Genomic DNA, 56,527 nt, shown 5'->3' with positions numbered 1-56,527 from the left:
CAGCTTGCGGATGTGCGTGCACCCGGTCTTCTGCAACTCCACGAAAACGATCCTGTCGGAAACAAACATATCGGCTCCATCGGTGGCTGTGCCCGCAGGCGGTGGCATCCGTGCATGCGGTCGGTGCGCGGCACCCGTGGGCGCCACGAAACGCCGGGACGTTGCCATCGCGTTTGTCGTAGGCGGGTGAATCGGCGGCTGCCGCGCGGCACAAGCGAGGTCAGCAGTTCACCCCTCTACGACAGTCCGGATGGCAACGTTCCCATCTACGGTGATCGCCCCTACGGACGCGACACGCTGTCGGCCCCGATGCCTGCCCGCGCCACGGCGCGGGCGCGCGTGCGTCGACGGGCGTGGCGCGTCGGACCAAGCAACCTGGAGCCCCTATGTTCGTTTCCGACAGGATCGTCTTCCTCGAACTGCAGAAGACCGGGTGCACGCACATCCGCAACCTGCTCAAGGAGATCGTCGGCGGCCGCCTGGTCATGCGGCACAACCAGGCGCCTGCGGACCTGTTCGCCGGCGACCGGTTCTTCCTCGGTTCGGTGCGCGACCCCTGGGATTGGCACGTCTCGCTCTGGGCCTATTGCTGCGACGGGCGGGGCGACCTTTACAGCAACCTGAGCACGCCCGGCATCCGCTGGCGCGACCATGGCTGGAAGCGCGACTTTTTCTCGACGCTGCGGCTTGTCATGGGCATGCGACCGAACTGGCATGCGAAGGAGTGGAAGCACACCTTCCGCGACGTGAACGATCCGGCGGCCTTCCGCGAGTGGGTGCACATGCTCCACGACCCGGGTTATTGGCGCGACATCGGCGAGGGCTACTGGAGCTGCCCGCTGAACCGCTTCGCGGGCTTGCTCACCTACCGCTACATGCGGCTGTTCACCTGCCGCAAGAACCAGTTCGGCACGCTCAGGACCGTCACCACGCCGAAGCAGTTGATCGAGCACGAGCGGCAACACTGCTTCGTCGATCGCTTCATCAGGAACGAGCATCTGGAGACCGACCTGCTGGAGGCGCTGCGGGCCGCGAACGTCGAGGTACCCAAGCAGAAGGCGGCCGAACTGATGGAACGGCCCAAGACCAATACCTCGTCCAAGAAGCGCGGCCCGGCCTACTACTACGACGCGGAGACGGAAAAGCTCGTCGGCGACCGCGACCGGTTCATCGTGGAGAAGTTCGGGTACCTCGCACCGAGCGCCCGGGCTGCCTGCGACCAGGCGCAACGGGCGCGACAGGCAATCTGAATCTTGCGGCCGGTCACGCCGCCCGGCTTCCCCCCACAAAGCGGTAGGTTTCCCATGCGCCCACGTGCAGGCGATGCCCCTACCAGAACGCAACGCGTCGTCGCCTTGGACGCACTCACCGGCAGGCGTGCGCCGTGATGACGATCCCAGGGCCTTGAAGTAGAGTCGCCCCACCGCCTTCGGGCAGTGGTGGTAGCCCGACCAGGCGCGTCGTCGGATTGCACGAAACCAGCCTTGCGTACCGTCCATGGACGTGTTGCCGGAAGGACAGGAAGAGAGAGCGTCATGAAGATCCTCGCGCCCAAGAAGGCCATCAAGCGCCTGTTCAATTCGCTCCCCGACGCTGGGTTCTACCAGTACAAGTCGCTGCAGGTGCACGGCCGGTTCTGCAACTTCCGCAACCCCAAGCGCTTCTCCGAAAAGATCTTCTACCGGATGCGCTATCCGGAGCCGGTATTCACCACACTGGCGGACAAGGTCGCGGCCAGGGACTACGTGGCCAGGACGATCGGCTCTGACTATGTGGTGCCGGCCTATCTTTCCTGCGACGTGGTCACGCCCGAAACCTTCGACGCCCTGCCCCGGGCGTTCGTGATGAAGACGAGCAACGGCTTCGGGCAGGTGAAGATCATCCGCGACAAGCACCAGGAAGACCTGGTGCAGCTGTCCGCCCTGGCCAATGGCTGGCTCGCCGCGGGCGCGGCCTCGCGCAGCCGGGAAAAGCACTACCTGTCGATCCCGCCGAAGATCCTTTTCGAAAAGGCGCTGCTGGACGGCGGCGACGCGCCGGACGACTACAAGTTCAACGTGTTCAATGCGTCGGGGCAGGAACCGTTCGTTTTCATCCAGCACATGCACGGCCGCTTCCGCGACCTCGAGCAGCAGCTGTACCTGGAGGACTGGTCGCCGGCGCCCTTCCAGATGGATCTGCCGCTGCTGCGGCCGAGCACCGGTACGACCGAGAAACCCCAGGCGCTGCCCGAGATGCTGGCGCTGGCGAAAAAGCTCGCGCAACCGTTCGGTTACCTGCGCGTGGACTTCTACGTGCACCAGGGCAAGGTCTACGTCGGCGAGTTGACGGTCACGCCCGGCGCCGGTACCTACGTATTCACCCCCAGGGACTGGGACCGGTCGCTCGGCGAGCGGTTCGGCTGGCCGGAACACCTGGCGCAGGCCTGACGCCGGGGCGCGAACGGCGACAACGCGCGGGATGACCTGACCCGCATAAGAAAAAACGCCCCGAACGGGGCGTTTTTTTTGTCCGCGCATCAACCCGGATCGAGCCGCCCTCCCACCCGTCGCCGCGGCCAGGCCGCGCGACGGATGCGGGCATCAGGCCAGGTGCACGCCCATGTGTGCGAGCTGCGCCTTGCCTTTTTTCAGGAGCTTCGCGACCAGCGCGCGATCGCCGGCCTTGTTGGCGTGCGGGAACGCGATGGCGGGCATGGGCTTGCCCAGGAACGGGGCCAGCTTTTCCCAGCCGTCACCCTTGGCCAGTTCCATGACCAGCAGGTCGTCCGGACGGTCGCGGAAGTATTCCAGCACTTCGCGGTTGTGCATCTCGTAGCGGCGGACGTAGACCTCCTCGTTGCCCTGCGGGCAGCCGTGGGCGTCGCCGTAGATCCACTTGCGCATCGCCGTCTCGCGTTCGCCGAAATGCTTGAGCTGGCTGCGCATCCATGATTCGGTGCTGCGCACGGTCAGCACGAACTTGCTGCCCGGGTAGCGCGCGTCCAGCTCCTTGTAGAGGATCGGCCAGGGGTTGTCCTGGAACGCGTCGTACTTCTCGACCAGTTCCCAGGCCATCGGGCGCACCCGGTTGGCGATGTCCGGATCCCTCACCCCGTTCGGCCCGGTCACCCGGTAGCCAAGCACTTGCAGCGCCTCGGCGAGACTGGTGGTTCCGGTCTTGTGGAAACCGATGCAGAAAACTTTGGCCGTCACCTTGGGATCCTCCTTGTGTGCGGTACCGGGTACGCGCGGTTGTGGTGTGCGACGGCTAGGCGTCATGCACGTCGTTGCGGGTGTTCGGGCGTTGCCGGCGCCCCTTCGCAACGGAAGCGAGGATGCCGGCACCCCCATGGGTTGCCGTTGCCTGGCCTTCGGCCGCAACGCTGCAGACGTTGCCATCCGTGCCGTCGCAACCGGGTGAATGGTCGGGCTCCCTGGCCCTGCCCGGATGCCCGCCGGATGCCTGTTCGGCTTCCGTCAGGCGTAGCCGAACTTCGCCATGTGCTCGCCGCAGGTGCGCTCGATGATCGACAGGTTGCGCTTGCCGAAGAATGTCTCGGTGGAAAGGGAGCGGTAGCCGTGATGGACCGGTCGCCGGGCGAGCCTTTCGTTGACGTCGGTCCTGAGCTCGAGGCCGAGCAGGTCGGCCAGGTCCGCGATGAACGCTGCCCGGTCCTCCAGGAAATCCTCGTAGCGCACCAGGTGCACCGGCGTACCCGCGGCGAAGTACGCGTCGACCCCGCGCGCCCAGCGCTGCGCCAGCCGGCCGATGTAGTTCGCGCGCCCGTCCAGTCCCAGCCCACGGCCGTCCAGGATCGCGCGCCAGCCGCCCTCGCGGGCGAGCGTGCGGTTCTCGGCCGGGCCCAGGCGCTCGAGGTCGCCGCGCATGTGCAGCCGGTCGAGGATGCTGCGGATGTTCTCGCGCGGATCGCGCACGATGAACACCTGCGGCGACTCCGGGAACACCTGCTGCAGTTCGCGGTAAAGGAAGGCGAAGTCGGGGTCCTTGACGATCTGCGCGGAGAAGTAGGCCGGGTACTTGCGCACGAATGCGTCCAGCCGCAGGTTTCCCTCCAGCACGTCCGGCAGCAGGAAGCCGTCGCCGTCGCTGCGAAGCACGCGCCAGAACGGATCGTTGCTGAGCGAAAGGCCGGTCGCCTCCGCCAGCAGCGCCGCGATGGCCGTGGTGCCCGACTTGGGGCTGCCGCCGAAGATGACGGGACTGGGGAAAACCGCCGCGGTGCGGTGGCGGCAGTAGCGGACCAGGCCCGCCCCTGCCTCACGCAGCGGTCGCGACACGCGAAGCCATGTTCCCTGCATGGTGCCCTCCTTGCCCTTGGGTCCGGGGAATCGCGGCGCGCCGCGAAACGCCCTCAACGCTTGCGCGAGCGCAACTCCTCCAGCACCGACATCAGATCCCGCACGTGCGCCCGCCCGGACGCATCGGCGAACCACGCGCCGAGGTACAGCCCGCCATAGATCAGCGCGTCGAGGAACACCCACGGCGCCGGCCATTCGCCCGTCACCTGGTGGAGGCCCCACAGCACGAAGGCGGCACCGATGGAGGTGGCGGCCGGCCGCGCCAGCGTCTTGCCCGTGGTCCACAGGTCGACCGGCGTACCGCGGTAGGCGTTGTGCAGCGAGGGGACCACCAGCAGCACGCGGGTGGCGCTGAACGAGACGGCGATGCCGAACGCGCCCCAGGGCAGGCCGATGAAGAAGGCCGCCAGTGTCACCGGTGTGGCGATGGCCTGCCAGAACAAGCGGCGATCGGTACGCCCCAGCGAGGTATAGACCCAGTTGCCGGCAATGTTGAAGGTACCGATGAAGGCGGCGACGCCGAGCGCCTGGAACAGCGGCACGGTCGGCAGCCACTTCGGCCCCAGCGCCAGCTCGATGACCGAGCGCGCATCCACCCACAGGAAGCATACGATCGGCATGCCGACGAAGACGATCGCCCCCAGCGCCCGGTAGTAGAACCGGCAGAACCGCTTGGGCTGGTGCTGCAGGCGGCTCAGCGCGGGCAGCATGACCGAGGAGAGCGGCGCGTTGATCTGCTGGATCGGCAGCAGCAGCAGGCGATAGGCCAGCGTGTAGAAACCCAGCGCCGCATCGGAGATGTAGCGGCCGATAAGCACGTTGTCCACGTTGCGGTTGGCGAAGTTGAGGATGCTCGACGCGCTCTGGTTGGCGCCGAGCTTCACCATCGGCCGCACGCCGCTGCGCCGGCGCGGCAACCCCGGCACCCAGCGGCAGAAGCCGTAGAGCATCGCCAGCGTGACCAGCGCCATGGTGTATTGCTGCACGACGAACGCCCAGTAGCCGGCGCCCAGCCAGGCGGCGAGGACGGCGGCGGCGAAGCCCGCCACCAGCGCCACCAGGTCGCCGCTCACCTTCTGCGTGAAGCGCATCTGTCGCTGCAGCAGCGCGCGGTGTTGCACGCCCAGACTGCTGATCAGCACCACGCCGGCCATGGCCAGGCCGAGGGCCAGCACGCGCGGGTCCTTGTAGAACCACGCCATTGCGGGACTGAGTCCGGCAACGAGCGCGGCGGCGGTGAGGCCCAGCAAAGCATTGAGCCAGAACAGCGTGCTGACCTGGCCATGGTTGATCTCGGCCTGCTGCACGGTCGCCAGCGACAGGCCACCGGTCTGGATGGTCGTGATGAAGCCGGTGAGCGCGATGGTCTTGCCGTAGACGCCGAAATCCGCCGGCAGCAGCAAACGCGCGAGCACCGCCATGCCGCCGACCTGCAGCAACAGACGGGCCGCCTGGCTGGAAACGGTCACCGCCGCACCCCGCACGCTGCGCTTGCGCAGGTCCTGGTGCAGGTGTTCCGTTTCGAACAGGGCGTGGTGGGCGGCGCTTACGTGCGTGTCTGTCATGGGAGGTGAATCAGAGGCGGGCTCGACCGTAGGCCGGGGTCGCGAACGTTGGAGGGAACGGCGTGAATCGGCCGTATAGCGACGGTACCGGGACGACTGGTCGCCGTTGCGCCGCATCGAAAGTCCTATCGTTGCGCGATGCGTCGATATACCGAACTGGTGCCGGCCTTGATGCGCGAGGAAATCCGGATGCCAAGGAACGAGGCCAGCAGCGCGCTGCGGGCGTTGTAGCCGCGGTTGTGGAAGCCGAACTCGCGCGCCTTGGCGCTCCACTTCGCCCCCGACGCGCTGTCGCCGTAGGCGTAGGCCACCCAGGCGGTCTTGCAGCAGAACCGGCCGAGGGCGAACTGCTCGTCCTGCCCGTTGCCGCCGGAGAGCCGCGACCGCACCCAGCCTTCGATCTGCTCGAACACCACGTCGGCCGCGTACATCACGTCCTTGATCTGCGCCTTGGTGACGCGGTGGGGTGAGTCATGCTGCCAGTAGACACCGTTGCCCTGGTCGGAGATCGCCACTTTCAAACCGCGGATGAGCGCGCGGATCATCAGCTCGCCGTCCTGGTCCTTGCGCAGCCGCTCGTCCCAGCCACCGATCGAGCGGATCGCGTCGGTGCGCCAGGCGATGCAGCAGGGCGGGAAGAACGCGTGCATGACCCAGTGGAAGATCCGCTCGCCGTTGTCCAGCGCCGGTGGCTGGCGCAGCATCCCGCGCTCGCGCCCTTCGCCGTCATACACCCACGGGCCGATGCCCACGTCCGCGCGCTCGCGCTCCATCGCGTCGACCAGGCCGGCCAGCAGACCGTTCTCCACGTAGTCGTCAGCGTCAAGGAACATCACATAATCGGTGTCCACCTGGGCCAGGCCGAGGTTGCGCGCATGCGGCGCGCCGCCGTTCTGCTGCAGCGAGAACAACCGCGCCCCGGTGGCCTGGACCACCTTGCCCGTGCCGTCGAGCACGCCGTCCTCGACCACGATGACGTTGCGCTCGGCAACACCCTCGGCGATCGCCGAACGGATCGTCCGACCGACCCAGCGTTCGGAACGGTAAGCGGGCACCACCACGCTGAGGTTCATGCGCGCCTCTTGCCGGTTGCCGTGTTTGCGGTCGATCGGATCCATCAAGCCAAACCCTTCAAGTCGTACGGATTGCAGGCCGGCCGCGCTTTCGCAAGCGGCAGGCGGCGCCCGCGGGCTGCCCTGCGCAAGGGCGCCCGCGCGACCCGTCTTGCCTGCCGGATGATTGGGGTTTTGCCGTGAAATCGCCGTTCAAGAACCGCAAGTGCGCGGATTCCCGGCGCACCTTGATCGAGCCGTCGCCCCCCAAGGAGAGGGAGCCTGAGGGGCGCGGCGATCTCAGTAGTGATAGCCCAGCAACCGCAATTCGTCGCCGAAGGTCTGGTCCACCCAGCTGCGCTCCTCTTCGCCCAGCACTTCGCGGTAGCCACGATTGTCGCTGCGGTGCTTGGCCTTGGCGTGCGGCAATTGCAGCGGCTCGGGCAGGCCGATGATCCGGCGGACCTCTTCAAGCTCGTCGGCGATCGACTCGAAGCGGCAGATGCGATCGACCGCCACCTTGCCGCCGAGCGTGTACACGTCGAAGCCGCGGTGCTTGAGCATCATCGCCCGCGGAGTGCGGATGAAGCTGGACATCGGCGGACGCGGCTCGGAGCGGTTGCACCAATAGTAGTGCGAGATGAGCCGGTCGTAGGGATTGCGCTCGAAGCAGAACTTGAAATAGCCGTTCCAGGCATCCCGGCCGATGTACTCGCGCACTTCGCGCCCGGTCATGTGGTTGTAGAAGCGCAGCTTGCGCTTGCCCTTGAACGCCAGCTTCGCGACATCGCGCAGGCCGTATTCGTACCAGGGCGCCAGGTAGTTCTGGGCACCGCGGTAGCCCAGCGAGCGCCGGGTTTCCTCATCGACCGGCGAGATCGGCGTGATGATGTCGTCCGGACCGCAGAACTTCGACAACGCGATCTCGATCGACGTGCCGGCCGTCTTGTTGGTCTTGAGGAAGATGAACTTGTGCTTGTGGGAAACGATCATGGCAGTCTTCCTAACTTGCCCGCAGGAACAGGATGGCCGCGCGGCGGCGCAGGCGCACGGCGATGCCCGGACATTCTTTCGACAGGAACGTGGACGAAGTGTCTGCGTGGCGCCCGCGGGGCGGCGTGAACCTGGCTCGCCCGACGCCGCTCCCCGCCCCCGGAGGCTCCGGCACGAAGCGCGCTCAGGCGGGGGCGTGGGTCCGGCCGCGCAGGGTGCGCGCCACGGTGCGGCGCATCTTGTTGACCAGGCCGACGGTGCTGGCGAAGACATACTCATGCCTGCTGAGCAGGCCTTGGCGCACCAGCTTGCGGCGCAGGTCGCGCCGGCCGCGGTGGATCGCGTCGAAGTCGTCGCTCAAGCCCACCTCGCCGTCCTCGCGCCGGTTCCAGATGGCCAGCACCTGGTCGATCTTGGCGCAGCGGTAGCCGGACAGCACGATCTGCGACCACAGCAGGTAGTCCTCCGATCGGCGGAATTCCTCGTCGAAGCGGAACGGGAGGTCCCGCCGCAGGACGACCGAGGCCGTCGGGAAGGGATTGCGCACCAGCAGGGTTCCGCGTCCCACGATGTCCACGCCCACCGGCGACTGTGGCGCCGGCAGCACCGTCCCGCGCGGTCGCACCAGCATCTGGTGCGCGATGAGCGCGATCTCGGGATCGGCTTCCAGCGCGGCCATCTGCAACTCCAGCTTGCGCGGCCCCCAGGTGTCGTCGGCGTCGAGAAAGGCGATGTAGGGTTGCTGGGCCTGTTGCCAGCCGGTGTTGCGCGCGTGCGAGGGCCCGCGGTTGGCGGGAAGCGCGATCACCTTGATCCAGTCGGTGCCATAGACGGACGCGACGCGGTGCAAGGCCTCGATCGTGTCGTCGCCGCTGGCGTCCTCCACCAGCAGTACCTCGGCGGGACGCAGCGTCTGGGCGGCGATCGACGCGACCGCGTCGTCGATGGTCGCCGTGCAACGGAAGCAGGGTACCACCACGCTCACCGGCGCCAGCGCCCTCGAAGGCGTGACCCGGCCCCGTGCGCCCCCTTCCAGGACGGCTTGAGCTTCATGCCCGCTGTTCATGACCGACCTCGACCGTTCGGAAATTTAACGACCTAGCATTGACCGGACCGGATCAATGCATCGTCAATGCCCGGCGGCCGGTCGACCGGCGCAAAAAAAAGGGGCAGCCATGAGGCTGCCCCGGGGAGTACCCAGCCGGTGATGCTTAGCGGGTGTAGGTGTTGTACTTGGAGTTCGAGTACAGGTTGTCGTGCACCGTGATGTTGTACGAGCCCTTGCTGAACTGGATGTCGCGGCTCAGCGAACCGCCTTCCTTGGTCGCGGACATGTAGCGGGTGCTGTTGTACTTGAGCGTGTTGCCGGTGATCAGCCAGTCATGCGACTTGCCGCTCGGGCGTACGCCCGCCAGGCCGTTCTCGGTCATGAAGTTGCCGGTGACGGTGACGTACGGGGCGCCGATGCCCATCACGCCGAAGCCGTAGTTGCCCTTCATCGTGTTGCCGACGATGGCGATGTCGGCGATGTTGGCGTGCAGCTCGATGCCGTTGCCGTGGTTGTTGGCGAAGGTGTTGTTTTCCAGGCGGATCGCGTTGGTCTCACCCTCGGTCATCGGCTCGATGTCGATGCCGGCTTCCGGCAGCGTGCCGTTGGTGCCCTGGAACGTGCTGTTGACGATGTAGACGTGCTGCGACGGACCGATCGACAGGCCCTGGCGGCGGTTGTTGCTCGACACGATGCCGTCGACGGTCACGTAGTCCGAACGCACGTGCACCTTGTTGACGTCCTTGGCGCCGATCCACACGCCGTCGCCCCAGAAGTTGGAGAGATTGACGTTCTTCAGCACGACGTTGGTCGAGGCGGTGACGTTGATGCCGTAGCCCCACTCACCGGTGTCGCCCAGGTGCTTGGTGCGGTCGCCGATCAGGTTGCCGCCGACCACGCGCACGTCGGTCGCGTTGTAGACCTGGATCACCATGTAGCGGCTGGCGCTGGTCGGGATCACTTCCAGGGTGGCGGCCGGATCCATCTTCAGCCGGGTGTGCGAGCGCAGCTTGATCGGCTTGGTGGCGTTGACCATGTAGTGGCCGGCCGGCACGAATACCGTGCCGCCGCTGGTCGGCAGCGAGTCGACGGCAGCCTGGATGGCGGCGGTGTCGTCATGCACGCCGTCGCCCAGGGCGCCCTTGGTGCGCACGTCGACGGTCATGGTCTTGCCGATGACCGGCTTGGGCATGGCGGTCCACCAGTCGGCGGCGAACGAAGGCGCGGCGACGGCGGAAAGGGCCAGCGCGGCGAACGCCAGCATCAACGGCTTCTTCACGAGGTTCTTCGCGGTGACGGAGGCGCGGCCGGCGACGGCAAGCTGCTGATTCTTAACGGAAGTGTTCATGTTCAACGGGATCTCGGGTCTTTTGTCGGGTAGCACTTCGTCACGCGAAGCTCACGCAAAAAATGCGCGATCGTCACGTACCTAAGCAAGCTCGACAGAGGACCCCAAGTGAACAAAACATGATCACGTTGGCAAAACGTACCCGGGCGGCCCCGAAGCCTGTCGTGACAGGCGAGAACCGCATCACACAAGGGCTGCAGGGCACACAGACAGGCGCCTGTCAGCTTTCACGGGATGACTCCGGTCACCCGTTGCACGCCACCGGAAACCTCTTGGCGCGGAGGCATGCGCCCCACACGGAAAAAGGGCGCCGTATCGCTACGGCGCCCTTGGCAGGCCGGCACGGGCCGGCCGATGCGTCACGTCCGATGGCTAGTTATCGGCTTCCACCCGCAACGACTTGAGGTGGATCGTGTCGCCCTTGGCCGGATGGGCACGGCCGTTCGCCCGCACGAAGGAGATGCTGAGCTTGTCCAGGTCCGCGGGCCAGATGCCGCGCAGCGCCTTGCTAAGCGGGAACACGAAGCGCACTTCCGGCTTGCCTGCCCCGTGCATGTCCTGCATGCCTTGCATTCCCTTGCCCTGCATGGCCGCCTGCATCTGCGCCACGCCGATCTCGAAGGAGCCCAGCATGCCGAGCAGATACTTGCGCTCGGGCTGGTTCACTCCCGCCTGTTCGGGCAGGTTGACGAACACACTGTAGAAATACCCGCCCTTGGCGCCCAGCCCGGTGAGCTGCACGCCATCGAGCACCAGGCGCAGCGGATCGGCCTTCGCCGTGGCCTGCGCACCGGTCGGGCGCAGCAGCAGCGAACGCACCTGGCTGGCGTCCTGGGTGGTGAGCGCAACGTCCACGGTAATCGAGTGTTCGTCCAGCACCAGCGGCTCCGATGCGCCCAGCGCGGTGGTCCGCACGCTCGCCGGCCGCAGCGGCGCCGTACGCGGAGCCGAGAACGACGACAGCGAGGTGGCGCGTACCGCCGACGTGGAGGTGGGCGGCGGCGGCTCGGTGGGCGGGAGCGCGGCGGGCATGGTCTGGTTTTCGTACTGGTAGAACATGTACCGGGAAGGGTTCCTGGCCCACACGCGCGGCACCTCGTCCACCGCATCGCCGTACTGGAAGGAGCCCTGCCAGTAGTTCTGGTAGGCCCGCGGCATCTGGCGCCCGTCGCCGGCCTCGAACCAGGCCAGCCACAACCGGTCGATGTTGGCGTGATGCACCCAGAACAGCGGATCCCGGGGTGAAATGATGATGTCGCCCATCGCCCCGCCGATGAGGTTGTGCACCGGGTTGTGCGGCGCGTTCTCGAGTTTGGTCTCGAACGCGTTGCCGCTGCCGCGCTGGAAATTGATCACGTCGTCGGCGAACGGATCGAGGCTCAGCGCCTCGGTGACATCGTCGCCCGTGCGCTCCTTGCGCCACAGCGGCGAGGTGGTGTCCAGGAACTCCGGCGGGACTTTCGGATGGGTGTAGTAGTCCCAGTACGGAAGCACCATGTCGGGGATGCCCGAAACAGTGCGCAGGTTTTCCTCGAAGCGATACAGCAATCCGCGGTGCCAGGCGAGGAAGTACGGGCTGCGGTGGGGACAGAAATTGACGTGGACGTCCACCCAGTAACCCCAGTTCGCGGGCGTGGTGGTGCCTCGGTTGTTCCGCATGGCGCCGATCGCGGCGACGAAAGGCTCGTACAGGGGGCCGGTGCAGAACGTGTCCCAACTGGGCCGGGTGCGCACGATCGTATCGGCGGACCTGACCACGCCCGGCAGGAGCGGCAACAGGGCAAGGGAAGCGGACGACTGAAGAAAGCGCCTTCTTGAAATCATGGTTGGTCCTCCATGGGGCTAGCGGGTCTCGAGGGATCAACGCGCCCGGATTGCCCGGCACGGAAGTGGGGACGAGACCTCAAGCGGGATTGCAGACTTTCGGCGCGGCGGGGCTGTTCCGGCGGCCGCTTTTGAAGGTGCCGTCCTAGGCACCTATTCAGTGAATAGCGAGGCACGTCAACCGGAGGTATAGGAAGCGCCGCTTTCCTGCATACGCTCGCGCGCAGGCACCCGCCTGCCTGCCATTGCCTCGACGCTGCCCCCCCCCGCGGGCCCGTCATCGCGGTCTTTTCCGATCCGATTGCACGGGCGCGCCGATCCGCTCGTATCGCCTGCCAGGCCGCGTGCGCCAACGATCCGGCGCGCACCGGTCCGCCCGATTTCCATGAACCGAACCCAATGGTCGAGCTTGTTAGTCCCGTGAAGGACTTGCATCTTCCGCGTCGCTTCCATGTGACGAGAGAGTCAACCTCCTGATGATGAATCAACACGACACCCAGTCCTCGGCCAAGCCGGGCACCACCAAGCGGAATTTCTCCATGAAAAAGCACTTGATGATCGCTATCGCTTCGCTGACGCTGTCTGCCGTGGCACTCCCCGCTGCCGCTTCCAACTGGTGGGACGCGACGCCGAACATTTCGATCGGCTCGGCGTCCGTCAACGTCAAGAACAAGGGCGCGCTGGGCAACGGTTCGCATGACGACACCGCCGCCATCCAGTCCGCCATCAACTCGCTTCCGAGCAGCGGCGGCACGGTCGTCGTCCCGGCCGGCCGCTACATGATCAACGCGCTCAAGCCGCTCACCCTGCATTCGCACACGCGCCTGCAGCTGGACCCCGACGCCGAGCTCAAGGTGATCCCCAACAGCGCCAGCCGCTACTGGGTGGTCAAGGCCTTCAAGGTCAACAACGTCGAGATCGTCGGCGGCAAGATGACCGGCGACCGTGCCAACCACAAGGGCAACACCGGCGAGTGGGGCTATGGCATCAACATCTCCGGCTCTTCCAACGTGCTCGTGCGCAACGTGGTGCTTTCGGAGTTCTGGGGCGACGGCATGTGGATCGGCGCCGTCAAGGCGAACGGCAACCTGACCCGCTCCAACTACGTGACGGTCAACAACGTCACCTCCTCGCACAATCGCCGCCAGGGCCTGTCGATCGGGCCGTCCCAGCACGTCTACATCGTCAACAGCACCTTCAAGAACACCCAGGGCACGCTGCCCGAGGCCGGCCTGGACATCGAACCGCAGGACCAGGGCCCGGCGGACACCATCCGCCTGGAGAACAACACCTTCTCCGGCAACGCCGGCAACGGCATCGAGCTGCACTACAACGTCTCGAACGTGACCATCACCGGCAACACGCTCAGCGGCAACGACGGCTTCGGCTCGCTGGCCATCGGCCCGGGACAGCTGCACGTCAGCAACAACTACGCGACCCGCAACGGCCTGGCCGGCGTGGGCATGAGCGGCAAGACGCACAACTCGTCCGTGAGCAACAACAAGCTGCAGTACAACAGCACGCACTACATGTCGCCGAGCAGCTCCGGCGGCGCGGACAGCCGCGATATCCAGATCGGCAAGAAGACGTCCTCGATCTCGGTCTCCGGCAACCAGCTCACGCCCAACGGTTAAGGGCTGGCCAGGCCAGGACGGCCTTTGCACACAACAGCGCCGGGCAGCGATGCCCGGCGCTTTTTTTTGAGGGGGCGCTGTTCGAACCGCATGCGCCGCGGCTCTCGCTGTGCCTCTTGCAAAGCGTGGAGGCGCGGACGCACAAGGGGCCGGAACAGCGTCAAGAACGCGTGCATAACCCTCGACGAGCGCTAGTTTCCGACTCCCGTGGGCATGTCCGTGCCGTCTGTCGGTCACGCCTGGAGGATCGGGGACCCGGGCGCCTTTCCACCCGCTTCTTAACGCCTTGATCGCGAACGTAAAACGAAACGGTTACGAGCGTGTCACGGAACTGCCCCGAGCCCGTCGGAGGGCCGTGCAATTTTCATGAACGGCACCCAATGGTCGAGCTTGTTAGGGTCCGTGAAGGTCATGCATGGTTCGCGTCACTTTCACGTGACGAGAGGGTCAACTCCTGATGATGAATTTGCACGACACCCAGTCCTCCGCGAAGAAGACCGCCAAGCGCTCGCTGTTTGCCAAGCCCCTGGTGATCGCCGCTTCGCTGGCACTGTCTGCCGTGGCACTTCCTGCTGCTGCTGCTTCCTGGTGGGACGCCACCCCCAATATCTCGATCGGTTCGCGCACCGTCAACGTCAAGAACTTCGGCGCCCGCGGCAACGGTACCCACAACGACACGGCCGCCATCCAGAAGGCGATCGATTCGCTGCCCAGCAGCGGCGGCACCGTCTTCGTTCCGGCCGGCCGCTACATGATCGACGCCACCAAGGCGCTCAAGCTGCATTCACATACGCGGCTGAAGCTCGACCCGAGCGCAGAACTTCGCGTGATCCCCAACGGCGCCAGCCGCTACTGGGTGGTCAAGGTGCACAACGCCAACAACGTCGAGATCGTCGGCGGCAAGATGACCGGCGACCGCGCCCGCCACAAGGGCACGCGCGGCGAGTGGGGCTACGGCATCAACATCTCCGGCTCCGATCATGTGCTCGTGCGCAACGTGCACCTGTCCGAGTTCTGGGGCGACGGCATGTGGATCGGTGCCCTGGGCCGCAACGGCAGCCTGGACCGCTCCAACTACGTGACGCTCAACAACGTGACGTCCTCGCACAACCGCCGCCAGGGCCTGTCGATCGGTCCGGCGCAGCACGTCTACATCGTCAACAGCACCTTCAAGGACACCAAGGGCACGCTGCCGGAGGCCGGCATCGACTTCGAGCCGCAGGAACAGGGCCCGGCCGACACCATCCGCCTCGAGAACAACCTGATCTCGGGCAACAACGGCAACGGCATCGAGATGCATGCCCACGTTTCCCAGGTGACGTTCGCAGGCAACACGTTCAGCGGCAACCGCGGCTTCGGCCTGATGTCGATCAACGCGCACCACATGCAGCTCAATGGCAACCACGCCACGAAGAACGGCCTGGCGGGCCTGCGCATGAGCGCGAAGACCCACAACGTGACGATCAGCAACAACAAGCTGCAGTACAACAGCACCCGCTACATGTCGGCGACGAGCGCCGGCGGCGGCACCAGCCGCGACATCCAGATCGGCAAGAAGACTTACTCGATCAGCCAGTCCAACAACACGCTTTCGCCCAAGCGGAAGTAAACCGCGCCACGGGCAGCCGCCAGGCTGTCGCGCAAGCGCACGACCTCGCGCCGGGGCAGCCACGCTGCCCCGGCGTTTTCTTTTTCTGCTGTTCGCAGGGGGCGAAGCTGCGCGCGGATGCCCGATTTCTTTTGCGTGGAGGGCTACGAGGCCGAGCCGGCCAGCGAACCACCGGGCATGTCCGTGCCCAGCAGGCGCTCGTAGACGTCCAGCGTGCGCTGGATCACCGCGCGCTCGTCGAACTCGCCGATCGCCTTCTCGCGCGCCTTCGCACCCAGGCGCGCCAGCAGTTCGCGGTCGTCGTCCAGCCGCGCGACGAGCGCGGCCAGCGCCGTGGCGTTGCGCGGCGGCACCACCAGACCGTCCATGCCGTGCCGCGTGACCACCTCGCGGCAACCGGGCTGGTCGGTGGTGATCAACGCCAGTCCCGCCGCGGCGCCTTCGATCAGGCTCTTGGGCACGCCTTCGCGGTAATAGCTGGGCAGCGCCATCACGTCGATGGTGGAAAGCAGCGCGGGCATGTCCTCGACGTGGCCAAGCCACGTGATCACGCCTTCCGCGGCCCAGCGTCCCACCTGCTCGTCGCTCACCGAGCGCGGGTTGCCCGGGTCGGGCGCGCCGGCCAGCACGAACTCGATGTCGCGGCCCTGCGCCTTGAGCTGACGGGCGGCCTCGACGTACTCGCCGATGCCCTTCTCCCACAGCAGGCGCGCGGCCAGCAGCACGCGCAGGCGTCCATCGCGGCCGGACATCGAACTGGGACGGAAGCGCGAGGTGTCCACGCCGGAGCTGCGGATCACGTGGATGCGATCGCGCGCCACCAGCCGCGAGCGGCGGAAGATCTCCGCGTCGTCCGGGTTCTGCAGGATCAGCAGCGAGCGGCGATGGTCGAGCGTACCGCGCATCAAGGCCTGCACCATCGGCCGCAGGCAGCGTGCCTTCAGATCGTTGCTGGTGAACACGTAGCCCATGCCGGCTACCGCGTTGACGGTGGCCGGCACGCCGGCCATGCGCGCCGCGGCGCCGCCATAAACGGCGCACTTGACCGTGAAGTTGTGCAGGAGGTCCGGCTTCTCGCGGCGCAGGATGCGCACCAGGTGGCGCAGCGTCACTGCTTCGCGCAGCGGGTTGAGACTCGCGCGGTCCATCGGCAGCGTGATCCAGCGGAAGCCGCGCGCGGCAAAGCGCCCGCCGAACGGGCCGGGCGGGGAGAGCATCACCACGTCGTGGCCATCGGCCTGCAGCCGTTGCGCGGTCGACAGGCGGAAGTTGTACAGATACCAGTCGGTGTTGGCGTAGAAGACGAATTTCATCGCTCGGATCCTTTGCTGTTGCGCTCCTGGGCGCGTGCCGCGCTAGAACTTGTTGCCCGACACTTGCACGTTGGAAGTCTTGTCGCCGATGTGCAGCTGCGCGGGATGGTCGCCACCGCCACCGGAGGTCATCGCCTTGAGCGCGCGGCGCAGCGAATGCGTGCTGTTGTCCGACAGCGTGTTGTCGGTGACCTTCACGTCGCTGGTGTGGCCGGCGAGCTTGACCCCGCTCATGCCATTGGCGGTGATGACGTTGTCGTCCACCCACAGGTCGTTCATCTGCGCGGCCAGCACGCCGAAGCCGCCGTTGTCGCGGATCGTGCAGCGGCGGATCACCACGCCGGACACGCTGTGGTGGATCTCGACGCCACAGCCCTTGTTGCCGGTCAGCGTGCAACCCTGGATCAGCACGTCCTTCACCTCGCCCTGCCCCATCGGCTCCAGGTCGATGCCGGACTGCGGCTTGGTGCCGTTGGTGTCGCTGAAGGTGCTGTCCAGGATGCGCACGCGCTGGCACGGACCCAGCGACAGTCCCTGGCGGCGGTTGTTGGTGCACACCACGTTCTGCACGGTGACGTCGGTGGAGATGTCGGCCTTGGCGCCGCGGCCGAACGCGCCGATCCACATGCCGTCGCCCCAGCAATCGGAAATGCGGGTGCCCTGGACCAGCACGTTGTGCGAGGCCTGGATGTTGATGCCGTAGCCCCACTCGCCCTTGTCGCCACGGTGCTGGTCGCGCTCGCCGACCACGCGGCCGCCCACGATCTGCACGTTGTCCACCCGCCAGACGCGGATGACGTGGTAGCGCTTGAGCGTGTTGGGCAGCGCGGTCAACTGCGCGTCCGGCGCCATTTCCAGGCGGATGTTCGAGCGCAGGCTGATCGCGCGCGCAGCATCGATCATGTAGTTGCCCGCCGGCACGTGCACCGTGCCGCCGGTGGCGGCGATGGCGTCGATGGCGGCCTGGATCGCGGTGGTGTCGTCGGTCTTGCCGTCGCCGCGCGCGCCCTTGGCGCGCACGTCGATCTGGTTGGCGGCCGCGGTGGCGATGCGGGGCAACGCCGGCAACAGCGCGGCCCCCGCGAGCGCCAGGGCGCGTTGCAGGAACAGGCGGCGCGCGTTGGCGTCGGGCCCGTTCATGCGTCGGGCCTCTGCGCCGGCGCGTCGGCGCGGCTGAGCAGCCACGGCAGCACCACGGCCAGCAGGTAGAACTTGGAGGCGAAGAACTTGTTGCCCATGCGCCCGCGGTAATCCTCCAGCCAGCGTGCGGCGCCCGGCACCAGGTCGCGCGCTTCCACGGCGAAGGCGTGCACCTGCTCGAAGCGTTCCGCGGCGAGCCCGCACAGGTCGAAGCGGAAGCAGCCCTTGGCACGCACGTACGGCAGCTCGCCGAAGCGACGCGCGATGTGCTTGCGCACCAGCGGCTTGTTGTGGCCGTCGCGGTCGATCAGCTGCGCGTCGGGCACCTCGCGATAGACCCATTCGGCCAGCTGCGGGTCGCAGAACGGATAGGCCTGGCGCAGGCCGAGCGCGCTGGTGGTGTACTGGCCCTTGGGAAAGCCCGCGCCGGCCTCGACGATCGCCAGCGTGACACGCTTGCGCGCCTCGATGGTGCGGGCGTTGGCAAGTTCCTCCTGGAACACGCGCAGGCGTTGGCGCGACTGCGACGCCACCGGGCGGCCCAGCAGGCGGTCGACTTCCGCGTCGCTGAAGCGCGAGCCGGGGAAGTAGCGCTCGAACGGGTCCATGCCCAGCGTCGCCAGCACGAAGCAGGCGACGAAGCTGCGGCTGACCGGGCCGGCCTCGAACAGCTTTGCCGGCACCGGCAGATCCCTGGCCATGCGGAACAGCGCGCTCTTGCGCGCATCCACCGGCGTGCCGAAATAGATGTCCGAACCCAGCCCGTCGATGACGCCATCACCGCCGGCGCCGGCGATTTCGGTGGTGAGATCGGCATAGGACAGCATGGCGAAGTCGGCCGACAGCAGCGGCAGGCGCGGTACCATCGCCAGGTAACGGTCGTAGGCGCGCGCCGGCTGGCACACCAGCGCTTCGTGGCGCAGGCCGAGCTGCCGCGCGACCGCGCGGGCGGACTCGACCTCGTCCTCCTCGCGCCCGCCCAGGTAGGTCAGGCACGTGGTGTCCGGCCGGGCCTCGGCGACTGCGATCGCCAGCGAGCTGGAATCCTTGCCGCCGCTCTGCAGCATCCAGGGCGTATGCATGCCAGCGGTCGAGCGCGTGACCGCCTCGCACAGCAGCCGGTGGTAGGTTTCGAGCAGCGAGTCCTCGTCCGCGACCTGTTCGGTCGGCCGCTTCGGCGCGGGCGAGGAGCGGAACGGAAAGCGGTATTCGGGCGCCGCATGCAGGTCGAGCTCCGGGTCGAAGCCGATCACCGCCACCCGGACATCCCGATAGATCGTATGCGGCGGATACACGAACGCATTGCGCAGCACGTCGGCGACGGAAACCGGGTCGATCGGCCTGCCGCCAGCCTGCCCCGACAGCGGCGCGAAATCCGCGTCGTAACGGTACGGCGAAGCCTGGAGCTTGATGCGGGGATCGGCATCCTGCACGGCGGTGGCGGTGGACATGGTGGCTTCCTTTGCAGACGCCCTGGGCTGGCGTGGAATGACTGGGGCGGACATCGGGACGCGCCTTATGGCCGCGGGCCGCAATGCGCGCGCGCGTTTACAGATAGCAATCGCGATGCAGGCGACGGGTGAAGCGCCGCGGTCGCGGCCGCCGGAGGGACGGCACACGCGCGCTTCGGGAGCGGCGGCAGGCGGTTCACAGCACCACGCCGTGGGTGACGTAGTAGCAGAACACGCCGCCCGCAGCGACCAGCCCCATCCGCAGCACGACCGGATTGCGCAGGGGCGAAAACCGGCTGTCGCAACAGATCGCGGCCAGGATCAGCGATACCGACAACCACGCCGGCAACAGGTAGCGGTTGGAGAAGTTGCCCCAGCCCACCGCGAAGAACGGCAGCATCAGTACCAGGTAGATCGCGGTGCTCTGGTTGATGCGCTCGCGCACCGGCTCGCGCACGAACGGCGCGACCACCCACGGCAACACGTACCAGAACAGCGAGAACACCGCGAAATCCAGGCGCACGCCGGCCTTGTAGGAAGAACCGGCGTCATAGGCCATCACCATGGTGTAGACGGCTGGCACTAGCGCCCGCACCAGCACCATGGTCACGCCGCTGCAGTAGGCCAGGAACGCCAGGATGCCGGCCACGCGCAGCAGCTTGGTATTGAGCAGCAGTACCGGCGCGAAGAACAGGTACAGCAACGCCGAGTAGTGGAACCCGGTGGCCAGCAGGCCCCACAGGATGAACGCACGCCACTGGCGCTGGTAGAACGCCAGCAGCGCGGTGAACACCAGCAGCGAGGAGAGGCCCTGGCGCATCACGTTGATCGTCGCGTTGGACATCACCGGCGAGATGAACAGGAACAGCAGCGAGGCGGCCAGGAAGGTCGTGTAGCCGGTCTCGCTCTCCAGGAACGTGTGGTAGCGGCGGGTGGCCACCAGCGCGGTGCCCATCATCACCAGGAACATCACGCCCTCGTAGCCCGTGAAGCTCATGCCGGTGGCGGCCAGGATCACGCTCAGGTAGTAGAAGACCGGCTCGAAGCGGCTGTCCGTTTCGCCATGGTGCTGGAGGCTTTCGAAGAAGCTGGCGTAGACCGAAGTGTCGGTGCCGATGTTGCCGCGGGTAGCCACGGCAAAGGTGACCACGACGATCACCGCCGCCACCAGCATCAGCCCGAGCAGCACTCGGGCATTGGTGTTGGTCGGACTGTCGGAGTACGCGAGGGGCTGGTCCATGGTGCTGGTGGTGTTCATCGTCAGCTCGCCTGGTCGGCATGGGTGGCACGCGTGCCGGTGGAGCGCGTGCCCGCGGAGAACCGGCGCGCGTAGGTGATGGCGCGCCGGCGCGCGTAGCGGGCCACGCCCAGCACGGCGGCCACGCGCATGCGCGCGCCGCCGATCAGGCCTTGTTCGTGGAGCGTGCGGCGCACGTCGATCGCCGCGGCGTACATCGCTTCCATGTCGCCGCTCAGGCCGCCGGCGCCGAACGGCGGCTTGTGCCAGGACGCCAGCACGGGTTCGATCCGCGCGCAGCGGTAGCCGGAGAGCAGGATCTGCGCCCAGAGCATGAAGTCCTCCGCGCGTCGGCGGCGTTCGTCGAAGCGGAACGGCAGGTCGCGCCGAAGCAGCATCGAGGCGGTGGGAAACGGGCTGCCCATCAGCGGCAAGCGGTTGGGCAGGACGCGTACCGCGATCGGACGGCGCACCTCCGGCGGCGGGTCGGTGCGCGCCTGTACGTTCATGGCGTGTGCCAGCAGGGCAATGCCCGGATCGCCCGCAAGCACGTGCATCTGGATCGCGAGCTTTTCAGGATGCCAGGTGTCGTCGGCGTCGAGGAAAGCGATGTACGGCTGGCGAGCGTGCTCCCAGCCGTGGTTTCGCGCCGCGCTCGGCCCGCCGTTGCGCGCCAGCGTGAAGACACGCACCCAGCCATCCGGGTATTCGGCGGCCACCTGGTAGAGGCGCTCGAGCGTGCCGTCGCCGCTGCAGTCGTCGACCAACAGCACTTCGGCCGGCGGCAGTTGCTGCGCGGCGACCGATGCCACCGCCGGACCGATGGTGTCGACGCAGCGGTAGCAAGGCACCACCACGCTCACCGGCGCCACCTTGTCGTCGAGGGCGAGGGTCGGGCGCACCGTGTTTCCTGCGATCAGCGTTTCCATGGAGGCTCCCGGGGTCAGCACAGGCAGTCGTTGATGCGTGCGGCGGCCGCCCGCGCGGCGAGCTGCCACTCGGTGGTGCGCTGTTCGAGCAGGCTGCGCAGCGTGTCCTCCCGCTGCACCAGGTGATCGAGCGCCTCGCGCAGGGAGGTCGAGGAAAGGTTGCGTGCCTGCAGCACCATTTCCTGGTTGCCGAACATGTCGCGGTTGATCCCGCAGGCCTTGACGCTGTACGCGATCGACACCGTGGGCACGCCGCTGGAGAGCGCGGCGATCACCGGATGCGCGCGCGCGCCGATGAAGAAGCGCAGGTAGCTGATGACGTACTTGGTCTGCACCGCGTTGAAGTCGTTGGGCATCATCTTGACCGAGTCGCCCAGGTCGGCCAGCCGCGCCAGCAACGGTTCCATGTACGCCGCGTCGCCGCCGCGCGTGTCTTCGCGCAGCGGGTCGGCGTGCGGGATCAGCAGCACGCCCAGCTGGTGTTCCTTCACCGCGTGGCGGATGAATGCCGCCAGTTCCGCGTGCAGGTCCTTGTCCTGGCGCTTGTGCCGTTCGATCAGCCGGCTCACGTTGAGGCCCAGCACGTGGCCCTCGCCGCGCGGCCAGAACGGCGCCAGGTCGACCGGCTCCTTGCCGAGCATGAACGAGGGCTCGGCCATGCGGATCACGTTGCGCAGGCCCAGCTTGTGGACCAGGTAGTCGTGGCTCATCGACTCGCCGGCCGCCACGAAATGCATGCGCGCCAGGTGGCGCGTGACCGGCTCGACGAACTCGGGCTCGCGCTCGAACGGACCGACCGAGGCGCCCCACAGCATCACCGGCTTGCCCATGTCCATGGCCCAGCCGTCCACACTCATGATCGGCGAGGGGATGCGGTAGTCGAGCGAATAGTTGTCGCCACCCACGGCCAGCACGGCGTCGACCGATTCGAGCTGGCGACGCAACCAGCGCGGCATGGGGAAGGGCCAGCCGGCGCGCTTGATCAGCGGCAGCGGCAGGCTCTGCAGTTGCACCCAGTAGCGCGACGGCGGCGGCAGGTAGGCGCGCACGAGGCGGACGCCGTCATCGGCGGCATTCGGCCACTGCTCGCTGTCGCGCGCGATGTTGACCGAGGGCACGAGCACCTCGACGTCGCCGAATTGTTCCTTCAGCAGGGCGACCGTACTGCGCACGATGGCCTCGCAACCTCGGTTGCGAAACGTGCGCTGTCCGGAGAGGTAGAAGCGTTTCACGTGAGCGTCCTGGCGTGGATACGAGGAATGACCGGGTTGGCGGACTGCGTCCGATCCGGCGGCGGTGGGAGGCGGCATCGTCCAGACACCGTTTCGGGCGGCGGCAACCGCCCGTCGGCCGCGGCTGGCGCGGCCGGCGGGCGATGCTTGCTCAGGCCGTGGCCGCCGGCCGCAGCACGGCCGCCGAGGGCACCGGCACCGATGCGAGCGAACGCCCGCGCCCGATGCCGTAATAGGCCAGCCCCGCCTCCTCCACTTGCGCCGGGTCGTACAGGTTGCGTCCGTCGAAGATCGCCGGGTCCTTCAATGCGCCGCGGATGCGCGCGAAGTCCGGCGCGCGGAACGCCTTCCACTCGGTCACGATCGCCAGCACGTCGGCGCCGTCCAGCGCCTCGTACGCGTCCTCGCACAGCGTGAGATCCGCCCGCTCGCCGTAGATGCGCGTGGTCTCCGCGCGCGCCTCCGGGTCGAACGCCCGCACCCTGGCGCCGGCCGCCCACAGCTGTTCCATCAGCCGCCGGCTGGACGCCTCGCGCATGTCGTCCGTGTTGGGCTTGAACGCCAGGCCCCACAACGCCACGGTCCGGCCCTTCAGCTGGCCGTCGCAGTGGCGCTCGATCAGCTCGAACAGCTTGCCCTTCTGCGCGTGGTTGACCGCCTCCACCGCACCCAGCAGCTTCGCCTCGTAGTCCACGGTGCGCGCGATGCGCTCCAGCGCCTGCACGTCCTTGGGAAAGCACGAGCCGCCGTAGCCGGCGCCGGGGTAGATGAAGTGGTAGCCGATGCGCGGGTCCGAACCGATGCCGCGGCGCACCTGTTCGATGTCCGCGCCGACGCGCTCGGCGATGTTGGCGATCTCGTTCATGAAACTGATCTTGGTCGCCAGCATCGCGTTGGCCGCGTACTTGGTCAGCTCGGCCGAACGCTCGTCCATCACCACCGTGCGGTCGTGGTTGCGGTTGAACGGCGCGTACAGCTTGCGCAGCACGCCGACGGCGCGCTCGCTGGAGCTGCCGATCACGATGCGGTCCGGCCGCAGGCAGTCCTCCACCGCGTCGCCTTCCTTGAGGAACTCGGGGTTGGAGACCACGTCGAACGGAATCACCGCGCCGCGCTCGGCCAGCGCCTGGGCGATGGTCGCGCGCACCCTGTCGGCGGTGCCTACCGGCACGGTCGACTTGTTGACCACCACCGCGTAGCGGTTCAGGTGCTTGCCGATGCTGCGCGCCACTTCCAGCACGTAGCGCAGGTCGGCGCTGCCGTCCTCGTCCGGCGGCGTCCCCACGGCGATGAAGATCACGTCGCCGTGGTGCACCGCCGGCTCCGCCTCGGTGGTGAAGTCCAGCCGACCACCCTCGTGGTTGCGCTTGACCATCGGCGCGAGGCCCGGCTCGTAGATCGGCACCTCGCCGTTCTTCAGGCGCGCGACCTTGGCCGCGTCCACGTCCACGCACAGGACATGGTTGCCCATTTCCGCCAGGCAGGTCCCGGTGACCAGGCCGACGTAGCCGGTACCGAACAGGGTGACTTTCAGTGTCATGCGAAATCCTTCTGATTCGAGGTGGAAAGCGTGATCAGGCCTTGGCGCCCGCGTACTCGTAGTACGCGTAGGCGTAGTAGCCGGCGCTGCGCTTCTCGACCGCGTTGAAGATCGCGCCCTTCACTGGCACGCCGTTCTGTTCGAAGCGCTGCTTGGCCAGCGCGATCTCGCGCGCCTGGTTCACGCCGAAGCGCACGACCATCAGGCTGGTACCCACGTGGTGGCCGATCACCGCCGCGTCGGTCACCGCCAGGATCGGCGGCGTATCGATGATGATCAGGTCGAAGCGCGGCTTGAGCTTCTCGAGCAACGCGGTGAAGTGCGAGTGCATCAGCAGCTCGGACGGATTCGGCGGAACCTTCCCACGCGAGATGAAGTAGAGGTTGTTCGCCCCCTCCACCGTGCGCACGGCCTCGGACAAGCCGATCTGGCCGGAGATCAGTTCCGACAGGCCCTGTTCCGGACGGCCGCCGACCACGGTGTGCAGTGCGCCCTTGCGCATGTCCGCGTCGATCAGCAGCACGCGCTGGCCGGCCTGCGCGATCACCGCCGCCAGGTTCGAACCGACGAAGGTCTTGCCTGCGCCCGGGCCGGGGCTGGAGATCATCAGCAGGTTGTTCTTCGCTTCCAGGCGGGCGAAGTGCAGGCTGGTGCGCAGGCTGCGCAGCGCCTCCACCGCCAGGTCGTCCGGCGCGCTTTGCGCCAGCAGGTGCTGGGCGTACGCCCCTCGTCGCACGCGGCCATTGCGCTCGGTGATCTCGCGCTCGGCGGCCGACAGCGGCACGCAGGCGTAGACCGGCAGGCCGACGTGCTCGATGGCGGCCAGGTCTTCCACGCCACGGTTGAGCAACTGGCGGATGAAGATGAAGGCGAGCGCGAGCAGGCCTCCCAGCGCGGTGCCGGCGAGCACCAGGATCATCTTCGGCGGCCACACCGGACGGTTGGTGTTGGTCGCGGCGCGGTCGACCACGCGCACGTTGCCCACGGTGCCGGCGCGCGCGATGTCGAGCTGCTGGGCCTGGTTGAGCAGGTTGGTGTAGGTCTCGTTGCTGACCTGCACGTCGCGGGTCAGGCGCAGCAGTTCCTGCTGCGTGTCGGGCAGGTGGCCGACCTGCTTCTCCAGCGCGGCCTTCTTGCCCTGCAACTGCCCGATCTGCGCGGCGAGGGCCTGGTAGGTCGGATGGTTGGAAGTGAACTTGCGCTCGACGTCGGCCATCTGCATGCGCAGGTTTTCGATCTGCGTGTCCAGCGCGACCGTCTGGTCGAGCAATCCTTTGGTCTGCAGGCTGATGTCCACCGAGTGCGCGCGCATCTGGAACGCGTTCAGCGCGGCGGTCGCCTTCTCCAGGTCCATCTTGACCTTGGGCAGCTGCTCCTTGACGAACTTGAGGCTGTTGGCCGCCTCGGCGGAGTTGCGCTCCACGTTCTGCTGCACGTACAGCGCGCTGATCTGGTCCAGCAGCTGCGTTGCCAGCACCGGATCGATGTTGTCGTAGGTGAGCACGATGATGCCCGAGTCCTTGCCCTGCTCGGTGGCCTGGATGGCCCCCTGCAGGCCGGTGATCGTGCCCAGGTGCGAGTGGCGCGCCACGTCGAACACGGCGCCGGGATTGGCGTGCAGCGACTGCACCTGCATCGTGATGCCGTTGCCCGTGGCCGATTCGCCCACGCGGCCGGTCAGCAGCACGTTGTCGCCCGCGTCGGTCAGCGTATAGGTGCCATGCTCACCGGCGACCAGCCGCAGCTGCTTGTCGAGGAGCGCCGAAGGCACGTCGAGCTGGAAGATGTCCAGTTCCGCGCCGCCCCAGTCGTAGCTGTCCATGCCCATGAACGGCGGGGCCACGTCACCCGGCATCTGCGGGTTGTAGCTGCGCGCCATGTAGTCGCCGATCACCGGGAAGCGCTCCGGCTTGGCGGTGATGTCCAGCTTGAGGTTGTTCACCGCCTGCCCGATGATCGTGCGCGAGGTGATCAGTGCGATCTCGGTGGTCGCCTGCGAGGAGGAGGTGCCCAACGTTTGCGACAGATCGTCCAGGCCAGGCAGGCTGGGGACTTTCTGTTCCACCTGTACGGTTGCGGTGGCCTCGTAGATCGGTGTGGTCAGCGTGGCATAAATCACGCTGATCACGAAGAACACCGCAGTGACGCCGATGATCAACCACTTGTGGTCGAGCAGCGTGCCGAGCAGCGCGTGCAGATCGATGTCGTCATCGCGACGCGGTGAGGACGGGAAGGTCTGTTTGGTGGTCATAGCCCGGTTCCTAGGCTTGGGGGGTTCACAGGTAGCGCAGCCAACTGCCGACGCCACGTTCGATTGAGGCGTGTACTTGCTCGAACACACTGCGCGAACGTCGAAATGGATCCGGCACGTCGCTGCCCGCGTGCCATTTGTCGAAAAGAAACACCTTGCCGCTGGCCTCCGGGGCGAGCTTCACCACGGCGTTCAGGTGTCGGCGCTCCATCGCAAGGACCAGGTCCGCTTCGCGCAGCATCGATGCCTCGAGCTGGCGCGCACGGTGTTCGCTGGCATCGATGCCGTCGTCTTCCAGCAGGGCGGCGGCGTTCTGGTCGATCGGCCGCCCCACCAGCGCGCCCAGGCCGGCGCTGCTGACGTGGATGTCGCGCTCGCCCAGTTCGCGGCGGAATAGGAATTCCGCCACCGGACTGCGGCAAACATTGCCGACGCAGACCACCAGGATGCTGTTGAACACGATCCGCACACTCCCGAAAAACCCAAGGCCATGTGGCCCCTGTCGATGCCACGCCGGCCAGGCGCGTGATGGACGCCGAACCGGCCGGTAGAGAGTCGGCAGTAAAACTCGTGTTCCGTGAAAAAATCATGTTGGACACTTCCTTCATTTACGTGAAGAAAATGCTTTAGCAGCTACATCTTTTCTTCACGCGGGCTGGGCCTGGCATATCGCCAACTTGGAAACACGTCTTTCTCACCGCATTCACGAATGATCGCGTTAGATTCGTCGAGCCCGCTTGGCAAACGTTCCATCTTCGGGGGGCCCAACCCATGCACCAGTTCAAGCTCGTGCTTCCGCTTGCCGGTCTGCTGATCGCCGGCCAGGCCTTGGCACACAAGGCACCGCATGTCACGACCGGCGCCCCGGCTCCCGCCAGGCTGGCGCTGGTGCAGGCCGGCGCCAGCCCTGCCGCGCTGATCGACGGCGTGCGTGGACGAAGCGTCCGCGCCACGTCGGAAACGCCCGCCGCGGCAACCTCGGAAGCCATCGGCAAAAGCATAGATACACCCACTCGCATTAACCGTCGCCATTAGCCAAAACCGCCATGTCGCGGGCGTGTCAGACGAATGACTTCAATAATTCGTCCCGATTATCCCCACGGTGGCCCAGCAGAAAGGACGCATTATGAAAACGCTACCCGCAGTAGCCATCCTTCTCTTCGCCGTCGCGCTGAACGGCTGCGCGATCGTCCCCGGCCAGCGCATGGACGAGGGCGCGCTGCAAAGTGACAACAGCCACATGCAGCTGCTGCAGATCACGCCGGAGCTGGTGGAGAGCAGCCAGACGCAGGCCAGCACGATTCCGCAGGAACTGGTCTCGTACCAGCCGGAGGACTACCGCATCGGCGCCGGCGACACGCTGTACATCACCGTGTGGGATCACCCGGAACTGACCTCGCCCGCGGGCTCGCAGCAGCAGACCGTGGCCAACGGCCGCCTGGTGCGCCCTGACGGCACGCTGTTCTATCCCTATGCCGGCACCATCAAGGCGGCCGGGCTGACCGTCGAGGAACTGCGCCAGTCGCTGACCAAGAAGCTGGGCAGCTTCGTGCGCGAGCCGCAGGTGGACGTCAACGTGGTCGGCTACGGCAGCCATCGCATCACGCTGGAGGGTGCGTTCCAGCACACCGACGCGCAGGTGCTCAACTCGGTGCCGATGACGCTGTCGCAGGCGATCGGCGTGGCCGGCGTCAACACGCAGGAAGCGGACCTCTCCGGCTTCACGCTCACCCGTGACGGCAAGACCTATCCGATCGACCTGACCGCGCTCAACCAGGGCACCGACGGCCAGATCTACCTCAAGCCCGGCGACAAGCTGTTCCTGCCGTACAACGACAACAAGGAGGTGTATGTCGTGGGCGAGGTGATCCGCCCGCAGGCCATCACCTTCAAGACCACCGCGCTGACCCTCACCCAGGCGTTGGGTCGTGCCGGCGGCCTGAGCCCGATCACCTCTTCGGGCAATGCCGTGTACGTGATCCGTGGTTCGGAGAAGCTCACCCAGACGCCCGCGCAGGTGTTCCACCTCAACGCACGCTCGCCGGCGTCTTATGCCCTGGCGGACAACTTCCGCGTCAAGCCGGGCGACGTGGTGTGGGTCGGCGCGGCCGGCATCACCAAGTGGAACCGCTTCCTGAGCCAGCTGCTGCCGCTGTCCGGCCTGATCTACCAGACCGCCGGCTCGGTCGATCGCGTCAACAACCCCTGACGGAAGGTTTGGCTGGCGGGCCAGGGAAGGTCCGCCGGCATGGAACGAGAAAGGCCCGGCGCATGCCGGGCCTTTTTTTTCCTCTTTGGGGAGAGGCCTGGGTGAGAGGCCGGAACCCGTGGGATGGCGGTCCGGCCGCAGGTTGAAACCAAGGGGGAGCTCAAGCGCTCGCCAGCCAGACCACCCCGCGCTCCACCCGAAGCGGCACCGCACGCAGCGACTGCCCACGGCAGGGCCCGCCCACGCAGAGCCCGTCCCCGGTGCGGAAGCTCGCCCCATGCACTGCACAGATCAACGTGCCGCGGCTGATCAGGAATTGTCCGGGCGCCCAGTCGAGTCGTCGCCCGGCGTGCGGACAGACGTTGATCCAGGCCCGCGCTTCCTCGCCGTCGCGCAATACGATGAGGGTTTCGGGACCTTCGGGCAGGGTCGCATCCACCGCTATCGCGGTGCCGTCGGGAATGTGATCGAGGCGGCAAAGCGCCCCGGGGGGTAGGTCCATCGGCACTTGCCTCGGGGGCGTGAAAGCCCCATCGTTGCGCACGTAAGTCGTTGATTTTACCACACGGATTTTTAACATGCGCCTGTTCCAGCTGCCCTCGTCCCGTCCCCGCCACCCGCTTGCGCGCGCCCTTTCGCTGGTCGTCGGGGCTGCCGTGCTGGGCGTGATGCTGGTGTTCGGGCTGTTCGTCGCTGGCGTGCTGCTGGTCGGTGGCGGGCTGTGGCTGGCGTTGCGCCAGTGGAACCGCGCGCGCGCCGTCGGCCGTGCCGCGCCTGCCGCCGGAGCGCGTCCGCAGGTACTCGAGGGCGACTTCGTGGTCCTGCATGAAGGGCGCCCGGTCGCGCGTTGAGGCGCGCAAGAAGCGGATGGCCCGCGCGCGAGCTGACGCCACAAACTGGCGTCATCTGGAAACCGGAACGCCGCCATGTCCGCCATCGAACCGCTTGAACAGGCCCGCCGTCTGCTCGACGAGGCCGAAACCGCGCCCAGCCTGGACGCCCTCGCCAGCGCGGTGGCGCTGAGCCCCACCTACCTTCAGCGCGCTTTCCGGCGGCGCTTCGGCATGAGCCCGGCGGAATACCACCGCTCGCGCCGCTTCGGGCAGTTCAAGGCCGCCCTGCGTGAAGGCGCCGCCGTGACAGACGCGGTCTACGAGGCCGGCTTCGGCTCGGGCAGTCGCGTCTACGAGCACAGCAACCGTCTGCTCGGCATGACCCCGGCAAGCTACCGCGCCGGCGGTGCCGGGGCGAGTATCCGCTACACCACCACCGGCACGCCGCTGGGCCGGCTGCTGGTGGCGACCACCACGCGTGGCATCTGCGCGGTCAACCTGGGCGACGACGACGTGGCGCTGGAACGCGGGCTGGCCGGGGAATTCCCGCATGCCACGCGCGAGCGCGTGGACGCCGGGCGCGAGGAATGGCTGGATGCGGTGATCGCGCGCATCGCCAGCGAGCTGGGCTGGAGCGATGCCGCGGCGCCCGCCATGCCACCGTTGGACATCGCCGCCACCGCGTTCCAATGGCGCGTGTGGGATGCACTCACCCGCATCCCCGCCGGCCAGACGCGCAGTTACCGTGCGCTCGCCACGGAACTGGGCGACGCCAACGCCGCCCGCGCTATCGGCAACGCCTGCGGCAACAACCGACTGGCGCTGATCGTGCCCTGCCACCGCGTGGTACGCGAGGACGGCTCGCTGGGCGGCTGGCGCTGGGGTGTGGAACGCAAGCGCGAGCTGCTGGCGCGCGAGCGCAACCGCGTCGCGGAGCCGGAGCGCCGCCGCGCGTCTTGACCGTCGCTCAAGGCTGGATTGAGAACTGCGCGCTACCGCGCCGGTGCCGCTCCGGCTATCGTGCGCGCTTCGGGCAACACCACCTGATCGACGCCGGCCTCGCCGGCTGCCGGCGTTTGCCCTTCGTTCCACCGGATCCCACCGATGCCCACGCACAAGCCCGCCGGCCACAATGCCGTGTCGCCGTACCTGCTGGTCGCTGACGCGCGCGCCATGCTGGCCTTCCTGCACGCGACGTTCGGCGCGAAGGAACTGCTGCGCAAGATGCGCGATGACGGCTCGATCATGCACGCCGAGGTGCGGATCGACGATTCGGTGGTGATGGTCGGCGAGCGCCCCGATGGGCGCGATCCGGTGCGCGGTTCCACCCACGTCTACGTACCCGACGTCGACGCGTGTTACGCCGCGGGCCTGGCCGCCGGCGCATCCAGCGTGACCCCGCCCACCGACCAGCCCTACGGCGACCGCAGCGCCGGACTGCGCGACCCCGAAGGCCATTTGTGGTGGATCGGCACGCACCAGCCGAATGAAGCCCCCTCCCCTGCATGATCTCCCGCCATGTCCGCCATCGATGACACCTCCGCCACTCCTGCTCCCGCCCGCGCGCTGGACGAACCGCGTGTGCTGATCCCGCTCGGCCTGCTCGCGCTGTACGTCGTGTGGGGCTCGACCTACCTGGGCATCCGCTACGCGCTGGAGAGCTATCCGCCGTTCCTGCTCGCAGGCGTGCGCTTCCTCGGCGCAGGGTCGGCCATGTACGCGTTCCTGCGGATCCGCGGCGTGCGCCCGCCCACGCGACGCCAGTGGCGCAACGCGGCGGTGACCGGCGTGTTGCTGTTGCTGGGCGGCAACGGGCTGGTCTGCTACGCCGAGCAGAGCGTGAGTTCGGGCATTGCCGCGGTCGCGGTGGCGAGCATGCCGCTGTTCGCCGCGGTGTTCTCCGGCATGTACGGCCAATGGCCGAACCGGCGCGAGACGGTCGGCTTGCTGATCGGTTTCGCCGGCGTGGTGGTGCTGAACCTGGGCAGCGGACTTTCCGGCTCGCGACTGGGCGCGTTGGCGCTGATCGTGGCGGCGATGAGCTGGGCCTTCGGTTCGGCCTGGAGCAAGCGCCAGGACATGCCGGCCGGGCCGATGAACACCGCCGCGCAGATGCTCTGCGCCAGCGTCGCACTGCTGCTGGTCGGCTTCGGCACGGGCGAACAGCTGCCCGCCCATCCCACCCTGCGCGCCACGGCGGCGGTGGTGTACCTGGCGCTGTTCGGGTCGATCGTCGCCTTCAGCGCGTACCTTTACGTGCTCAAGCACGCACGGCCGGCGCTGGCGACCAGCTACGCCTACGTCAACCCACCGGTGGCGGTGCTGTTCGGCGTGCTGCTGGTCGGCGAGCACGTCGGCCCGTTCGACCTGGGCGGCATGGCGATCATCCTGGTGGGCGTGGGCGTAATCACGCTGGCGAAGAAGCCCGCCCATTAGGCGAAAGTGCGTGTAGGAGCGCACCTGTGCGCGACCGCGCGGGTCGGGTAGCCGAAGGCCCGGCCGACGGCACTGAAGCAGCCGTGGTGCCGAGCGGAGTTCTCCCGCAGAAAGCGTCCTGCGCGCGACTTCCCCACATCTCGGTCGCGCACAGGTGCGCTCCTACCGGGCTTGTCTCCGTGCCACCATGCCGCGGGCGAAGGCAACGGAGAGCGGCATGGATCACTCGCGGCAAGGTCTGCTCGCACGCGCGGCGTTGCGCTGCGCCGGCTGGTCCGAACGCTGGTTTCCCGATGCCTGGGTCTTCGCCGCGCTCGGCGTCGCGTTGGTGGCATTGCTCGCGCTGGGTTTCGGCGCCGCCCCAACCACCACCGTGCAGGCTTTCGGCGATGGTTTCTGGAGCCTGATCCCTTTCACCATGCAGATGGCGTTTGTGGTGATCGGCGGTTACGTGGTGGCCAGTGCGCCCGTGGTGGCGCGCCTGATCGATGCATTGGCGCGCGTACCGAAAAGCGGCCGCGGCGCCGTGTGCTACGTGGCGCTGGTCAGCATGCTCGCCTCGCTGCTGTCGTGGGGTTTCTCGCTGGTCTTCGGCGGGCTGCTGGTGCGCGCGCTGGCGCGCCGCGACGACCTGGCGATGGACTACCGCGCCGCCGGCGCCGCGGCCTACCTCGGACTGGGCGCGGTGTGGGCGATGGGTCTTTCCTCCTCCGCCGCGCAGCTGCAGGCCAACCCGGCCAGCATGCCACCGGGATTGCTGGCGATCACCGGGGTCTTGCCGTTCAGTCAGACGATCTTCCTGTGGCAGTCGCTGCTGCTCACCGCGGTGCTGATCGCCGTGTCGCTGCTGGTGTGCTGGTTCACCACGCCGACCGGCGAAGGTGTGCGCAGCGCCCGCGACTGCGGCGTGGCCGATTCGGACGCGGTCCCCGCGCTGCCGCCACGCACCCGCCCGGGCGAATGGCTCGAGTACAGCCCGTTGCTGTCGCTGCTGGTCGGCGTGCTGGGACTGGGCTGGCTGCTGCGGCGTTTCGCCAGCCTGCCGGCGGCCATGGCGATCGCCGACCTCAACACCTACAACCTGCTGTTCCTCACCATCGGCCTGCTGCTGCACTGGCGCCCGCGCAGCTTCCTCGACGCGGTGGCGCGCGCGGTGCCCGGCACGGCCGGCGTGCTGATCCAGTTCCCGCTCTACGGCGGCATCGCTGCCCTGCTCACCCACGCGCCCGGCGCGGACGGTGCCACGCTGGCGCACCGGCTGGCCGGCGTGTTCGTGCGCGTGGCCACCACCGACAGCTTCCCGCTGGTGATGGGGGGCTACTCGGCGGTGCTGGGCTTCTTCGTGCCTTCGGGTGGCGGCAAATGGCTGGTCGAGGCGCCGTACGTCATGCAGGCGGCCAATGACCTGCACGTGCATCTGGGCTGGGCGGTGCAGGTCTACAACGCCGCCGAGGCGCTGCCCAACCTGGTCAACCCGTTCTGGATGCTGCCGCTCCTGGGCGTGCTGGGATTGAAGGCGCGCGACGTGGTTGGCTTCACCTTCATCCAGCTGCTGGTGCACGTGCCGCTGGTGCTGGGGCTGCTGTGGGCGCTGGGGCTGACGCTGCAATACGCGCCGCCGCTGATGCCCGGCTGATCAGGAAAACACGCAGGGTGGGCTTCAGCCCACCCCACGTTGTCCCGGTCAGGACTCGCGCAACGCCGTGGTCACCGGCAGCCGGGCGGCCCGCACGGCGGGGAACAGGCCGCCAATGAAGCCGATCGCCAGCGCCCACTTCAGGCCGGTCCAGAGCAGCGACGGCGTCACGTGCAGCTGGAAACTCATCTGCCCGGTGGTACCCGCGGCGAGCGTCGAGGCGGCGAAACCGTTGAAGGCCAGCCAGGCCAGCAAGCCTCCCAGCAGCCCGCCGAGCAGCGCGAGCAACATGGTTTCGAGCATCACCGCGACCACCACGGGCGTGCCGCGGAAACCGATCGCGCGCAAGGTGGCGATCTCGCGGGCACGCCCGGCCACCGCGGCGAACATGGTGTTGAGCGCGCCGAACACGGCGCCGATCGCCATGATCACGCCGACCACGATGCCGATGATCCTGATCGCCTTGCTGGTCTGCTCGGACTGCTTGCTGAAGTAGTCCAGCGTGGTTTCCACGTCCACCTGCAGGCGTGGATCGCCCTTGAGCGCAGCCTTGAAACCGTCGAACGCGCTGGCGCCGGTCAACCGCGCGAACACGGAGGTGCGGCTGCTACCGCGCCGGTACGCCGAGGCGACCACGTCGCCATCGCCCCACAGCTCCGAGTCCATCGCGTTGCCGGAGGCGAAGATGCCGGTCACCGTCCAGAGCTGGCTGCCCAGCTTGATCTGGCTGCCCGGCTCCAGCCCGGCGAACTGGCGCTGCGCACCCTTGCCGGCTACCAGTTCACGCAGGCCCGGCTTGAACTTGCGCCCCGCGACGATCTTCACGTCCGGCCGCAACGTCCACGCCTGGTCGCCGATGCCGCGCAACTGCACGCTGCCCTCGTCGCCGCTGCCGTCGCTGAGCGGCAGGTTGGCCGCGACCACCAGTTCGGGCGAGGCGATCGGCTTGCCGGCCTGGTCGCGCGCGATGCCCGGCGCCTCGGAGATCGCGACGATGCTGTCGTGTTCGAGCACCGAGGAAACCTCCGACGCCGAGCCGTCGCGCATCACGATGGCAGTGTCGGTGCTGCCGCTGTTGCTCAGCGCCTCGCTGTAACCCACGCCCATCGCCAGCAGTGACACCAGCACCGCCACCACGCCGGCGATACCGATCACCACCACCGAGGACGAGCCGATGCGCTGCGGCAGCGTGCTCACGCCCACGCTGGTGGCCGAACCGGCCTGCCGGCCGGCGCGGGTCAGCTGCATCCACAGCACGAAGACCACCGCCAGCGCCAGCCATGCCGGCCAGGGCAAGGCGGTCCAGGCCACGATGCTCGCCACCACCACGAGGGCGAGCAAGAGTCCACGCAGAAACGATTTCATGGCTATCTCCTTAGCGCCCGGCCAATGCATCGACGATGTTCAGGCGCATCGCGCGCATCGCGGGCAGCACGCCGACCAGCAGGCCGATCCCCAGCATCAGCGCGACGCCGATCGCCCAACTGCTCGCCGGTACCGGCGGCATGCTGACCATCCCGCCACTGCCGGCACTGAGCGCCGGCCCCAGCACCGCGGCCAGCCCGAGGCCCAGCACGCCGCCCAGCAGCACCAACGCCACCGATTCGGCCAGTACGAGTCCCAGCACGCTGGCGCTGGAGAAACCGATGGTCTTGAGCACGGCCAGCTCCGAAGTGCGCTCGCGTACCGCCTGGGCCATCGTGTTGCCGGTCAGCAGCAACAGGGTGAAGAACACCGCGCCCATGATCGAGATGACGATGAAGCCGACGTTGGCCATCTGCTTGATGTACTGCGCGAACGCGGCCTGTTCGGTCATCGTCCTGGTTTCGTGGTCCGAGTTGGCCGACAACGCGTCGATCGCATTCGCCACGCGGTCGGACTGGCTGGCGTCAACCACGCGGGTCACGTACCAGCCGACCCGGCCGTGGTTGTACGGGTTGGATTCGTCGAAGTACTTCCAGTGCATCAGGATGCCGCCCTGGAGCATCTGCTTGTCGTCCGGCTTGGCCGGACGCATCACGCCGACGATGTCGAAGCTCCAGTTCTTGCTGCCGTCGCGGTTGGGGAAGATGTTCGACTGCAGCGGCAGCTTGTCGCCGACCTTCCAGTGGTACTTCTTCGCCAGCAGGTCGCCGACCAGCACGCCGGTGCGGGTCTGTTCGAAAGCCTTGCGCTCGGCCGGCGAGACCGCGACCTCCGGGTACATGTCCACGTAGTTGTCGCTCACCGCGAAGGTGAAGATCTGGTTGTGCGGGTCCTGGTAGGCGCCGCCGAACCAGTTGGCATAGGCCACCATCTTCACGCCCGGGACTTGCTCCATGCGCGCCTGCAGCGACTGCGGCAGGGTTTCGATGAAGGAAAGCTTCGAGCCGGTCTGCAGGCGCTCGGCGCCGGCGGCGCTTTTCCCCGCGTTGGCGAAGCTGGTGCGCACGCCATCGAGCATGCCGAACAGCAGGAACGCCGCCAGGATCGACACCAGCGTGAGGATGGTGCGCGTCTTGCGCCGCCACAGCGCGGCCCAGATCAGATGCAGGTATTTCATGCGAGCCTCCTCAGGCCAACGCCTGCTCGACCAGCGTGCCCTTGTCCAGGTGCAGGGTGTGGTTGGCGTACTCCGCGGCCTTGGGGTCGTGGGTGACCATCACGATGGTCTTGCCGTGCTCGCGGTTGAGCGTGCGCAGCAGGCCCAGCACGTCCTCGGCGGACTGGCGGTCGAGGTCGCCGGTCGGCTCGTCGCACACCAGCAGCGTGGGATCGGACACGATCGCGCGGGCGATCGCCACGCGCTGCTGCTGGCCACCGGACAGCTCGCTGGGCTTGTGCGAGGCGCGCTCGGCCAGGCCCACCAGTTGCAGCGCGATCGAGGCGCGCTGGCGCCGCTCCGCAGAGGACAGCTTGGTCAGCAGCAGCGGCAACTCGACATTGCGCTGCGCCGAAAGCATCGGCATCAGGTTGTAGAACTGGAACACGAAGCCGACGTTGGCCGCACGCCACTTGGCGAGCGCACCGGCGCCGAGCTGGTCGATGCGCTGCCCGCCCACGCTGATGACGCCGGCGGAGGGCGTGTCCAGTCCGCCGATCAGGTTGAGCAGGGTGGTCTTGCCCGAGCCCGAGGGGCCCATCAGGGCGAGGAAGTCGCCCTCGGCGATGTCCAGGTCGATGTGGTGAAGCACTTCGACCTTCTGCTTGCCGCGCGTGTAGACCTTGGCCAGGTCGCGGGTTTCGATCAGGTTGCCCATGGGCTTTCTCCGGTCAGCCGTAATGGTTGCTTGAGCTTTCGCGCGCGCCCTGGAACGGACGCCCGCCACTGCATTCGACGCTCAGGACTGCTTGTTCTCGACATGTACTGCCGCGCCGTCGCGCAACTCGGCCGGCGGCGACACCACCACCGTCTCGCCGGGCTGCACGCCTTCGGACACGAGGCGCTGGTCGCCGCGCGCCTGCGATTGCACGGGGCGCTGCTGCACGCGCTCGCCCTGCACCACGAACACCACTTCGTGGCCGTCGCGCCGGGCGATCGCCGCGGCCGGCACCAGCACGCCGCGCGGCGTCTGCGCAGTGGCCGTGGCCCGGGTTTCCAGGAACGACACGCGCACGCCCATGTCCGGCACGATGCGCTGGTCCTTGTTCTCCAGCGCCACGCGCACCTTCACCGTCGCCTTGCCGCGGTCGGCGGCCGGCACGATGGCGATCACGTGCGCCGGGATGCGCCAGTCGGGGTAGGCATCGAGCACCGCCTCGGCGGGCATGTGCGGCTTGACGCGGCCGATGTAGGCCTCGTTCACGTCGACATCGACCTCGAGGGAATCCATATCGACGATCGTGCCCACGCCGGTGCGGGTGAAGCCGCCTCCGGCCGACAGCGGCGAGATGATCTCGCCCACCTGCGCGGACTTGTCGGTGACCACGCCGTCGAACGGGGCACGCACCACGGTGTAGTCGAAGTCGACCTGGGCCACCTTGGCCTGCGCCTGCGCGGCTTCGGCCTGGCGTTGCTGCGCGTTGAGCTGGGCGGCGAGCGCCGCGACCTGGGTATGCGCCTGCTCGGCCGCCTGCCTGGCGACCAGCCCGCGACCGACCAGCGCGTCCTGGCGGGCCGCATCGTGCCGGGCCTGGGCCAGTTGCGCCTGGAGCTGCCCCACCTGCGCCAGCGCCGCGCGGGCGCTGGCCTGGGCCGCGTCGAGGTTGGCGCGGTAGGCGCTGTCCTCCAGTCGCGCCAGCACCTGGCCCTTGCTGACGTGGTCGCCTTCCTCGATCAGCACGTCGGTGAGCGTGCCGGTGATCTGCGCCGACACCGTCGCCTGGCGGCGCGCGGTGACATAGCCGGTCGCCTGCAGCACCGCGCCGGCATCGCCGCCGCCGGGGGCCGCGGCCGCGGCGGTCTGCACCACCACCGCGCGGTTGGCGAGCATCCACCAACCGCCGATGCCCAGCGCCAGCAGCACCAGCAGCACGCCGCCGACGATCCAGGGCCAGCGGACCGGCGCGGTGTTCACCGCTTCACGGTGCCCGCGATCGATCTTCAGCTGCCTGAGCAGTTCCCCGTTGTCCACGCCTTGGCTCCCACAAGTCCATTGCTCAAGTGCAAACGATGCGGCAAGCCGCGGTCCGGCGGCAGATGGTGCCATCAGTCATCGGCGATGACAGGTGTCACGCGCGCGCGGCGGGCTCAGGCGGCGGCGCATGTCCCGGCCGGCCTTTCCCGACGCGCGGCGACGGCACCGACCGCCTGCGCCAGGCGCGCCGCCGCGGCCTTCAGGGTCGCCTCGGACAAGGTGGCGTAATTGAGCACCAGCGTAACGTGGGACGGCGGCATCGCGTGCAGGGCCTCGCCCGAACACAGCCGTACCCCGCGGGCCAGCGCCTCGGCAAGCAGCTCGGCGGTGCACTCGCCAGGCAGCCCGGGCAGGCTGGCGAACAGCGTGCCCGCGGCGCCCTCGCCGGCAACCTCCGCCGCGTCGCCCAGCTGCGCCTTCAGCGCGTCGCGCAGCGCGCGGTGGCGCGGCACCAGCTGGTTGTTGATGCGGCGGATGTCGCGCAGGTACTGCCCGCTGTCGATACATGCGGCCAGCACGTGCTGCTGCATCGACATGCAACCGCGATCGGCCAGCCATTTGGCGGCGAGGATCTTCTCGCGCAGCCACGCCGGCACCAGCATGTAACCCAGCTGGAGGGCCGGGTAGACGGCGCGCGCGAAGCTGCTGATGTAAATCACGCGGCCATGCCGGTCCATGCTCCACAGCGAGGGCGAGGCGCGCACGCCGAAGCGGTGTTCGCAATCGAAATCGTCCTCGACCACGCAGGTCTGGCCGGCATAGGCGAAGCGCAGCAGCGCCTCCTTGCGCGCCATCGGCATGACCGCGCCGGTCGGGTACTGGAAGGACGCGCCCACCGAAACCAGTCGCGCGTCGCGCAAGGCAAGGGCGTGTGCCGCGACATCGAGGCCCTGCCCGTCCACCGCGCAGGGCACGATGCGCGCGCCGGTCGCGGCGTAGCTGTGGCGCACGCCCCAGTAGCAGGGGTCCTCCACGCCCACGACCGCGCCTTCGTCGAGCAGCACCCGCGCGACGAGATCGCGGGCCTGCTGGGTGCCGCTGACGATCACCACCTCGCCCGGATCGACCACGATGCCGCGTTCCATGCGCAGGTAGCGCGCCACCGCGGCGCGTAACGGCGGCGCGCCTTCGAGTACCGGGTAATCCGGTGCGCTGCGCCGGCGCACCAGTTGTGCCACGGTCTGGCGCCAGTGCTTTAGGCTGCGGGCATCGGAGCGCACGCGCGGCAGCGAGAGGTCGATCACTTCCGGAGCGCAGGGTCCGTGGTCGACGGGCATTTGCGGCGGGAGGCTCAAGCGTTGCGCAAAGCGCGAAAGCGGCACGTTCGCCAGGCCGCTTGCCTGGGCCGCGTCGATCCCGATAGACGGCGGCACCGCGATCGCCACCGCGCTCACGTACGTGCCCGAGCCGCCCCGGGTTTCGACGTAGCCCTCGCCCTCCAGTTGCTCGTAGGCCATCAGCACGACGGTGCGCGACACGCCAAGCGTGGCCGCCATCGACCGGCTGCCCGGCAGTCGGGAACCGGTGCGGAAGCGTCCCACTTCGATGTCGCGGCGGATCGCCCCGTACACCTGCATGTAGATCGGTTCCCTGCCCGGCATCGCGCCCCCTGCTGCCTTTGCGGACATGCGACCTGACCGGTGGCATGGAAAAGGATATTTACCAGCAAAACCTGAGCTCCACACCTCTACGAAAAGGGCGGGGTTCCTTTCCGCCCGGTCCCTTTCGGTCGCCGGCGCTTTTTGCGCCAGCGCGACGGTACGGTCTGCTAGGCTCGCGCGCATGCGCTACGCCATTCCCCAGCCCGCCGTCCCCAGCCTGCCGGTACTGGGCAGCGATGACCGCTTCCCGGTGCGCCGGATCTTCTGCATCGGTCGCAATTTCGCCGACCACGCGCGCGAGATGGGCGCGACGGTCGACCGCGAACAGCCGATGTTCTTCTGCAAGCCGGCCGATGCGGTGGTCACCGATGGCGCCGACGTGCCCTACCCGACCGCCACCGCCGAACTGCACCACGAGGTGGAGATGGTGGTGGCGCTGGCCGGTGGCGGTCGCGACCTCACGGCCGACCTCGCCGAGACGCTCGTCTTCGGCTACGGCGTGGGGCTGGACCTCACCCGTCGCGACCTGCAGGCGCAGGCCAAGGCCAAGGGCCATCCCTGGGACGTGGCCAAGGCTTTCGACCATTCCGCGCCGGTATCCGCATTGCGTCCCGTCGAACAAGGACAACCGGGCGCGCAGACGCGGCTCAGCCTGGAGGTGAACGACGTGCTGCGCCAGCAGGCCACGCTGCAGGACATGGTGCATGACGTTCCGGCAATCATCGCGGCGCTGTCGAAACTGTTCGAACTGAAACCGGGCGACCTGCTGTTCACCGGCACACCGGCCGGCGTCGCCGCATTGCATCGCGGAGACCGCTTCCACGCCGAGCTGGAAGGCATCGCCGTGCTGGATGGCCGCGTGGTCTGAGCCGCTGTTCCACGCAGCGCGGCCGCGCTAGAGTCTTCGCGGGGGAATTCCCTGCAATGGGAGGATTCGCATGGGCATGCTCACGGAGTTCAAGGAATTCGCCATGCGCGGCAACGTGATCGACCTCGCCGTCGGCGTGGTCATCGGTGCTGCGTTCGGCAAGGTGGTGACCTCGCTGGTCGACCAGATCATCATGCCGCCGATCGGCCTGGCCACCGGTGGCGTGGATTTCAGCAACCTCAAGTGGGTGCTCAAGCCTGCCGACCCGGCCAACAAGATGGCCGAAGTGGCGATCCAGTACGGCGCGTTCATCAATACGGTCATCACCTTCCTGATCATCGCGCTGGCGATCTTCCTGATGGTCAAGGCGATCAACCGGGTCAGCCGCAAGCCGGAACCCGCGCCTGCCGCGCCACCGGCCGACGTGGTGCTGCTGACCGAGATTCGCGACCTGCTCCGGACGAAGCCATAAAGCGGCCGACGCGAGGGATGGAGCGGCGCCGCGTCCTCCGTCCCTTCCGTCTCCGTGACTTCTGGCCTACGCCGTTGGCTGCCGCGGCCTCAATAATCGGGCGTTCATCCCCAGCGGAGTTCCCCCGATGCGCCGTCCCTCCCTCACCTTGCTCGCCGCCAGCCTGCTGCTGGCCAGCACCGTCGCCTGCGCCACCGGCACCACGATTCCCGCCGCGGCCGTAAAGACGGCCGAACAGCTGCGCGACAAGGCGATGCACGACGACACCGGTTACCGCATCGCCGAGTCGCTCACTACCGAGGTGGGCCAGCGCCTGGCCGGCAGCCCGGCCGACAAGCGCGGCGTCGAGTGGGCGATCGCCAAGTTCAGGGAGCTGGGCTTCGACAAGGTCTACACCGAGCCGGTCACCTACCCCAAGTGGGTGCGCCACAGCGAGCGCGGCGCGATCGTCTCGCCGTTCCCGCAGTCGCTGGTGTTGACCGCGCTGGGCTATTCGCCGGCGACGCCCAAGGGCGGCCTGACCGCACAAGTGGTGAAGTTCGACAGCCTCGACGCGCTCAAGGCGGCCGATCCGTCCACGATCAAGGGCAAGATCGTCTACGTCGGATTCCGCATGCAGCGGCACAAGGATGGCCATGACTACGGCATCGGCTCGCCGATCCGCGTGCAGGGTCCGGTGATCGCCCAGGCCAAGGGCGCCGCCGGCTACCTGCTGCGTTCGGCCGGCACCGATCCGGACAGCCGCACGCCGCACGCCGGCGTCACCGGCTTCCGCGATCCGGCCAAGGCCATTCCCGCCGCTGCGCTGTCCAACCCCGACGCCGACCAGCTCGAGCGCGTACTCGGCTACGGCAAGCCGGTGACGGTAAAGCTGGATCTCGATTGCGGCATCGAGGGCGAGTACACCGGCGCAAACGTGATCGGCGAGATCACCGGCGCGAAGTATCCGGACCAGGTCGTCGCGATCGGCGGCCACCTGGATTCGTGGGATCTGGGCACCGGCGCGATCGACGATGCCGCGGGCGTGGCGATCGCCATGGGCGCCGGCAAGCTGATCCACGACCTGCCCCAGCGCCCGGATCGCACCATCCGCGTGATCGCCTTCGCCAACGAGGAGATGGGCCTGTGGGGCGGGCGCGCCTACGCCGAGAAGCATGCGAACGAAGTGCACAAGTTCCAGCTGGGCACCGAGTCGGATTTCGGTTCGGGCCGGGTCTGGCGCATGAGCGCCAGCGTCAAGCCCGAGGCGCGCGGTGCGATCGAGCAGATCGCGAAGGTACTGGCGCCGATCGGCGTCGCCTATGACGCCAAGCGCCCCGGCGGCGGCGGCTCGGATCTCTCGCAGATGCACGGCAAGGGCATGGCCGCGCTGTCGCTGACCCAGGACGGCACCTACTACTTCGACTGGCACCACACCGCCAACGACACCTTCGACAAGATCGACCCGAAGGACCTGGCGCAGAACGTGGCGGTTTACGCGGCGTTCTCTTACATGGCAGCCCAGGCCAACGGCGACTTCGGCTCCGCGCCGGGCGCCTTCGCCGACGACGGCGCCGGGGACTGAGCGCCCCTCGGGTTGCGCGCAGGGTGGGCCTCGGCCCACCGCATTTCTTCCGCATGGGAAAGGGGTGGGCCGAGGCCCACCCCAAGCGACCCTGCTAGCGGGTGTAGTAGCTCCCGCTTTCCACCAGGGCTTTGGGTACGCAGAAGGTCCTGGGCAACACGGCGATCGCCACCGGCACCGCGACCGTCTTTTCCACGCCACCCACGCCGGCGCAATCGGCGCCTTCAGGCAGCCGGTAATGGATGATCCGCACGGTGTATTGCGGACAGACGTCCGCGCAAGGGAACTCGGCGACCAACGGCAGACCATGGTTGCGACCGAGCTCGACTGTCTGGCCCATCGACGCGTGCTTGTCGAACGGCTTGGCCGCATAGGCGGCCAATGCCGCATCGTCAAGCGTGCCGGGTTCGCTCGCGCGCGTCGCGCAGCCGGCGCCGGCCAAGGTGAACAGGAGGATGAGGACAGCGGTAGTGGTGCGCGGCATGGCGGATCTCCCGGCGGATGCTTCCACCCTAGCCCAAGGCCCGTCGATGCGCCTCAAGTTCGCCATCCCCCGGGATGGTGCGCTCCTTACAGAGGCCGTGCGTCTGCGACCGGCTGGCGCGCGAAGCGCCGCTGCAGGCGGTCCAGGTACAGGTAGATCACCGGCGTCAGGTACAAGGTGAGTACCTGCGACACCACCAGGCCGCCCACCACGGCCAGGCCCAGCGGGCGGCGCACGTCGGCGCCGGCGCCGACGCCAAGCGCGATCGGCAGCGTGCCGGCAAAGGCAGCCATGGTGGTCATCATGATCGGGCGGAACCGCACGCGGCAGGCGTCGAAGATCGCCGCCGCCGGCGCCATGCCTTCCACGCGCTGCCGCTCCAGCGCGAAATCGATCAGCATGATCGCGTTCTTCTTGACGATGCCGATCAGCATCACGATGCCGACGAAGGCGAACAGGTCCAGCGAAGCACCGAACAGCACCAGCGTGAGCAACGCACCCACCGCTGCGGCCGGCAGGCCGGAGAGGATCGTGAGCGGGTGGATGAAGCTCTCGTACAGGATGCCCAGCACCAGGTAGATCACGAACACCGCCAGCAGGAGCAACAGGCCCATGCCCTGCATCGAATCCTGGAACGCCTGCGCGGTGCCTTCGATCGAGCCGCTGATGGTGGCCGGCAGGCCCAACCGGGCCATCGCATCGTCGATCTCGCCCACTGCCTCGCTCAGGCTCACGCCGGCTGCGAGATTGAACGACACGGTCACCGCCGGCAGCTGGCCCTGGTGGTTGACCGTGAGTACCTGCGGCTTGCGCGCGAAGCTGGCGACCGTGTCCAGCGGCACCGCCTTGCCGGTGTCGGAGGTGACGTACAGGCGCGAGAGCACCGCAGGGTCATCCTGCAGCGAGCGCTTGACCTGGAGGATCACCCAGTACTGGCTGGCCGCGCCATAGATGGTCGAAACCTGGTTTTCGCCGAACGCCGCTCCGAGCGCGCCCTGCACCTGCGCCATGGTCAGGCCCAGCGGCGCGAGCTTGTCGCGGTTGACCTCGACCACGATCGAGGGACTGTTGAGGTCCAGGTCGTTGGTGACGTCCTGGAAGCCCGGCAGCGCGGCGAACGCATGGGTGACCCTGGCCGACCAGTCGTACAGCGCCCCGATATCGATCGACTGCAGCGTGTACTGGTATTCGGCCTTGCTCTGCCGACCGCCTACGCGGATGGCGGGCGGGTTCTGGATGTAGGTGCGGATGCCGGTGACCTGCGCGAACTTGCGCCGCAGTTCCTCCATCACGCCGTCGACGTCGAGCGCACGTTGGCTGGCAGGCTTGAGCAGCAACAGGATCGAGCCGTTGTTGACGGTGGCGCGCGAGCCGCCCGCGCCGACGCTGGACATGTAGCCGGCGAGGTTGGGGTCCTTGGCCACGATATCGGCCAGCTCCTGCTGGCGCGCGACCATCGCATCGTAGGAAATGTCTTCCGGTCCTTCGGTGTTCACGCGCAGCTGGCCGCTGTCGCCGGCGGGGATGAAATCCTTGGGCGCCACCACGAACAGCAGCGCGGTCACCGCCAGGCTCGCGACGAACGCCGCCAGCACCAGTCGCGGGCGGTCCATGCACCAGCGCAGGCTCGACAGGTAGCCGCGGTGCACGGCGTTGAAGCCGCGGTCGAAGCCGGCGATCAACCGGTTCCTGGTCTCGTGGTCGTGCGCCTTGACGAACCGGCTGCACAGCATCGGCGTCAGCGTGATCGCCACGATGCCGGAGATCAGGATCGCCACGCTGATGACCACCGCGAATTCGTGGAACAGCCTCCCGACGATGCCGCCCATGAACATCACCGGGATGAACACCGCGATCAGCGACAGCGTCATCGAGAAGATGGTGAAGCCGATCTCGCCGGCGCCCCTGATCGCCGCGTCGTAGGGCGCCTCGCCCGCCTCGATGTGGCGCACGATGTTCTCCAGCATCACGATCGCATCGTCGACCACGAAGCCGACCGCGAGCGTCAACGCGAGCAGCGAGAGGTTGTCCAGGCTGTAGCCCAGCGCGTACATCACGCCGAAGGTGCCGATCACCGAGATCGGCAGCGCCACCGCCGGAATCAGCGTGGCCGAAAGGTTGCCCAGGAACAGGTAGATGACCAGCACCACCAGCCCACCGGCGAGCAGCAGGGTGAACTGGACGTCGTCCACCGAGGCGCGGATCGACTGCGAGCGGTCGTACAGCACCTGCAGCTTCACCGAGGGCGGCAGGCCGGCCTCGAAGCCGGGCAGCACGCGCTTGATGCGATCGACCGTCTCGACCGTGTTGGCGCCGGGCTGGCGCTGGATCGCCAGCACGATGGCGCGCTCGCCGTTGAACCAGCTGGCCTTCTGGTCGTCCTGCACGCTGTCGCGCGCCTGGCCCAGGTCACCCACGCGCACCGGTGCGCCGTTGCGGTAGGCGACCACCACCTCGTTGTAGGCAGCCGCACGCTCGAGCTGGCCGTCGCTGCGGATCGGCAGCTGCTGGCGCTGCCCGTACAGCGAGCCGGTGGCCTTGTTGACGTTGGCATCGGCCACCGCCGCCTGCACCTGGTCGATGCCGATGCCGCTGGCGGCGAGCTTGTCCGGGTCCAGGCTGATCCGCACGGCGTACTTCTGCGAGCCGTAGACGTTCACCTGCGCCACGCCGTCGACCATCGACAACTGCTGCGCGAGCTCGGTTTCGGCGTACTCGTCGACCTGGGTGAGCGGCAACGTGGAGGAGCTCATCGCCAGGTAAAGGATCGCCGCGTCCGCCGGGTTCACCTTGCGGAAGGTCGGCGGCGTGGTCATCTCCTTCGGCAACTGGCGCAGGGCCGAAGAAATGGCCGCCTGCACGTCCTGCGCGGCGGCGTCGATGTTGCGGTCGAGCTCGAAGGTCAGCGTGATCGAGGTCGAGCCCAGCGCGCTGGTCGAGCTCATCGAACTGATCCCGGCAATCGTCGAGAGCTTGCCTTCCAGCGGCGTCGCCACCGCCGACGCCATCGTCTCGGGCGAGGCGCCGGGCAGGCTCGCGCTGATGCTGATGGTGGGGAAGTCGACGTTGGGCAGTTCGTTCACCGGCAGCCGCGGGTAAGCCACGATGCCGAACACCAGCAGCGCGGCCATCAGCAGCGTGGTCATCACCGGGCGGCGGATGCAGAGCTGGGGGATGTTCATGCGAAGGGCGACTCAGTGGCGCGATACAGCTCCCTCTCCCCGCCGGGCAGAGGGCCGGGGTGAGGGGCGACTCTTGCGACGGAGGCTGTTCGCGCGCAGCCATGTGGCTGTTTGACCTGGCGCTGTAGAGAGGGAGCTAAAGCGCTACGAGGCAACACGTACTTTCGTCCCTTCGACCAGCAGCATCTGCCCTTCGGTCACCACCCGCTCGCCGGCCTTGAGCCCCTTGGCGATCACCTGCTGCCCGCCCGCCGCCGGTCCGGGCGTGACGTAGCGCTGCGTGACGGTATCGTCCGCGCCAACGACGAACACGAAGCTGCCGCGCGAGGAACTCTGCAGCGCGACCACCGGCACCGACACCGCGTCCGTGATGCGCGTGGTCGGCAGCGTGACCTGCACGAACTGCCCCGGCGTCAGGCGCAGGTCCGGGTTGTCGAAACGCGCCTTGAGCAGGATGGTGCCGGTGGTGTTGTCCACCGCGTTGTCGACGAACTCCAGCGAGCCGGCGAGCGAGCCCGACTGGCCGGGCACGGTCGCGTGCACGCTCACCGGCCCACGCGAGAGCGCCGCGCGCACCGCGCCGAGACTGGCCTCGGGCAGGCTGAAGGCGACGCGGATGGGCTGCACCTGGTTGAGCACCACGATGTCGGTCGTCTGTGCGCTGACCTGCGCGCCGGGCCACACCAGCGGCGCGCCGGTGATGCCGTCGAACGGCGCCACGATGCGCGCATAGTCGAGGTTGGCCCGAGCCAGTTCCTGCGCGGCACGGTCGCCCTGGAGCGTGGCCTGCGCCACGGCGAGGTTGGCCTGATAGGTGTCGTAATCGGCCTTGGACACATAGCCCTTGCCCAGCATGTCCGCATAACGCTGGCGATCGGCCTGGGCCTTCTTCAGCTGTGCCTGGTCGCGTGCGACCAGGCCGCGCGCCTGGTCCAGCTGCGCCTGCAACAGGCGGGTGTCGAGCCGGGCCAGCAGTTGCCCCTTCTTCACCCGGCTGCCGGGCTGGAACGCCAGCGACTCGAGCTGGCCGGTGACCTGCGCGCGCAGGGTCACGCTGGACCAGGCCTCCGCGCGGCCGACCAGCTTGAGCGAGAGGTCAAGGTCGCCCTGCCGCGCCATCGCCACCTGCACCGGGACCGCGCGGGTGGCCGGTCGCGCATCGGCAGGCGCGGCCGTGTCCGCCCGCCAGGCGAAACGCACGCCGAGCGCGACGAGCGCGAGGACGGCCAGGACGAGCAGGATTTTTTTCGGGGACATGCAAACGGTCGATTGGGGCCCGAGCGGTCAGCGCGCCGGTGCCATGAGGTGAGCCTGCCACAACGCGGCAGCCGGCCAGGGGTTTACCTGTCGCGGCTATTTTCAGCGAAGCGCGCGGCCACGCCCCTGCCATTCGACCTACTCGCCGCCGTTTTCGCTTTGCTCCAGCGACTGCAGGTTGTCCTTGATGCGACCGATCACCGCCAGCGCCTGGGCCAGTTCCTCGGCGCTGATGCCGGCGGTGGCGTCCTTGCGCAGGCCACGGCCGATGTCCTGCATGTCGTCGATCACCGCACGCGCACGGGGCGTCAGGTGCAATCGCCAGGCGCGACGGTCCTTCGGATCAGGGTGTCGTTCGACGAAGCCCGCCGTCTGCAGCCGGTCGATCACGCGGCCCACCGCGATGGGCTCCATCTCGAGCAGTTCGGCAAGCTCGGTCTGGCGCAGGTTTTCCTCGCGATGGTGCAGCATCTTGATCGCCCGCCACTGCGCCCGGGTCAGCCCGAAGCGCACCGCGCGCCGATCGAAATGCTTGCGGAACAGCAAGGTGACATCGCTGAGCAGGTAACCGAACGGAATGTCTTCCGGTTTCATTTTGTTATGCATCTCCCGTCCCAAGCCAGAGCATAAAGCGCCGCCTGCGCCAAACACTATTGTCCATGTCCATTACCTTGCTTACTGCCGACCTGACCCGCCTGTCGGTCGATGCCATCGTCAATGCCGCCAACCGGCCGCTGCTTGGTGGCGGCGGTGTCGACGGTGCAATCCATCGCGCGGCCGGCCCCCGCCTGCTGGAAGCCTGCGCGGCGCTGCCCGAAGCCTCGGCCGGCGTGCGCTGTCCCACCGGGGAGGCGCGCATCACCCCCGGCTTCGATCTGGCAGCCACGTGCGTGATCCACACGGTGGGCCCGGTCTGGCGCGGCGGCAGCCACGATGAACCGGAATTGCTCGCCGCCTGCTACCGCCATTCCCTGCAACTGGCACACGAGCACGGCCTGCGCTCGATCGCCTTTCCCGCGATCAGCTGCGGCGTCTACGGCTACCCGCCGGAGCTGGCGGCCGAGGTCGCCTGCACCAGCCTGCGCAGGACGCTCGCCCGGCTGCCCGCGCCGGCGATGGACGTACGGCTGTGTTTCCTCGACGAGGCGATGACGCAACTGTGGCAGCGCGTGTTCAACGCAGCTTGAACGGATAGAGCGGCGGCAGCGGCGACTCCTCTCCCGGTGGCGCCTCGCGCCACTGGAAACCGCGCCGGAAGGCGCTTGCCAGGTCCGGTGACGGGCCGCTTGCGTCGGCAGCGAAGCGGCGGCGCTGCAGCGCCTCGATCGCCTCGCGCTGCGCGGCCGATGCCAGCGCCTCGGCCAGTGCGCCGAGGCCGGTCAGCCCGGGACGCTCCGCACGCGCCCAGGCCAGCAACGCGTGGGACTGGGCCGCCACGTCGCTGCCGCGCGCGGCGGCGAGGAAAGCCAGGCGCAGCGCACGGCTGGATGGGGAGGCGGACGATGTCGCCCGGGCGCCCGGGCGCGCGCGCCGATGCCATACCCACCACGCGGCGAGCGCACCGCCGAGCAAAAGCACGCCCGCCCCGACCAGCACGAGCACCCGCCACGCAGGCACGCGGCCGGCCACGGCCTTCGCCGCGACCGTGTTCGCGACTGGCATCGGCGCGGACGTGGTCGTCGCGGGGGCGCTCGCCGCCGGTGCCGCCGAACCGCCCGCCGCAGGCAGCACGGTAAGCGCATGCGCCGGGATCCGCGCCTCCTCGACCCGGCCGCTCTGCACGTTCCACCACTTGAGCGTGATCGCGGGGATCGTGAGCGTGCCCGCCTGGCCGGGCACCACGGCAAAGTTCTGCTGGCGACGGCCGATCAGCCACTGGCCGTCGTTGCGTGTGCCGGTCACCGGTTTGTCGGGATAGACGGTGGCGCCCTTGAGCTCCGGCAGGCTCAGCGCGGGCAGCGCCTCGTAGGGCAAGCCGGTGGCCTGCAGGGTCATCGCCAGGTCCAGCGGCTGCCCGACGCGCGCCTTGCCGTCGGTGGGGAGGCCCTCCAGGCTCAGGGCGAGCGACCGCGCCGGCAGCCAGGCGCTGCTGCCCCATTGCGTCGGGACCGGCTGCACGTCGATGGAAACCGTTGGCGAGGCGGCCATCGCCGGCGTGCCCATGGCGAAGAAACTGTCCGGGTCGGTCGGATCGATCAATTCGCCCTGGAACTGCAGCGACGGGAGTTCGATGGCACCGGCATGCTGGGGGATCAGGGCGTAGCGGCGCTCGATCACGTGGTAGGCGCGGCCACCGCGCACCACGTCGTAATCGAGGTCGTCCCCCAAGCGGCGCGCATCGATGCCGGGCAGCCGCGGGTCTTCCAGCGAACCACTGCTGAGGCTGCCGGCAAAGTACAGCCGGACGGTGAAGAGCAGTTGCTGGCCCACGCGCACCGTGGTCGGCTGCGCGCTCGCTTCGAGGAACACCGCCTTGCCGCTGTTGGCGGCCGCACGGGGATCGGGCGGCGTGACCGTCAGCGTGAGCGGCTGGGTCTGGCCGCCGGCGAAATCCAATGCCGGGATCGTCAGCTGGCCCGCATGCGTGGGCCGCAACGCGATGCCGATCGTGGATTGCACGCTGCGTTGCCCGTTGAGGATGCTCACGCTGGTGTTGCTGGAACGGCCAAGCACCTCGAAGTCCGGAGCCAGCGCGGACAGGTCGGGCGCCTGCGCCAGAGCGCCGCCCTCGACCTGCAGGTTCAACGTGACCGTTTCGCCCAGCTGCACCTGGTTGCGGTCGAGCGAGGCGTGCACCTGCGCGGCCTGCGCCAGCATCGGCAGCAACGCGAGCAGGAGGAGCGCGATCCATCGCCTCACGGCAGGTCCTCGGGGTTCGCCACGCCGTGGCGCTGGCGGTATTCCAGTTCGAACTTGCGCCGCAACAGCGCGCCCGGATCGTCCGGTACGCGCTGCAGCGCCTGGCGCAGCTCGGCCGGCAGGCGCGCCTGCGGGTCGTCCTTGTCCAGCGCGCCGAGCTGGTGCTCGTCGCCTTTGGCCTTGGCCTGGTCGCCCAACGCACGGTCCATCTGCTGCTTGAGCGCTTGGCCCGCGCGCGCCATGCGGGCCTGCTGCTCGGCGCGCTCCTGCGCGGTCAGCGGGCGGTTGGCGCCCTGCTGCTCGCGTTGCTCGCCATGACGCTGGCCGTCCTGGTTGCCTTGTGCGTCCGGCTGCTGCCGGCCCTGGCCTTGCTGCCCCTGGTTGTCCTGCTTGCCGTCCTGCTGTTCCCCGCGACGGTTGCCCTGGCTGTCCTTCTTCGACTGCTGGTTGCCTTGGCCCGGCTTGGACCGGGAGGACTTGCCGTCATTCTGGTTCTGCGCCTCGGAAGAATCCTGCGGTGGTGGCTGACGACGCAGCCAGTCCTCGACCGCCTGGCGGTTGGCCTTGGCATCGGCATTGTCCGGATCGAGCGCGAGGGCGCGGTCGTAGGCTGCCAGCGCCTCCTGGTATTGGCCGGCCTTGGCCAGCGCGTTGCCGAGGTTGTACTGCGCGTCGGTGGTGCCGACCGGTTGCAGTGCTTCGATCGCCTTGTCGTAATCGTCCGCGCGGTAGGCGGCCGCGCCGCGCAGCGCCGGATCGCGGGCAAGCGCCAGGGCATGCTTCGGATGGCCTTCGCGCAGCGCCTGGGCGGCTTGCTGGTCGCGGCGCTGCCACAGGTCCTGCCAGGTGCCGGCCTCCGCGCGCGCCGGCACCAGCAGTGGCGCCAACGCCAGCGGAAGCAGCAACAGCCAGCCACGGCGGAAGGCCAACGCCAGCAGGGGCAACAGCGGCAGCAGCAGCCATGGGCCACGGTCCTCCCATTGCGCACTGGCCTGGCCGGTGGCGAGGTCGACATCACCGGTGCGCAGCTGACCTTGCAACGCCTCGACGTCGGCATGGTCGGCCCGCATGGGGACATACCGCCCACCGCCGGCGGCGGCGAGCGCCGCCAGCGCGGCATCGTCGCGGCCGGCCATGGCCACGCCGCCCTGTGCATCACGCAGGAAGCCGCCCTCGGCAAGCGGTACCGGCCCGCCCTTGGACGTACCGACGCCCAGCACCGACACGCGCACGCCATCGGCGCGGGCCTGGCGTGCGGCCTGCAGGGCCCCGGTATCGGCGTCGTCTGTGACCAGTATCAGCGAACCGCCGCCCACCTTGGCGTCGCGGATCAGCGCCGCGCCGCGCGCGATCGCGGCGGCGGCGTTGTCGCCCTCGACCGGCATCGTGTCCGGCGCGAGCGCGTCGAGCAGGTCGTCGAGGCTGTTGGCGTCGCTGGTCAGTGGGGCGACCACGAAAGCCTCGCCGGCGTAGGCGACCAGGCCATTGAGTCCGCCACGGTTGGCGGCGAAGAGATCGCGCGCCTTGTAGCGCGCGCGGTCGAGCCGGCTCGGCGCGACGTCGCGCGCCAGCATGCGATCGGTCAGCGAAATGGCCACCACCTGCGCCGCGCGGTCGGCAAACAGCGGCTGCGGTACCCGGCTCCAGCTCGGCCCGGCGAACGCCAGCACGGCGAGCAACCAGCCCAGCGCCAGCAAGACTGGCGGCACGTTGTGCCGCTGGGCCCGGCCCTGGAGTAGATGCGGCAACAGCTCGGGATCGACCAGCTTTTCCAGCTGCGCGCGCGCGCCCTGTCCACGCGTCGCCAGCCAGGCCAGCAGCGGCATGGCGAGCAGCAGCCACAACCAGGCCGGCCGCAGGAAATGGAACATGTGCAGCGCCTCGTTCATGCCAGGCGCTCCCGCATCGTGCCTGCGCGGGAGGCCAGGGCCAGCGCAAGCAGCAGCATCGCCACGCCCAGCGGCCAGCGGAACAGCTCGTGGCGTGGGCGCAGCACCGGCCCGTGCTGGGGCATCGGTTCGAGCGTGTCGATCGTGCGGTAGGCCGAGGCCAGCTCGTGCGTGTCGGTGGCGCGGAAGAAGCGCCCGCCGGTGTCCTGGGCGATCTTCGTCAGCATGGTCTCGTCCAGGTCGGCCGAGGGATTGACCAGGCGCATGCCGAAGAAATCCGGCACGCGCATCTGCGTGGCGCCCACGCCGATGGTGTAGACGCGCACGCCGGCCGCTTTCGCCGCGGCGGCAGCCTGTTCGGGCGCGATGTTGCCGGCGTTGTTGACGCCATCGGTGAGCAGCACCAGCACACGCGCCTGCTGCGGCAGGCCCGCCAGGCGCTTGACCGCCACCGCGATGGCATCGCCGATGGCCGTCTCGGTGCCGGCAAGCCCCACGGCGGAGTCCTTCAGCTGCGCGCGGACGGCGTCGAGGTCGTAGGTCAGCGGCGTGACCAGGAAGGCGCGGCTGCCGAACAGCACCAGGCCCAGCTCGTCGCCGGCGCGGCGCGCGATGAAATCGCTGGCGATGGTCTCGACCGCTTCGAAACGGCTGACATCCTGCCCGGCCAGGTGCATGTCCTCGGTGCGCATGCTGCCGGAGAGATCGATCGCCAGCAGCATCGCCCGTCCACTGCGCTGCTGCGCCTGGGGCGGTCCGACCCACTGCGGTCGCGCTGCCGCCGCGACCAGGCACAGCCAGGCCAGCGCGAGCCACCAGTTGGCCCGGCCGCGACCCGGTTGCCGCTCGATCGCGGCCAACGCCACGCCCGGATGCGGCAGGTGCAGGGCTTGTCCTGGTGGCAACGGACGCAGCCAACGACGCAGCAACCATGGCAGCGGCAGCAGCAATGCCACCCAGGGCCAGGCGAAGTCGGGCCAGGCGAACTCAGGCACGGCGCACCCTCCTGCCCTGCGCGGCGAGCGCGGCCCGCAGCCAGCAACGCACTGCCTCCATCATCGCGCGGGTGTCATAGGGTTGCGGGCGGTACATCGCGGACTCCAGCGTGAGCAGGCGCTCTAGCGTCGGTGCATCGACCGGCACCCGCGCCAGCGCCTCGCGCCAGGCTTCGCCGCGCAGACGGGCGGCCGCCGGGTCGTGCGTCCGCGCCACCCTGCGCAACAGCTGATGCAGGCCGGCAGCCAGCGCCTGCGCGTCGGCCGCGTGGCGAGTGGCCAGCGCATCGACCTCGGCGAGGATGCGTGCGCGGCGATGGCGCCGCTTTCGCGCGCCCAGCAACAGCCAAGCGCCAGCGCCCAGGAACCCCAGCACCAGCGCTGCCAGCAGCCACCAGCCCGGTGCCGGCGGCCACCAGGGCGGCGCTGGGGGCACATGGATGTCGCGCAGCTCGGGACCCCCGGGGGCAGACAGACGGTGCATCATCGGCCGGGCCTCACACCGAGCAAGGCCGTGATCGCCTCCAGCGGATCGGCGGCGGTGTCGACGCTGCGCCAGCGCAGCCCCAGCGACTGTGCCAATGCGGCCAGCCGCGCCTGGCCTGCGCCGAGCGCTTGCTGGAATTCGCTGCGCTGGCGCGTGCCCTGGAGGCTGACCTCGCGGCGCTCCCCGTCATGTTCGAACGGATAGCGACCGGGCGGCGGCAGGTCGCGCTCGAGTGCATCGGCCACGACCAGCACAGCGACACGCGCGTGCCGCGTCACTTCGCGCAGGCGACCGCGTGCCGCCTCGTCACAGCTCAAGCCATCACTGATCAGCAGCACGCGACTGGCGCCATGCAGGCGGCCCGCGCGTGCAATGGCATCGGATAACGGCTCATCGGTATCGCTGGTTGCGGCGTCGGCATCCCAATCCGCCAATGCGCCACACAGGGCCACCGCCCCGCGCGGACCACCGCGCGGCTTGAGCAGGTGCTGGCCGTTGCCGAAGGCCATCGCGCCAACGCGTTCGCCGGCACGCACGGCATACCATCCCGCGAGCGCCGCGGCGCGCGCAGCCTGCACCGACTTGAAGCGCACGCGGGTGCCAAAGCGCATGCTGGCGTGGGTGTCGAGCAGGATCAGCAAGCGCCCTTCGCGCTCTTCCTGGAACAGCTTGGTATGGAGCTCACCGCTGCGCGCAGTGAGGCGCCAGTCGAGCCGGCGCACGTCGTCGCCCGGCTGGTACACGCGCGATTCGGCGTAATCCATGCCTCGGCCGTAAAGACGGCTGGATTGCTGCCCCGCCTGCGCGGCGCGGGTGTCCAGGGGAAGCGGCCGCACGCGACCGACCCGCGCGCGCAGGGCGAGCAGTTCGGCCAGCGATACGGTGACGCGGCCATCGCCGTCGGCGCGCGCGGGCACGGCGGACATCACGGCAGCGGCACGAGATCCAGCAGGCGGTCGATGACGTGGTCGCTGCGCACGCCCTCAGCCTCGGCTTCGTAGCTGAGCAGCACGCGGTGGCGCAGCACTTCGTGCACCACACCGTGCACGTCCTCCGGCAACGCGTAGTCGCGCCCGGCCAGCCAGGCGTGCGCACGGGCACAACGGTCCAGCGCGATGGTGGCGCGCGGGCTCGCGCCCCACGCGATCCACCGCTTCAGTTCCGCGCCGTAGCGGCCGGCATCGCGGGTGGCCAGAACCAGTTGCGCAAGATATTCCTCAAGCGCGGGCGCCATGTGCACTTCGAGCGCGGCGTCGCGGGCCGCGAAGACGTCGGCCGGGCTGAGCAGCGCGCGCGGCGACGCGGCCGGGTGCAGGGCGCGACGCGCCTGTTCGCGGGCCAGCTTCAGGATGGCAAGCTCCGAGGCCGCGTCGGGATAGCCGATCGTCACGTGCATCACGAATCGGTCAAGCTGCGCCTCGGGCAATGCGAAGGTGCCCTCCTGCTCGATCGGATTTTGCGTGGCCATCACCAGGAACAGGTCCGGCAGCCGCCAGGTGCTGCGACCGACGGTGATTTGTCGCTCGGCCATCGCTTCGAGCAGCGCCGACTGCACCTTGGCCGGCGCGCGGTTGATCTCGTCGGCCAGCACGATGTTGTGGAACAGAGGTCCACGCTCGAATTCGAAACTGCCCGCCTGCGGGCGGAAGACGTCGGTACCGGTGAGGTCGGCCGGCAGCAAGTCCGGGGTGAACTGCACGCGGTGGAAATCGGCCTCGATGCGCGCGGCCAGGGCCTTGACCGCGGTGGTCTTGGCCAGGCCCGGCGCTCCCTCGACCAGCAGGTGGCCATCGGCCAGCAGCGCGATCAGCAGGCATTCGATCAGGTGCGGTTGGCCGATCACCTCGCGCTGCAGCTCGTCGCGCAAATGCACGAAGGCCTGCTGCAGGCGGTTGGGGGCGGCGGTGTGCGGTGTGTCCATCGACGATCCAGGCAAGGCAACGCGGTAATGACCGCGCCAACGCACGGAAGTTTAGGTGCGCACATGCAAGGGCCGCGTGTGCCGGACCGCATGGTCGCGCCTGCATCGGCCCGCAAACGAAAAAGGGCGGCCGAAGCCGCCCCTTGTTCCGTTGCGTCGTGCGCTTACTGCAGCTTTTCGCTGAGGATGCGCGGCGTCACGAAGATCAACAACTCCGCTTTGTTGTTGTTCTTGACCGTCTTGCGGAACAGCGCGCCCAGGCCAGGAATGTCGCCCAGGCCAGGCACCTTGCTGATGGTGTTGGCCTTGGTGATCTCGTAGATGCCACCGAGCACGACCGTCTGGCCATTGTCCACCAGCACCGAAGTGTTGATCTCGCGGGTGTCGATCTGCGGCACCTGGCCGCTGCCCGGGGCGTCGATGAAGCGGGCCAGCGCGTCCTTCTTGACGTTGATCTTCAGGTACACGCGGCTGTCGGCGGTGATCGTCGGGGTCACGCGCAGTTCCAGCACGGCGTCCTTGAACTGCACCGTGGCGGTGCCGCTGCCGGCCGAGCCAGTGGCGCTGTTCTGGTAGGTCACGTAGCCGATCTGCTGGCCCTGGCGGATCACCGCTTCCTGCTGGTTGGCGGTGATCACGCGCGGGCTGGAGATGACCTCGCCACGGCCTTCGGTCTGCGCGGCCGAGAGCTCCAGGTCGACCAGGTAGTTCGCGCCCAGGATCGCCAGGCCGAAGCTGCCCATCGGATTGGCCGCCGGCAGGTTGACGTTGAAGCCGCCCGCGCCGGTCTGGTAGGTGGTCACGCCCGAGG

At 68.3% G+C, this 56,527-nt stretch carries 50 protein-coding genes (2 of these 50 cut by a window edge); 15 read left to right on the top strand and 35 right to left on the bottom strand.

Translation table 11 applies throughout. The features are described from left to right. Window positions 1-69, bottom strand: the start of a protein-coding gene (locus ACFWZ1_RS02780) for a hypothetical protein (protein WP_439665369.1). The gene continues 786 nt to the left of window position 1, outside the view; only the first 69 of its 855 coding nucleotides appear in the window; the start codon lies at window positions 67-69; its stop codon lies off the left edge, out of view. 317 nt (window positions 70-386) lie between these two features. Here ACFWZ1_RS02780 and ACFWZ1_RS02775 point away from each other — a divergent pair, with 317 nt between their 5' ends. Together ACFWZ1_RS02775 and ACFWZ1_RS02770 are read left to right on the top strand one after the other, a co-directional pair. Continuing rightward, window positions 387-1,250 carry a hypothetical protein gene (locus ACFWZ1_RS02775; protein WP_231323451.1) on the top strand — a complete coding sequence of 288 codons (864 nt, stop codon included), beginning with the start codon at window positions 387-389 and terminating at the stop codon, window positions 1,248-1,250. A 285-nt stretch (window positions 1,251-1,535) separates the two neighbouring features. After that, the gene (locus ACFWZ1_RS02770; RefSeq protein ID WP_231323449.1) at window positions 1,536-2,429 is read left to right on the top strand and encodes an ATP-grasp fold amidoligase family protein; all 894 of its coding nucleotides are present in this window, start codon (window positions 1,536-1,538) and stop codon (window positions 2,427-2,429) included. A 153-nt stretch (window positions 2,430-2,582) separates the two neighbouring features. Here the strand turns inward: ACFWZ1_RS02770 and ACFWZ1_RS02765 are convergent, their stop codons facing one another. From ACFWZ1_RS02765 to ACFWZ1_RS02730, 8 genes are all read right to left on the bottom strand, one after another. Beyond that, complete coding sequence (locus tag ACFWZ1_RS02765) at window positions 2,583-3,194, bottom strand: sulfotransferase family protein (RefSeq protein ID WP_439665368.1); 612 nt, start codon at window positions 3,192-3,194, stop codon at window positions 2,583-2,585. A 264-nt stretch (window positions 3,195-3,458) separates the two neighbouring features. Next, on the bottom strand, window positions 3,459-4,301 hold the full coding sequence (locus tag ACFWZ1_RS02760) for a hypothetical protein (RefSeq protein ID WP_439665367.1): 843 nt from the start codon (window positions 4,299-4,301) through the stop codon (window positions 3,459-3,461). Between the two features lie 53 nt (window positions 4,302-4,354). Further along, window positions 4,355-5,866, bottom strand: a complete 1,512-nt coding sequence (locus ACFWZ1_RS02755; RefSeq protein ID WP_231323444.1) for a lipopolysaccharide biosynthesis protein — start codon at window positions 5,864-5,866, stop codon at window positions 4,355-4,357. Window positions 5,867-5,991: 125 nt separating this feature from the next. Beyond that, window positions 5,992-6,984, bottom strand: a complete 993-nt coding sequence (locus tag ACFWZ1_RS02750) for a glycosyltransferase family 2 protein (RefSeq protein ID WP_231323442.1) — start codon at window positions 6,982-6,984, stop codon at window positions 5,992-5,994. 234 nt (window positions 6,985-7,218) lie between these two features. After that, on the bottom strand, window positions 7,219-7,911 hold the full coding sequence (locus ACFWZ1_RS02745; protein ID WP_231323440.1) for a sulfotransferase family 2 domain-containing protein: 693 nt from the start codon (window positions 7,909-7,911) through the stop codon (window positions 7,219-7,221). 184 nt (window positions 7,912-8,095) lie between these two features. Next, window positions 8,096-8,896: a glycosyltransferase family 2 protein gene (locus tag ACFWZ1_RS02740; protein WP_439665366.1), complete on the bottom strand. Its 801-nt coding sequence runs from the start codon at window positions 8,894-8,896 to the stop codon at window positions 8,096-8,098. 226 nt (window positions 8,897-9,122) lie between these two features. Next, window positions 9,123-10,307: a right-handed parallel beta-helix repeat-containing protein gene (locus ACFWZ1_RS02735; protein ID WP_439665365.1), complete on the bottom strand. Its 1,185-nt coding sequence runs from the start codon at window positions 10,305-10,307 to the stop codon at window positions 9,123-9,125. 372 nt (window positions 10,308-10,679) lie between these two features. After that, window positions 10,680-11,966, bottom strand: coding sequence for a tyrosinase family protein (locus ACFWZ1_RS02730; protein ID WP_231323436.1), 1,287 nt, complete (start codon window positions 11,964-11,966; stop codon window positions 10,680-10,682). Between the two features lie 704 nt (window positions 11,967-12,670). Here ACFWZ1_RS02730 and ACFWZ1_RS02725 point away from each other — a divergent pair. Further along, window positions 12,671-13,765, top strand: coding sequence for a right-handed parallel beta-helix repeat-containing protein (locus tag ACFWZ1_RS02725; RefSeq protein ID WP_439665364.1), 1,095 nt, complete (start codon window positions 12,671-12,673; stop codon window positions 13,763-13,765). Window positions 13,766-14,222: 457 nt separating this feature from the next. After that, window positions 14,223-15,374: a right-handed parallel beta-helix repeat-containing protein gene (locus ACFWZ1_RS02720; protein ID WP_231323433.1), complete on the top strand. Its 1,152-nt coding sequence runs from the start codon at window positions 14,223-14,225 to the stop codon at window positions 15,372-15,374. A 143-nt stretch (window positions 15,375-15,517) separates the two neighbouring features. Here ACFWZ1_RS02720 and ACFWZ1_RS02715 read toward each other — a convergent pair whose 3' ends face one another. The 9 genes from ACFWZ1_RS02715 to ACFWZ1_RS02675 form a co-directional block, all read right to left on the bottom strand. Then, a complete protein-coding gene (locus tag ACFWZ1_RS02715; RefSeq protein WP_439665363.1) occupies window positions 15,518-16,687 on the bottom strand; it encodes a glycosyltransferase family 4 protein in 1,170 nt (389 codons plus the stop codon). Between the two features lie 42 nt (window positions 16,688-16,729). Next, window positions 16,730-17,827, bottom strand: a complete 1,098-nt coding sequence (locus ACFWZ1_RS02710) for a right-handed parallel beta-helix repeat-containing protein (protein WP_439665362.1) — start codon at window positions 17,825-17,827, stop codon at window positions 16,730-16,732. Beyond that, entirely contained in the window at window positions 17,824-19,278 is a 1,455-nt protein-coding gene (locus ACFWZ1_RS02705; RefSeq protein ID WP_231323428.1) for an asparagine synthase-related protein, read from the bottom strand. Before ACFWZ1_RS02705 ends, ACFWZ1_RS02710 begins: the two co-directional genes overlap by 4 nt. Before the next feature lie 196 nt (window positions 19,279-19,474). Beyond that, window positions 19,475-20,536: an EpsG family protein gene (locus tag ACFWZ1_RS02700; protein WP_439665361.1), complete on the bottom strand. Its 1,062-nt coding sequence runs from the start codon at window positions 20,534-20,536 to the stop codon at window positions 19,475-19,477. Window positions 20,537-20,538: 2 nt separating this feature from the next. Beyond that, window positions 20,539-21,444, bottom strand: coding sequence for a glycosyltransferase family 2 protein (locus ACFWZ1_RS02695; protein WP_439665360.1), 906 nt, complete (start codon window positions 21,442-21,444; stop codon window positions 20,539-20,541). Window positions 21,445-21,458: 14 nt separating this feature from the next. Further along, window positions 21,459-22,676: a polysaccharide pyruvyl transferase family protein gene (locus tag ACFWZ1_RS02690; protein ID WP_231323423.1), complete on the bottom strand. Its 1,218-nt coding sequence runs from the start codon at window positions 22,674-22,676 to the stop codon at window positions 21,459-21,461. 151 nt (window positions 22,677-22,827) lie between these two features. Then, a complete protein-coding gene (locus ACFWZ1_RS02685) occupies window positions 22,828-24,210 on the bottom strand; it encodes a UDP-glucose dehydrogenase family protein (RefSeq protein WP_439666858.1) in 1,383 nt (460 codons plus the stop codon). A 40-nt stretch (window positions 24,211-24,250) separates the two neighbouring features. After that, complete coding sequence (locus tag ACFWZ1_RS02680) at window positions 24,251-26,467, bottom strand: polysaccharide biosynthesis tyrosine autokinase (protein ID WP_231323421.1); 2,217 nt, start codon at window positions 26,465-26,467, stop codon at window positions 24,251-24,253. 25 nt (window positions 26,468-26,492) lie between these two features. Further along, entirely contained in the window at window positions 26,493-26,927 is a 435-nt protein-coding gene (locus ACFWZ1_RS02675) for a low molecular weight protein-tyrosine-phosphatase (RefSeq protein WP_231323419.1), read from the bottom strand. A 311-nt stretch (window positions 26,928-27,238) separates the two neighbouring features. Here ACFWZ1_RS02675 and ACFWZ1_RS02670 point away from each other — a divergent pair, with 311 nt between their 5' ends. Continuing rightward, window positions 27,239-27,502: a hypothetical protein gene (locus ACFWZ1_RS02670; RefSeq protein ID WP_439665359.1), complete on the top strand. Its 264-nt coding sequence runs from the start codon at window positions 27,239-27,241 to the stop codon at window positions 27,500-27,502. 91 nt (window positions 27,503-27,593) lie between these two features. Continuing rightward, entirely contained in the window at window positions 27,594-28,676 is a 1,083-nt protein-coding gene (locus tag ACFWZ1_RS02665; protein ID WP_439665358.1) for a polysaccharide biosynthesis/export family protein, read from the top strand. 160 nt (window positions 28,677-28,836) lie between these two features. Here ACFWZ1_RS02665 and ACFWZ1_RS02660 read toward each other — a convergent pair whose 3' ends face one another. Next, window positions 28,837-29,178, bottom strand: coding sequence for a Rieske (2Fe-2S) protein (locus tag ACFWZ1_RS02660; protein ID WP_439665357.1), 342 nt, complete (start codon window positions 29,176-29,178; stop codon window positions 28,837-28,839). A gap of 76 nt (window positions 29,179-29,254) precedes the next feature. On the opposite strand from ACFWZ1_RS02660, the gene ACFWZ1_RS02655 reads away from it, so the two are divergent. The 5 genes from ACFWZ1_RS02655 (at window position 29,255) to ACFWZ1_RS02635 (ending at window position 33,581) form a co-directional block, all read left to right on the top strand. Next, window positions 29,255-29,527: a hypothetical protein gene (locus ACFWZ1_RS02655; RefSeq protein WP_439665356.1), complete on the top strand. Its 273-nt coding sequence runs from the start codon at window positions 29,255-29,257 to the stop codon at window positions 29,525-29,527. Window positions 29,528-29,602: 75 nt separating this feature from the next. Further along, complete coding sequence (locus tag ACFWZ1_RS02650; RefSeq protein ID WP_439665355.1) at window positions 29,603-30,469, top strand: methylated-DNA--[protein]-cysteine S-methyltransferase; 867 nt, start codon at window positions 29,603-29,605, stop codon at window positions 30,467-30,469. Window positions 30,470-30,613: 144 nt separating this feature from the next. After that, the gene (locus ACFWZ1_RS02645) at window positions 30,614-31,018 is read left to right on the top strand and encodes a VOC family protein (RefSeq protein WP_439665354.1); all 405 of its coding nucleotides are present in this window, start codon (window positions 30,614-30,616) and stop codon (window positions 31,016-31,018) included. A 9-nt stretch (window positions 31,019-31,027) separates the two neighbouring features. Beyond that, entirely contained in the window at window positions 31,028-31,945 is a 918-nt protein-coding gene (gene yedA, locus ACFWZ1_RS02640; protein ID WP_439665353.1) for a drug/metabolite exporter YedA, read from the top strand. Between the two features lie 217 nt (window positions 31,946-32,162). Next, the gene (locus tag ACFWZ1_RS02635; protein WP_439665352.1) at window positions 32,163-33,581 is read left to right on the top strand and encodes a short-chain fatty acid transporter; all 1,419 of its coding nucleotides are present in this window, start codon (window positions 32,163-32,165) and stop codon (window positions 33,579-33,581) included. Between the two features lie 48 nt (window positions 33,582-33,629). On the opposite strand, the gene ACFWZ1_RS02630 is transcribed toward ACFWZ1_RS02635, so the two are convergent. The 5 genes from ACFWZ1_RS02630 to ACFWZ1_RS02610 all read right to left on the bottom strand — a co-directional run bounded on the left by ACFWZ1_RS02630 (window position 33,630) and on the right by ACFWZ1_RS02610 (window position 39,738). Beyond that, a complete protein-coding gene (locus ACFWZ1_RS02630) occupies window positions 33,630-34,946 on the bottom strand; it encodes an ABC transporter permease (protein WP_439665351.1) in 1,317 nt (438 codons plus the stop codon). Window positions 34,947-34,956: 10 nt separating this feature from the next. Then, window positions 34,957-36,123, bottom strand: a complete 1,167-nt coding sequence (locus ACFWZ1_RS02625) for an ABC transporter permease (protein WP_231323406.1) — start codon at window positions 36,121-36,123, stop codon at window positions 34,957-34,959. Between the two features lie 10 nt (window positions 36,124-36,133). Continuing rightward, the gene (locus ACFWZ1_RS02620; protein ID WP_231323404.1) at window positions 36,134-36,820 is read right to left on the bottom strand and encodes an ABC transporter ATP-binding protein; all 687 of its coding nucleotides are present in this window, start codon (window positions 36,818-36,820) and stop codon (window positions 36,134-36,136) included. Between the two features lie 81 nt (window positions 36,821-36,901). Beyond that, on the bottom strand, window positions 36,902-38,134 hold the full coding sequence (locus ACFWZ1_RS02615) for an efflux RND transporter periplasmic adaptor subunit (RefSeq protein WP_439665350.1): 1,233 nt from the start codon (window positions 38,132-38,134) through the stop codon (window positions 36,902-36,904). Window positions 38,135-38,250: 116 nt separating this feature from the next. Continuing rightward, the gene (locus ACFWZ1_RS02610) at window positions 38,251-39,738 is read right to left on the bottom strand and encodes a PLP-dependent aminotransferase family protein (RefSeq protein WP_439665349.1); all 1,488 of its coding nucleotides are present in this window, start codon (window positions 39,736-39,738) and stop codon (window positions 38,251-38,253) included. A 181-nt stretch (window positions 39,739-39,919) separates the two neighbouring features. Between ACFWZ1_RS02610 and ACFWZ1_RS02605 the strand changes: the two genes are divergently transcribed. The 3 genes from ACFWZ1_RS02605 (at window position 39,920) to ACFWZ1_RS02595 (ending at window position 42,642) form a co-directional block, all read left to right on the top strand. Continuing rightward, window positions 39,920-40,606 carry a fumarylacetoacetate hydrolase family protein gene (locus ACFWZ1_RS02605; protein ID WP_231323398.1) on the top strand — a complete coding sequence of 229 codons (687 nt, stop codon included), beginning with the start codon at window positions 39,920-39,922 and terminating at the stop codon, window positions 40,604-40,606. 70 nt (window positions 40,607-40,676) lie between these two features. Continuing rightward, entirely contained in the window at window positions 40,677-41,078 is a 402-nt protein-coding gene (gene mscL, locus ACFWZ1_RS02600; RefSeq protein ID WP_439665348.1) for a large-conductance mechanosensitive channel protein MscL, read from the top strand. A gap of 127 nt (window positions 41,079-41,205) precedes the next feature. Continuing rightward, window positions 41,206-42,642: a M20/M25/M40 family metallo-hydrolase gene (locus ACFWZ1_RS02595; protein ID WP_439665347.1), complete on the top strand. Its 1,437-nt coding sequence runs from the start codon at window positions 41,206-41,208 to the stop codon at window positions 42,640-42,642. Between the two features lie 94 nt (window positions 42,643-42,736). Here ACFWZ1_RS02595 and ACFWZ1_RS02590 read toward each other — a convergent pair whose 3' ends face one another. The 4 genes from ACFWZ1_RS02590 to ACFWZ1_RS02575 all read right to left on the bottom strand — a co-directional run bounded on the left by ACFWZ1_RS02590 (window position 42,737) and on the right by ACFWZ1_RS02575 (window position 48,159). After that, the gene (locus ACFWZ1_RS02590) at window positions 42,737-43,126 is read right to left on the bottom strand and encodes a hypothetical protein (RefSeq protein WP_439665346.1); all 390 of its coding nucleotides are present in this window, start codon (window positions 43,124-43,126) and stop codon (window positions 42,737-42,739) included. A gap of 86 nt (window positions 43,127-43,212) precedes the next feature. After that, a complete protein-coding gene (locus tag ACFWZ1_RS02585; protein WP_439665345.1) occupies window positions 43,213-46,308 on the bottom strand; it encodes an efflux RND transporter permease subunit in 3,096 nt (1,031 codons plus the stop codon). 144 nt (window positions 46,309-46,452) lie between these two features. Beyond that, window positions 46,453-47,565, bottom strand: a complete 1,113-nt coding sequence (locus ACFWZ1_RS02580) for an efflux RND transporter periplasmic adaptor subunit (RefSeq protein ID WP_439665344.1) — start codon at window positions 47,563-47,565, stop codon at window positions 46,453-46,455. A 138-nt stretch (window positions 47,566-47,703) separates the two neighbouring features. Beyond that, window positions 47,704-48,159 carry a MarR family winged helix-turn-helix transcriptional regulator gene (locus ACFWZ1_RS02575; RefSeq protein ID WP_231323387.1) on the bottom strand — a complete coding sequence of 152 codons (456 nt, stop codon included), beginning with the start codon at window positions 48,157-48,159 and terminating at the stop codon, window positions 47,704-47,706. A 65-nt stretch (window positions 48,160-48,224) separates the two neighbouring features. Here ACFWZ1_RS02575 and ACFWZ1_RS02570 point away from each other — a divergent pair, with 65 nt between their 5' ends. Further along, window positions 48,225-48,752, top strand: coding sequence for an O-acetyl-ADP-ribose deacetylase (locus ACFWZ1_RS02570; RefSeq protein ID WP_231323385.1), 528 nt, complete (start codon window positions 48,225-48,227; stop codon window positions 48,750-48,752). Here the strand turns inward: ACFWZ1_RS02570 and ACFWZ1_RS02565 are convergent. The 7 genes from ACFWZ1_RS02565 to pilQ all read right to left on the bottom strand — a co-directional run. Then, window positions 48,739-50,424, bottom strand: coding sequence for a BatD family protein (locus ACFWZ1_RS02565; RefSeq protein WP_439665343.1), 1,686 nt, complete (start codon window positions 50,422-50,424; stop codon window positions 48,739-48,741). The genes ACFWZ1_RS02570 and ACFWZ1_RS02565 overlap by 14 nt on opposite strands. Beyond that, on the bottom strand, window positions 50,421-52,313 hold the full coding sequence (locus tag ACFWZ1_RS02560) for a tetratricopeptide repeat protein (RefSeq protein WP_439665342.1): 1,893 nt from the start codon (window positions 52,311-52,313) through the stop codon (window positions 50,421-50,423). The genes ACFWZ1_RS02565 and ACFWZ1_RS02560 overlap by 4 nt, the downstream gene beginning before the upstream one ends. Beyond that, complete coding sequence (locus ACFWZ1_RS02555) at window positions 52,310-53,308, bottom strand: VWA domain-containing protein (protein ID WP_439665341.1); 999 nt, start codon at window positions 53,306-53,308, stop codon at window positions 52,310-52,312. Before ACFWZ1_RS02555 ends, ACFWZ1_RS02560 begins: the two co-directional genes overlap by 4 nt. After that, window positions 53,301-53,795: a DUF4381 family protein gene (locus ACFWZ1_RS02550; RefSeq protein WP_439665340.1), complete on the bottom strand. Its 495-nt coding sequence runs from the start codon at window positions 53,793-53,795 to the stop codon at window positions 53,301-53,303. Before ACFWZ1_RS02550 ends, ACFWZ1_RS02555 begins: the two co-directional genes overlap by 8 nt. Next, window positions 53,792-54,721, bottom strand: a complete 930-nt coding sequence (locus ACFWZ1_RS02545) for a DUF58 domain-containing protein (protein WP_231323378.1) — start codon at window positions 54,719-54,721, stop codon at window positions 53,792-53,794. Before ACFWZ1_RS02545 ends, ACFWZ1_RS02550 begins: the two co-directional genes overlap by 4 nt. Continuing rightward, complete coding sequence (locus ACFWZ1_RS02540; RefSeq protein WP_439665339.1) at window positions 54,721-55,716, bottom strand: AAA family ATPase; 996 nt, start codon at window positions 55,714-55,716, stop codon at window positions 54,721-54,723. Before ACFWZ1_RS02540 ends, ACFWZ1_RS02545 begins: the two co-directional genes overlap by 1 nt. A 164-nt stretch (window positions 55,717-55,880) precedes the next feature. Then, window positions 55,881-56,527, bottom strand: partial view of a type IV pilus secretin PilQ gene (pilQ, locus tag ACFWZ1_RS02535; protein WP_439665338.1) — the end only. The gene runs 1,555 nt beyond the window's last position; only the last 647 of its 2,202 coding nucleotides appear in the window; its start codon lies off the right edge, out of view; it ends in the stop codon at window positions 55,881-55,883.

The organism is Frateuria sp. GZRe14 (assembly GCF_051900395.1).
GTDB lineage: Bacteria > Pseudomonadota > Gammaproteobacteria > Xanthomonadales > Rhodanobacteraceae > Frateuria_A > Frateuria_A edaphi.
This window is presented reverse-complemented; position numbering and strand designations above follow the sequence as displayed.

Coding starts and splice junctions, on each gene's coding strand:
- ACFWZ1_RS02775 (WP_231323451.1), top strand. CDS start 387: ATGTTCGTTTCCGACAGGATCGTCTTCCTCGAACTGCAGAAGACCGGG.
- ACFWZ1_RS02770 (WP_231323449.1), top strand. CDS start 1,536: ATGAAGATCCTCGCGCCCAAGAAGGCCATCAAGCGCCTGTTCAATTCG.
- ACFWZ1_RS02760 (WP_439665367.1), bottom strand. CDS start 4,301: ATGCAGGGAACATGGCTTCGCGTGTCGCGACCGCTGCGTGAGGCAGGG.
- ACFWZ1_RS02755 (WP_231323444.1), bottom strand. CDS start 5,866: ATGACAGACACGCACGTAAGCGCCGCCCACCACGCCCTGTTCGAAACG.
- ACFWZ1_RS02750 (WP_231323442.1), bottom strand. CDS start 6,984: ATGGATCCGATCGACCGCAAACACGGCAACCGGCAAGAGGCGCGCATG.
- ACFWZ1_RS02745 (WP_231323440.1), bottom strand. CDS start 7,911: ATGATCGTTTCCCACAAGCACAAGTTCATCTTCCTCAAGACCAACAAG.
- ACFWZ1_RS02735 (WP_439665365.1), bottom strand. CDS start 10,307: ATGAACACTTCCGTTAAGAATCAGCAGCTTGCCGTCGCCGGCCGCGCC.
- ACFWZ1_RS02730 (WP_231323436.1), bottom strand. CDS start 11,966: ATGCGGAACAACCGAGGCACCACCACGCCCGCGAACTGGGGTTACTGG.
- ACFWZ1_RS02725 (WP_439665364.1), top strand. CDS start 12,671: ATGAAAAAGCACTTGATGATCGCTATCGCTTCGCTGACGCTGTCTGCC.
- ACFWZ1_RS02720 (WP_231323433.1), top strand. CDS start 14,223: ATGATGAATTTGCACGACACCCAGTCCTCCGCGAAGAAGACCGCCAAG.
- ACFWZ1_RS02715 (WP_439665363.1), bottom strand. CDS start 16,687: ATGAAATTCGTCTTCTACGCCAACACCGACTGGTATCTGTACAACTTC.
- ACFWZ1_RS02710 (WP_439665362.1), bottom strand. CDS start 17,827: ATGAACGGGCCCGACGCCAACGCGCGCCGCCTGTTCCTGCAACGCGCC.
- ACFWZ1_RS02705 (WP_231323428.1), bottom strand. CDS start 19,278: ATGTCCACCGCCACCGCCGTGCAGGATGCCGATCCCCGCATCAAGCTC.
- ACFWZ1_RS02700 (WP_439665361.1), bottom strand. CDS start 20,536: ATGAACACCACCAGCACCATGGACCAGCCCCTCGCGTACTCCGACAGT.
- ACFWZ1_RS02695 (WP_439665360.1), bottom strand. CDS start 21,444: ATGGAAACGCTGATCGCAGGAAACACGGTGCGCCCGACCCTCGCCCTC.
- ACFWZ1_RS02680 (WP_231323421.1), bottom strand. CDS start 26,467: ATGACCACCAAACAGACCTTCCCGTCCTCACCGCGTCGCGATGACGAC.
- ACFWZ1_RS02670 (WP_439665359.1), top strand. CDS start 27,239: ATGCACCAGTTCAAGCTCGTGCTTCCGCTTGCCGGTCTGCTGATCGCC.
- ACFWZ1_RS02665 (WP_439665358.1), top strand. CDS start 27,594: ATGAAAACGCTACCCGCAGTAGCCATCCTTCTCTTCGCCGTCGCGCTG.
- ACFWZ1_RS02660 (WP_439665357.1), bottom strand. CDS start 29,178: ATGGACCTACCCCCCGGGGCGCTTTGCCGCCTCGATCACATTCCCGAC.
- ACFWZ1_RS02655 (WP_439665356.1), top strand. CDS start 29,255: ATGCGCCTGTTCCAGCTGCCCTCGTCCCGTCCCCGCCACCCGCTTGCG.
- ACFWZ1_RS02650 (WP_439665355.1), top strand. CDS start 29,603: ATGTCCGCCATCGAACCGCTTGAACAGGCCCGCCGTCTGCTCGACGAG.
- ACFWZ1_RS02645 (WP_439665354.1), top strand. CDS start 30,614: ATGCCCACGCACAAGCCCGCCGGCCACAATGCCGTGTCGCCGTACCTG.
- yedA (WP_439665353.1), top strand. CDS start 31,028: ATGTCCGCCATCGATGACACCTCCGCCACTCCTGCTCCCGCCCGCGCG.
- ACFWZ1_RS02635 (WP_439665352.1), top strand. CDS start 32,163: ATGGATCACTCGCGGCAAGGTCTGCTCGCACGCGCGGCGTTGCGCTGC.
- ACFWZ1_RS02630 (WP_439665351.1), bottom strand. CDS start 34,946: ATGAAATCGTTTCTGCGTGGACTCTTGCTCGCCCTCGTGGTGGTGGCG.
- ACFWZ1_RS02625 (WP_231323406.1), bottom strand. CDS start 36,123: ATGAAATACCTGCATCTGATCTGGGCCGCGCTGTGGCGGCGCAAGACG.
- ACFWZ1_RS02620 (WP_231323404.1), bottom strand. CDS start 36,820: ATGGGCAACCTGATCGAAACCCGCGACCTGGCCAAGGTCTACACGCGC.
- ACFWZ1_RS02610 (WP_439665349.1), bottom strand. CDS start 39,738: ATGCCGGGCAGGGAACCGATCTACATGCAGGTGTACGGGGCGATCCGC.
- ACFWZ1_RS02605 (WP_231323398.1), top strand. CDS start 39,920: ATGCGCTACGCCATTCCCCAGCCCGCCGTCCCCAGCCTGCCGGTACTG.
- mscL (WP_439665348.1), top strand. CDS start 40,677: ATGGGCATGCTCACGGAGTTCAAGGAATTCGCCATGCGCGGCAACGTG.
- ACFWZ1_RS02595 (WP_439665347.1), top strand. CDS start 41,206: ATGCGCCGTCCCTCCCTCACCTTGCTCGCCGCCAGCCTGCTGCTGGCC.
- ACFWZ1_RS02590 (WP_439665346.1), bottom strand. CDS start 43,126: ATGCCGCGCACCACTACCGCTGTCCTCATCCTCCTGTTCACCTTGGCC.
- ACFWZ1_RS02585 (WP_439665345.1), bottom strand. CDS start 46,308: ATGAACATCCCCCAGCTCTGCATCCGCCGCCCGGTGATGACCACGCTG.
- ACFWZ1_RS02580 (WP_439665344.1), bottom strand. CDS start 47,565: ATGTCCCCGAAAAAAATCCTGCTCGTCCTGGCCGTCCTCGCGCTCGTC.
- ACFWZ1_RS02575 (WP_231323387.1), bottom strand. CDS start 48,159: ATGAAACCGGAAGACATTCCGTTCGGTTACCTGCTCAGCGATGTCACC.
- ACFWZ1_RS02570 (WP_231323385.1), top strand. CDS start 48,225: ATGTCCATTACCTTGCTTACTGCCGACCTGACCCGCCTGTCGGTCGAT.
- ACFWZ1_RS02560 (WP_439665342.1), bottom strand. CDS start 52,313: ATGAACGAGGCGCTGCACATGTTCCATTTCCTGCGGCCGGCCTGGTTG.
- ACFWZ1_RS02550 (WP_439665340.1), bottom strand. CDS start 53,795: ATGATGCACCGTCTGTCTGCCCCCGGGGGTCCCGAGCTGCGCGACATC.
- ACFWZ1_RS02545 (WP_231323378.1), bottom strand. CDS start 54,721: ATGTCCGCCGTGCCCGCGCGCGCCGACGGCGATGGCCGCGTCACCGTA.
- ACFWZ1_RS02540 (WP_439665339.1), bottom strand. CDS start 55,716: ATGGACACACCGCACACCGCCGCCCCCAACCGCCTGCAGCAGGCCTTC.